This window comes from uncultured Solobacterium sp., assembly GCF_963517755.1.
Taxonomy (GTDB): Bacteria; Bacillota_I; Bacilli_A; order Erysipelotrichales; family Erysipelotrichaceae; genus Bulleidia.
Genome location: NZ_CAUQGG010000002.1, coordinates 57,672 through 115,342, shown reverse-complemented (window position 1 = coordinate 115,342; position 57,671 = coordinate 57,672). Strand labels below are relative to the sequence as shown.

Sequence of the window (57,671 nt, the reverse complement as noted above, 5' to 3'; positions counted from 1 at the left end):
TGCTTTGATGTAGGTTCCATCTCCACCAACCACAAATACTGTATCTGGATTTTCTTGGTTATATTCATATTGATGACTTTGTAATACTTGTTTGATTTTGTCACCAATCTGTTTTGATTGGTCATCAAATCTTGTTATGATTGTAAATTTTTCCATAAGTTTCTTCCTTGTTTGTATTATACATCACATTGCTTGAATCCAAATGGATTATAGACGTTTATATAATTTTGCACTCCAAAAATTCATTCCTATTTCATCAATATAAAAGTGCATGATTGCTTTCCAATTCTTTGTAGCAGTACTTAACATCATCATTTCCAGCCCTTTTTTCTTCAGTTCTTTTTCAAGGCTTTCCATCAATTGTTTTCCAATCCCACGTGAGCGATAAGATGGATGTACATAAAGTTCTTCTATCTCAAAGTAATGCATGTTTTTATCTATCACACTTGTTTGTTTATCTTGAATTTCCTCTTTGCCAAAAATATAAGCTATCAGTTCATCATCATACGCCGCTAAGATATAACAATCTTGAAAGTCATCTTCTGTATTGGCTCGATATCCATAACAACTATCTTCTTTTTCCCACATCAAAGATAATTCTAATAGTCTTTTTATGTCTGATTGTTTTGCTTCGTGAATGGTGACCATGGAAGATTTCTCCTTTTCTTAATCTATATCTATTATATGTTTGATTTTCATATTCCGAAACAAAAGAAAACCCGCATCAAGAGATTCCCGATACAGGTTTAGTGATTATTGAACTTTTGTGCCTGGAGTTAAGCCGTTGACTTCAACAAGTCCGATTGTCTTTTCTTCCTTACCAGCTAGTAACATACCCTGTGATTCAATACCACGGATGACTGTTGGTTGTAGGTTAGCAATCATTACAATACTCTTGCCGATGACTTGTCCTGGTGTATAGCTTTGTGCTAAGCCAGAAACAATCTGACGTACTTCACCATCACCTAAGTCTACTTTTAGTACGAAGAGCTTATCCGCATCTGGATGTCTTTCACAAGAGAGGACCTTACCAACGCGCAGGTCAATCTTCTGGAAGTCTTCTACAGTAACAGTTGGCTTCTTTTCAATTTCCTTCTTACGTGCTTTCGCATTGATTTCATTGATCATATCAATTTTAGATTGAATTGCTTTTTCATCAATACGTGCAAATAAGATTTCTGGCTTCTCTGCAACATGGATACCAGTTTCAAGCTTACCAAATTCAGAGATTGTTTCAAAGTCTCTTTGTTGTGTATTTAAGTTATCTAGAATCTTCTTGGATGTCTCTGGGAAGAATGGTTCCATCAATACAGCTGCGATACGTACAGATTCTAATAAGTTATAGAGAACAGTCGCAAGACGCTCAATCTTATCGGAATCCTTTGCAAGTGCCCATGGTGTTGTCTCATCGATATACTTGTTACATCTAGAGAATAAATCAAGGATATCCTGGATTGCGTCAGCCACTCTAAGTTCATCCATCTTCTCGATAACCTTCTTCACAGTGCCTGTAGCTACTGCCTTCAGTTCATCATCAATTGGTTCACTAACATTTGGATTCGCAACAACTCCACCAAAGTACTTATTCTGCATGGAGATTGTACGATTCACTAAGTTACCTAGGTTATTCGCAAGGTCACTGTTAATACGTTCAATCATTAGGTCATATGTCACATGTCCATCTTGTGCAAATGGCATCTCATGTAACATGATGAAACGAACAGCGTCTACACCAAACAACTTCACTAAGTCATCCGCATAAATCACATTACCATGTGACTTAGACATCTTAGAATCACCAATCAATAGCCATGGGTGACCAAATACCTGCTTAGGTAATGGTTCATTCAATGCCATTAACATAATTGGCCAATAAATTGTATGGAAACGAATAATGTCCTTACCTATCAAATGAAGATCAGCTGGCCAGTATTTCTTATAGAGTTCATCATGATTACCATCCACATCATATCCAAGCCCTGTAATATAGTTGGATAATGCGTCAATCCAAACGTATACAACGTGCTTTGGATCAAACTCTACTGGAATTCCCCACTTAAAGGATGTACGTGATACACAAAGATCTTGTAATCCTGGTTTTAAGAAGTTGTTTACCATTTCATTCTTACGGCTTTCTGGTTGAATGAAGTGAGGATGTTCATCGATATACTTCATCAACTGGTCAGCGTACTTACTCATCTTAAAGAAGTAAGCTTCTTCTTTCATTGGTACAACTTCACCACCACAAACCGGGCACTTACCTTCTTCTGTTAACTGACTCTTTGTGTAGAAGGCTTCATCTTCTTGACAATATAAGCCTTCATAATATCCCTTATAGATATCACCCTGGTCATAGAACTTCTTAAAGATCTTCTGTACTTGTCTTTCATGTGATTCATCTGTAGTACGAATGAAGTAGTCATAAGAAGTATTCATAACATCAAACTGTTGTTTGATGACTGCTGCGACATCATCTACGAATTGTTTTGGTGTCTTACCTGCAGCCTTTGCCTTCTCTTCTACCTTTTGCCCATGTTCGTCGGTTCCTGTTTGGAAACGTACATCATAGCCTTCTGCACGTTTAAATCTAGCGATTGCGTCTGCTAGTACAATCTCATAAACATTTCCGATATGTGGTTTTCCTGATGTATATGCGATTGCGGTTGTAATGTAATACGGTTTTTTGTTTTCCATTTTTGCGTACCTCCTCAAAATAAAAGACATCCCAAATGAAAGGACGTCTTGCACGCGTTACCACCTTTGTCTTGCGGATGAATCAATCATCTGCCTCTCTTCGTTGTAACGGACGTCTCCGGGTCATACTCTTCGCATGACCAGCTCCAAGACCATGTTCCATTTCCCCTTCATGCATGTTTTCACCTACCACATACTCTCTACGTTTCTAAGAAAATGTACTCTTCTTTTCATTGCTGTTATCGGTATTATTATACGTTGAAAGTATGTTTTTGCAAAGATACAGAATATACTTTTATATTGTTTGAAACCTTCTCTATCCCCTTTATTCATGCGCTCTACGTAAATAAAACTTGTGTTTTTAACATTGCCAGTATATCATAATAGAGAATACAGGATTTACTTCCGTATCATAGAATAGGAGATTCAAAGGCACAATGGCAACAGGCAAGGTAAAATGGTTTAATGCTGAAAAGGGCTACGGATTCATCACAACTGATGAAGGTAAGGACGTTTTCGTTCATTACTCAGCAATTCAGAGTGAAGGATTCAAGACACTTGATGAAGGCGCTGCAGTAAGCTTCGACATCACAGAGTCTAATCGTGGACCACAGGCTTCCAACGTAACAAAGCTCTAATTAAGAACATTGTACGAACAAAAGAACGGTTTATCCGTTCTTTTTTATTGTTGATAAGTTCAAGAAAAAAGATGGCGTGTACCATCTTTTTGTATCTCTTATTTAAAACTGTCGAATGAGTATTCTTCATATACCTTGGATACAGGTGTATGATTTTCGATTGATTCAATTGTATTCGCAAGCATTTCTGCAATTGATAATACTTGAATCTTTGTCGTACTTGCCTTTTGATCTTCACGAAGTGGAATTGTATCTGTAATCACCATCTTTGTAATAGGTGAGTTTTCAATCTTCGCAATTGCATCACGTGAGAATACGCCATGTGTAATTCCAGTATAGATATCCTTAGCACCATGACGCTTTAAGATTTCACATCCTGCCACAAGGGAACCTGCTGTATCACAGATATCATCAATCACGATGCATATCTTATCCTTTACATCACCAATGATGTTCTGTGCTTCTACCATGTTTGGCTTTGGACGACGTTTATCAATAATTGCGATAGGTGCATCTAATAAATCAGCGACTCTTCTAGCACGTGTAACTCCACCATGATCTGGTGAAACAACTACCAATTCTTCTTTTGGAATCTCTAATTCCTTGAAGTAGCTTGCTAGCATTGGTACTGCTGTAATATCATCGATTGGAATATCGAAGTAACCCTGAATCTGTGCAGCGTGTAAGTCAAATGTTACAACACGGTGAGCCCCTGCAACCTGTAATAGGTTTGCGACTAGCTTCGATGTAATTGGCTGACGTGGTTTAGCTTTACGATCCTGACGAGCATAACCGTAATAAGGCATAATAACGTTAATTTCTCCTGCACTTGCACGTTTACATGCATCGATGCAGATAAGAACTTCCATCAAACGTTCTGATACTGGGTTGCATGTTGACTGAATGATGAAAACAGAACGACCTCTAACAGATTCTTGTGGTTCGACTAAAATCTCACCATCTGCGAAATGTTCAACCTTGATCTTACCTAAAGGTAATCCCAAATGCTTACAAATAGACGCTGCTAGATCGGTGCTTGATGTTAGAGCGAATACGACAGTTTCCTTAACCATGATTTTCCTCTTCTCCCATATGAATGTTGTATATCCTTATTAATTAAAGATGTTTTATAACTATTCGTCAACCCTTACGGCGTACAAATGGTCCGACTGTTTCAGCTTTTGAAACATTTGTGTCTTCTAACCATGTACCTGGTAAAATTTCTGCGTAATCTTCAACAGTTACATCTCCATAGAGATATGTATTAGGGTGGATAATTACATCAGTTCCAAATGTTACATTTGGTCCAATATATGTTGTGTTAGGGTCATAGATTGTAACACCCTTCTTCATCCACTCTGTGTTGATTCTCTCTTGCATGTATTTTGCGGCGTGTGCTAATTCTACATTTCCATTAATACCTTGAACTTCTTGCCAATCATCACACGGAATCGCAACTACCTTCTTACCTAATTTCTTTAAAATATCAACAAGGTCTGTTAAGTAATATTCCTGTTGGGCATTATTATTATTCAAATGCTTGAGTCCTTCAAATAGAGATTGGTTATTGAAGGCATAGGTACCCGTGTTGATTTCACGTACAGCCTTTTCCGCATCATTTGCGTCTTTGAACTCTACGATTTTCTCAACTGTTCCATCTGCACTGCGGATGACTCTACCATACGCACCGTTATCTTCTGGAATCGCCGTTAAGACTGCCATGTCCGCATCACCAATCAAATCATATAACTTCTGATATGTTTCTGGTTTCACGCATGGTGTATCTCCACTAGCGACTAGAGTGATACCTTCTTCATTTGCGAGTTGTTGTGCCTGCATAACCGCATGCCCTGTACCAAGCTGTGGCTCCTGTACTGCAAACTCACACTTTCCAGCCATCGCCGTTTCTACTTCTTCATGCTTATAACCAACAACACATACAATTCTCTCTGTTCCTGATTTCTTCAAACTATTGATGACCATACCTAGCATCGGTACTTCTAAAATCTTATGTAATACCTTTGGTAATTCTGAGTGCATGCGAGTTCCTTTTCCACCCGCCATAATAATTGCGTTCTTCATTTTGTTTTCTCCTATATTTCATGCAAGCATGATTTATCGCGTATGTACTGTTGTCTTTCTAACAAAGTATCTCTTCTTTTTTAATATATCAATGGAACGGTCCAATAACTCTACATCTTTTGTAATACCAAATACAGTTGAACCACTACCCGACATCAGCACGCCATCAAAGCCTAAGTCCAATAAGTCTTGTTTTGCCTTTCGGATTTCTGGCACAAGTGTCATTGCGGCATTTTCCATCGAGTTACCTAAACTGCTGATGATGCCTTCATAATCATTGTATTCTAGCGCTTCTTGCATCGCCTTACAATCCGGATGAATACCTTCTTGTTCATCTACGATATGGAAAGCTTCCGCAGTCGATACACCCTTGCGTGGTTTTATCAGTAATAAGTAGAAATCTGGACTACATGAGAAAGTTGTAATCTTCTCACCAATCCCTTCCACAAATGCAGGTCGATTAAGGATACAGAATGGTACATCTGCACCAACTTCCTTACCAACCGCAATCATCTCATCTTTTGTAAGATGTAGATTACACATACGATTAATCATGCGTATCGCTGCAGCCGCATCTGCGCTACCACCCGCAAGGCCAGCTCTTGTAGGAATGTGTTTCTCTAATCGACAGCAAAATTCGTCTTTTAGATTGTACTTTTCCTGCATGATATGAATCGCCTTTACGATTGTATTCTTATCATTGATCGGTAGATAGTCTCGATTTAATTCCAGTGTCGTTTCTTCCGCAAATTCCATTTCTAAAACATCATAGAAATTGATTGGAACCATAATCATTTTTAAATCATGGTAGCCATCTTCACGTTTTCCCACAACATCTAAACACAGATTTATTTTTGCGTATGCTCGCTCTTTCATTTCATGACCTCATGAATTTGTTTTAATTCATCGATAGTTAATTCCTGTGCACGTTTATTTACAGGGATATTTGCCTTCTCTAGTATCTCTGTTGCCTTAGAACCGTCATCCAAATATTCTTTCAGATTATTGTATACAGTCTTGCGACGCTGTTTGAAACATGCACGTACTAATTCGAAGAAATCTCGAATCTCTTCATTGCTTGCGTCGTTATTCTTTCTTGCGAATTGGATAATAACACTATCGACAGCTGGAGATGGATTAAAAGATCTTCCCGGCACTGTAAATAAACGCTTGATATCGAATAAATATTGTCCCTCTACAGATAAGGCATTGTATTCAGGATCTTTTGGTTTTGCGACAAAGCGATCACCAACTTCCTTCTGTACCATAACTGTAATATAAGAGATATCTGGATTTTCAAATATCTTAAACAGTACTGGTGTCGTGATGTAGTATGGTAGGTTTGCACATACGGATACAGTTTTATACTTTTCTTTTAATGCATGTACAACTTCATCTAAATCACATGTTAAGAAATCCTGCAAGATAATCTCTACATTAGAATAGTCTTCTAAAGTATGTTCTAGTACTGGAATTAAACCTTCGTCTATCTCAAATGCAAGTACGTGTTGAGCATGCATTGCGAGTTGTTCGGTTAAACTTCCAATACCTGGACCAATTTCGATAACTGCACCTTCACAATGTGACATTTCAGCACAGCGTTCTACGATAATTGGATCAACCAAGAAGTTCTGGCCAAAGCCTTTCTTCGCCCGTAATCCAAATTGGTCTAGTATCTCTTTTGTGCGAGATGGTGTTGAAATTAATTTTTTCATTGATCTATAACCTCTCGTAATTCTTCTTTGGTAATCGCAAGACAGTTTAACCTTGCAAGCATGGTCTTCGCATTGCCATCCCCAACATGGTAGTATTCTCCAACTTTACGTCGTAATTCTGCACTATCAGATTGACCACTTAAACCAATTTCAAATAAATCACTCATCGTTAAACTACCCTTTGGTTCATTGGTGATAGTCACAACATTCTGTAGCGCATTCCACAACGTTTCTTTATCCGCATGTTCAATACCCACCTTCTTCTCTGTACGTGCATTGCGCTTCTCCACAAATGCATTTTTGCAGTTAGGAATATGTTGATTGATGATATGTCGGATTTGATTCCCTGGTGTATCTGGATCAGTAAAGACAATTACACCTCGTGTGCTTGCCGCATAGCGAATCTGTTCAATGACTTTATCGTCAATACTGCTGCCACCTGTCTCTATCGTTTCACAATCAAAGTACTTCTTTAATTGTTGTGTATCATGTCTACCTTCCACAACAATTATCTCATGAATGCGATCCATCTGCTTCCTCCAGGAATCTAGTCCAGTTGGCATCGATTTGTGCAGCCATATCTTCAACTGGTATGTTTCGAATCTCTGCCATCTTTTCTATGATATATGTAATATTGGATGGTTCATTTCGAGTACCACGAACTGGAACTGGTGCCATATATGGCGCATCTGTTTCACTGAGTAAGTAGTTTAAGTCGATCGTCTCTACGACATCTACAGAGTGTCTTGCGTTCTTAAATGTCAACGCCCCACCAAGTGCGATATAATAACCTAGTTTCGTGAATTCTTTTGCCATCTCTTTTGAACCAGGGAAACAATGTAATAACCCCTTCCAGTGATGTTCCTTCATGATATTAAAGGTATCCTGCATGGCATCTCTAGAATGTACTAGGATTGGTTTATTTACTTCTCTAGCAAGTTCGATTAACTTTACGAAGTACTCACGTTGTACAGCACGATCAGCTTCATCTGTAACCCAGTGATACTCTAGCCCAATCTCTCCAATTGCAGTTACCATTGGGTCTTTGGCTAACTCACAGAATTCATTCCAATAGTTCTCATCTACCTTCGTCACATCTTCTGGGAAGATACCTGCCGCAACTTTATAGTTTTCTGGGTCACGTCTTGCAAATTCGATTGCTCGTTTTGTTTCTTCTAGTGATAATGTAATAATCATTAATTTATCCACATGCTTTTCTTTACAGCGTGCGATAACTTCTTCTAAATCTTCTTGAAACTCTTCTCCCATCAAATGACAATGGGTATCTACATAATGTAATTCACTCATCTTATTTTCCCAAACAGAAGCGTGAGAAGATTTCATCTAAGAGATCTTCCTTGCCTGCCTTTCCAGTGATCTGTCGTAATGCAGTCCACGCCTTTTCCAAATCGATTGTTACTAAATCAAGCTCCACACCTGCATGTAATGCATTTACTGCATCGTTCATTGCTTGTTCTGCTTGTAATGCATAGCCAATCTGTCTTTCGTTATTTAGAGTATCGCTATTGGCTGCGATATACTCACTTTGATATTTCTCCACAATCGCATTTGTAAGTTCTGTAATATCTTTCTGAATAGCACTGATAGATATACCTGCATGCATGCTATCTTTATCTTTCTTATTGTATACAACGATACGATTATGATTCTTTGTCTTTTCTAATAGTTCTTGGTCTTCTTCCGTTAATTCTTCAGAACCATCTAATACAACAATCACAAGCTGTGCCTTTTCTAATGCTTGTAGGGATTTGGTAATACCAATTTGTTCAATCGCATCATCACTCTTACGAATACCTGCAGTATCGATTAGATTTAATGTAATGCCATTTAGTCGTACAGTTCCTTCCACAAGGTCTCTTGTCGTTCCAGCCACATCCGTAACGATAGCTTTATCTTCTTCCAACAATGCATTCAACAAGGATGACTTCCCTACATTTGGTCTCCCCAAGATAACGGTGTTAATCCCCTCTTTAATCACTGCAGATTGTTGGGCTGTTACGATAATCCGATGAATATCATCAATCCACTTCTCTGCCTTTGGTAGAATTTCTTCCTCTGTTAATTGATGTACATCATCATACTCAGGATAATCAATATTTACTTCGATATTGGAAATAATTTGTGTCAAATCCTCTTCCAATGGTCGCATTAATTTCGCAACAGAACCTTTTAGTGAATGAATTGCACTCTTTGCGTTAATTTCATCCTTTGCCCAAATTAAGTCATTGATACCTTCTGCTTGGGACAAGTCCATCTTTCCACTAAGGAATGCGCGTTCCGTAAATTCTCCACGTCGTGCCATACGTGCACCCGCACCAAGTATCAGGGACAATACTTTTCTTGTGATATAGACGCCACCATGACAAGAGATTTCCACAACATCTTCACCAGTATAGGATTTCGGTGCACGGAAAAGGCTGACGAGTACTTCGTCAACAGATTCATTCCCTTCTTTGATAGTTGCGTAATGGATTGTATATCCCTTGGCATTACTAAAATCTTTGCCTGTTAAGTCGGTAATGATTTGAATTGCGTCACCACCAGAAATACGAATGACGGAGATGGCTCCCATCGCATCGGCAGTGGCGATTGCGGCTATAGTATCCTGAAACATGCTAACCCTCCAGTTTTCCACTATTATTGTACTAGTTTTATCAACTCTCTGCATGTTAACTCAGAAGTTTTTTTAATGTGTGCTAAGATTAAGCCATGAAACTATCAAATTCTATACAAAATGCCCTTAATGAAATGGGCTATCATTCCCTATTACCGATTCAAGAAACAGTCATCCCAATGATTCAAGATGGAAAAAGTCTATTTGTTTTAGCCAAAACAGGCAGTGGAAAAACTGCATCCTATCTTATTCCTGCGATTGAGCAGGTTCAAGAGAGTGATGATTTTACTTCTGTTTTAATCATCGCACCAACAAGAGAACTCGCAATTCAAATCTCATTAGAGGCGAAGCTATTAGCTTCCTATACAAAAGTACATATCGTAACACTAATTGGTGGTATGGATTCCGATAGACAACTCAACGCACTACGCCATCGTCCGCATATCATTATCGGAACACCTGGTAGATTATTAGATTTATATACACAAGGTGCCTTTGACCTTTCAAAGTTATCACTGTTTATCATTGATGAAGCGGATCAAGTTTACTCAACTGGCCAATCAGAAGATGTAAATCAATTACGAAAAGAAATTCAAGGTGTTCAAACAATTTGTTTATCTGCCACAAAAAATGACACAATTCAAACTTACTTTGATACACCATTTGAAGAAGTGCTGCAAGGAAGTGTATCGGTGAATGAAAAGATTAGTTCTTACTATCTTGAGACAGAAAATAAAAAAGACACATTATTATCTCTTTTGCAATCACTACCAATCACATCGGCGATTGTATTTGTAAACCATCGCAGTACCGCAGTTGAATTATCAAATCTACTACTACGCAATCATATTCTTAGTTCTGCTTTCTCCGGTTATTTTGATGAGAGAAAACGTATCGCCATCATGAGCGACTTCCGCAAAGGTGATATACGTGTATTAGTTGCGACTGATGCGGCTGCTAGAGGTATTGATATCCGTGAGCTGTCTCATGTGATTCATTATGATATTCCTATTGATACTGAAACATTCATTCATCGCTCAGGTCGTACTGCGCATCAAGGTGATGAAGGTATTTCCATTTCACTGCTTTCAGCCGAAGAGATGAAATCTGAAGTTGGTATATATATTCGCATGCATAGTCAAGCATATACACCACAAGATACACATCCTGTTGATTTATCGATTCCATATCAAAAAAAGGCTGTGCCTTCTACGCAAGTAACACAACTTCTAATTCGAGCAGGTAGAAATGATAAGATACGTCCAAAAGATATCATCGGTGCACTTTGTACTATATTCTCCTTTGATGAAATTGGCACACTTGAAGTTCAAGACCGCTTCTCAACTGTTACAATTCTTTGCAAAGAGGATGATATTTTATCTCGTTTTGAAGATTTTACTATCAAAGGAAAACGTAGAAAAGTTGAATTATTGAATCAATAAATTTGAAGTATACTACAAATTTTATGTATTTTTGAAAATATTTGAAGTTTGCTTCAAATATTCATTTCTCATTCTAGAAGCGATATACTAAAGATACCAATACATCTACTATTTATCATTATTTCTTAAAATTGTGAGGTGAAAGCATGCATAAAACTAGCACAAAGGTTTTAATCTCAGGTTTTTTACTCATCTTATTTGCGTCTATTTGTATTAGTATCTATCTCTTCGTGAAGTTAAACACAACAATTTCTATAGGAAAAGGGCATTATCTAGCGATGGATTCAAATACAAATGGTGCTTACAACATGGAAATCTACGATGATCATTCTGTAAAGATTTTCCTCGATAAAGTTTACGTAGAAGGTACTTTAGAGCACGAACAGACACAATACACAGACTCTTACTATATTCAAACAAAAGATAAGAAGTATTTTATGAGTATCAATCATGATACTGTATCTGTTCCTGTAGAGGTAAATGGTAATCTTGTTTCTTTAGTATTTAAGTTTGTTAGTAATGTTCCATTTACACAAATTGATTTACCACAAAAATAATCATGCAATTATAAAGTGAACCTCCTAAGTTTTCTATAATAACTTAGGAGGTTCACATTTAAGTTACATTATTTTGTATTTATAGGAAACCATCCCATATTAAGACGAACTTCCTTTCGCTCTAAATCAGTGTTTGTATAACAACAACTGTCAAAACCTATTAAGGTAAAACCTGCATGCAGGTAGAAGTCAACTGCATTTATATTTGATGATTGTGTCTCTAAAATCAATGTACGATAGTTTTTTTCTACTGTAATCCTTTTGGCAATGTCTAACAACTTCTTACCATACCCTTGCCCTCTCAACTTCTCATCAACAAATAGTTCTGTAATAATCAATCGATTTGTCCAACTTTCTGGGCAAATTTCAATTGCCGCAAGTAATTTGTTATCTTCTGTAATACCATAGGCTTCCGCATCTTCCCACCAGTCTTCGTAAAGCTTATCCTGATATTCGCAGTCCTTTAAACTATGTATAAATGGTTTCTTAAATTTTTTCTTTTGAATTGAAATCTGAAAACCATCATCTGTTCTTTGCATATCTACATCGTAGTATTCTTTTGATGTGTATTCGATAGGTAACAGTGTTCCTTTCCATGTATCTTTCCTTAATTTATGAATGATATAGTTTTTCATCATTTTCGCTCCTTTCGACAAATACAAACTATATACATCACATTTTTTCTATAATGCGCCTAAATCTTGTAATGTACCATTACCTTCTGGTTGAATATTTTCTAGTTTGATATTTGGATTTCTCTTTTGTAAGTATCCTGCAAATCTTCTCGCTTCTCCTTTATCTCGACAGCTAAGTGAGAAGGTTTTTTCTTTATTTGTAAGGTAGATGGTTAACTTACCGTGTTTTCCTTCTTCGACCTTCATCACTTGAATGTCCATTGTGGATTCTTCATGCATGTTTAATCCAATGCATGCAATCATACGGTCATTTAAGATCCAACTACGGTCTATCACACCACCTTTTTCGTATTCTTCGATATTGTGAATTGATTTTAGTGCCCGTGATATTTTAAATTTCTTTGTATAGTACATAACTAGGATGACACCCAAGATAGCTGTACCTACCATCATCGCATAACGTAATTCTTGAATTCCCTTTTTTTGATAGAAAAACGCTAATGCGAACACTAGGAATACAAGTGGTGTCATGAACGGTCCATACAATAAACTATTTAGTGACTGATAGTATTTTTTAATCATATTGTTACCTCGATGGTCTTATCATACCATATATAAAAAACAGATAATGAAGAATGTCTTCACCATCTGTTTCTTTTATCCTTTGACGTTTAATCTGTTCAATGCTTTCTTTAATGCGATTTCTGCACGAACTTGATCGACGTTCTTATCATTTGACTGTAGACGTTGTTCTGCTCGGATCTTCGCAGCGATTGCACGTTCGACATCGATTTCATCTTTGTTTTCGATTGCGTCGACCATGATTTCAGCTTTGTTATCTCTAAAGTAGAATAGTCCTCCAGTCACCGCATATTCCATTCGTTTTCCGGATTCGACTGTTGTCATCTTACCTATTCGCAACATTGTCACAATTGGCATATGTTCAGGTAAGATACCTCTTTGACCATCCTGTGTTTCTATGTTTAGGATAGATGTATCTAACTCTTTATATACACCATGTGGTGTTACGATGCGGCAATGAATCATACTCATTTCAGTGACTCTGCCTTCTTAACAACGTCTTCGATTGTTCCAACGCTTAGGAATGCGGCTTCCGGTAAATCATCATATTTTCCTTCAAGAATTTCTTTGAAGCTTCTAACTGTATCTGCGACTGGCACATAAATACCTGGAATTCCTGAGAATTGTTCCGCAACGGAGAATGGTTGTGATAGGAAGTTACGAACACGACGTGCTCTTGCGACAATCTTCTTGTCTTCTTCGCCTAATTCTTCCATACCCAAGATTGCGATAATGTCTTGAAGTTCACGATATCTTTGTAGGATTTGTTGAACCTGACGAGCTACCTCATAATGTTCATCACCAATGACAAGTGGATCTAACATACGTGAAGAAGATCCTAATGGGTCAACCGCTGGATAGATACCTAGCGCAGCGATGGAACGGTCTAATACAAGACGTGCATCCAAGTGTGAGAATGTTGTTGCTGGAGCTGGGTCTGTTAAGTCATCGGCAGGCACGTAAATTGCCTGTACGGATGTAATAGAACCTTGATCGGTTGATGTAATTCTCTCTTGTAATCTACCCATTTCTGTCGCAAGGGTTGGCTGGTATCCTACTGCAGATGGCATACGACCAAGTAGTGCGGATACTTCTGAACCTGCCTGGGTGAAACGGAAGATATTATCGATAAATAATAATACATCTTGATGTTCTTCATCACGGAAGTATTCAGCCATTGTAAGTGCGGATAGTGCTACACGCATTCTCGCACCTGGTGATTCATTCATCTGTCCGTATGTAAGAACTGTATTCTTTAATACGCCAGATTCTTCCATTTCATGGTACATGTCGTTACCTTCACGTGTACGTTCACCGACACCCGCAACGACAGAACGTCCACCATGTTCGATTGCGATATTGTGGATTAATTCCTGCATTAAGACTGTCTTACCTACACCTGCACCACCGAATAAACCAATCTTACCACCCTTAGAATATGGGCATAGTAAGTCGATAACCTTGATACCTGTTTCTAGAATTTCACTAGTTGTCTGTTGTTGTGCAAATGTTGGAGCGTCTCTATGAATTGGTAATTTGTGTTTTGCGTGTACCTCACCTAATCCATCAATTGGCTCACCAAGTACATTAAACATACGTCCTAATACTTCATCACCAACTGGTACTTCGATTGGTGCCCCTGTATCTGTACATTCCATGCCACGAACAAGTCCATCTGTTGATGACATCGCAATGCAGCGAACAACATCGTCTCCAATGTGCTGTGCTACTTCTGCGGTCATTGATGTCTGATCGTCAATTTTTACTTTAATTGCGTTATTGATGGAAGGTAAGTGTTCCGGGTCAAAGCGAATATCAATGACCGGTCCAATGACCTGTACAATTTTTCCTGTAACACTCATTGTTTTACCTTCTTTCTATACGGCACTTGAGCCACCAACAATTTCCGTTATTTCCTGGGTAATTGCGGCTTGTCTTGCCTTATTGTATTCGAGTTTGAGCGTTGTGCTTAACTCATCTGCGTTATCTGAAGCTGCCTTCATCGCTACACGACGGCTTCCTTGTTCTGCGGTTGTGGATTCCATCCAATCTGAATACGTTACATCAGTAATCATCATTGGAATCAAGCTATCCAATATAGAAGATGGATCCGGTTCGAATAGTGTTTCTTGATGTTCTCCTGTTTTTTCTTTCTTTTTATCTGGATTGATGGTACATGGTAGTAACACATCCAACTCTGGTGTAAATGTCATTGTATTTACAAATCTTGTATATAAGATTTGTACCTTACCAACTTCACCTGCCTGATAGCGTGCTACACCATCCTCAACACATTTCTTTAAATCCGCAAATGAGATTTTATCTGATGAGATTTGTTCTTCGTTAACGATATTAAATCCTGCTTCTTTTAGCTGGTGATGGATTGCAGTTCCAACTAAGAATACTGGGTCAGTAGGGTCCAATGTTTCTCTTGTTAACTTAAAGACATTCTGGTTGTATCCACCACATAGGCCTAAATCTGAACAGAAGATAATCGTCATTGTATGTGGGTTATGATTATGCACTAGATACTTACTTTCAACGTCTTGGTTGTTTGCGACAATATCATTGACCGTATCTTGTAAACGTTGTGCATATTCACGGTTGGCTTCCATCTTTTTTCTTTGTTTTAGAAGCTTTGCGTTGGCAATCATCTCCATCGCTTTTGTAATCTTTTTGGTGGAGTTGACAGACTTAATTCTGCTACGCAAAGCCTGTCTAGATTGTGCCATCTTAGTTTACCCCTTTAACAAGTACGTATTGTTCGATTACTTTATCCATCACTTCCGTAATCTTAGAACGTAGTTCATCATTGATGACTGCTTCTGTTTCAATTCGATCGCATACGTCTTTTGCGTTTTCTTTGAAGTATCTGTGGATACTCTTCTCAAAGCTTGCGATATCTTCGATTTCAACACGGTCCAAATAACCGTTCTTCGCAGCGAACAAGGATAATACTTGTTCTGTCATAGATAATGGTTGATATTGTCCTTGCTTGAGCAGTTCAGTTAATTTAGCACCATGGCTTAAGATCTTCTTTGTGACTGGATCAAGGTCGGAACCAAATTGTGAGAATGACAACATTTCATGGTATTGTGCTAAGTCTAACTTCAAGGTTGAAGATACACTCTTCATCGCCTTTGTCTGTGCATTAGAACCTACACGGGATACAGATAGACCAGAGTCTACGGCTGGTCGTACACCAGCTGCGAATAAGTCGGTCTGTAAGAAAATCTGTCCATCTGTAATCGAAATAACGTTAGTTGGGATATATGCTGAGATATCACCAGCTTGTGTTTCGATGATTGGAAGTGCTGTAAGTGATCCTCCACCTAAGGCATCCGATAACTTCGCAGCTCTTTCAAGTAATCTACTATGTAAGTAGAATACATCACCTGGATACGCTTCACGTCCTGGTGGTCTTCTTAATAATAGGGACATTGTACGGTACGCAACTGCGTGTTTTGACAAGTCATCGTACACAATTAATACATCCTTACCCTGTTCCATCCATTCTTCACCAATTGCACAACCTGCATATGGCGCAATGTACTGTAATGGAGCACTTGCCGAAGCTCCAGCGTTAACGATTGTTGTGTATGACATCGCATCACTTTCACGTAACTTCTGTACTAAACGAGCAACTGTACTTTCCTTTTGTCCGATAGCGACATAAATACAGTTTACATTCTTTCCTTTTTGGTTGATGATTGCGTCGATTGCGATTGCGGTCTTACCAGTTTCACGGTCACCGATAATTAATTCACGCTGACCCTTACCAATTGGAATCATAGAGTCGATTACCTTTAAACCAGTCATTAATGGCTGGTATACAGATTTTCTCGTCATGACTCCTGGCGCAACTCTTTCAATTGGACGTGACTTATTACTTACGATAGGTTCACCACCATCAACTGCTTCACCAAGCGCATTTACAACTCTTCCAAGTAATGCATCGCCGACTGGTACTTCAACGATTCTACCAGTACGCTTTACTTCATCGCCTTCGCGAATCAAAGTATCGTGACCGAGTAATACGGCACCGATATGGTCTTCTTCTAAGTTCAGTACCATTCCCATAACGCCATGTGGGAATTCTAAAAGTTCTGAGGACATTGCTTTATCGATGCCCTGGACCATGGCAATTCCATCGCCGACGCTAATAACGTAGCCGACATCATCGGACTGAATCTTTTGTTCATAGTTTTTAATTTGATCTTTGATCAAAGAACTGATTTCTTCTGGTCTGATTTGACTCATGCCTGTCCTCCTTTCAATATCGCATTCTTCATGCGTTCAATTTTTGTTTTTGTTGTGATATCTGTAACATTGTTGCCGACGGTCACTTTAATACCTGCGATAATTTGTGGATCGATATGGTTTTCAATTGTAACTGTCTTCTTTGTCTTTTGAATCAGAGCTTCTTGAATTCTATTTAAGTCTTCTTGACTTAATTTACGTGCGGAATGAACCACCGCTTTTACGATACCTAGTTCCTCATTTGCGAGTACTTCAAACTTGCGTAGAATTTCATCAATATATGTAACTCTTCCACGATCAACAAGTAATTTTAGTAGATTTAAAATATCCTGATCAACAACTTTACCAAATACATTTGTTATAAAGTTCTTCTTTTCTTCTTTTGTTATTTTTACTGCGCGTAAGAATAGTTCAACTTCATTGTTTTCTTTTAAGATTTTTAACAATGATTCACATTGTGCTTTCTTCTCGCGAACTGTGTTATTTTCAGTTGCTAGCTCGAACAGTCCTTGTCCATAGCGTTCAGCTATCTCATTCACCATCGCCAACCGCTTCCTTTACGAACGCATCAATTGCTTGACGGTCAACTTTTTCGCCTTCGTGTTCGCCAATCAACTTACCAGCTGCACTGAATGCGACATCGACCATTTCCTTCTTCATGGATGCGTACATCTCTCTGCGTTCTGCTTCGATCTGTTCTTGTGCACGCTGTTTTACAGCCGCAGCTTCTTTATCAGCTTGGGCAAGGATTTGTTTCTTTTCTTGCTTTGCTTGCTGAATTGCAGCACTTACGATTTCTTCTGATTTTGTAGATGCAGTATTCAACTGCTCTAATGCAACCTTACGATCTGCCAAGGCTTCTTCTTTTGCCTTTTGACTTAACGCAAGTTCTTCTTGCATCTTTTCTGCTCTAGCATTTAAGAAGCTCTTTACTGATGCCCATAGAAAATACTTTGCAATCAGAAATAAAACAAGTGTACTACAAAGTTGAGTCAGCACTGTCAAACCATTTGGAAATAACTGTTCTACAATATTGACTTCCATAGTTACCTGAAAGCCTCAATTAGTATACGAAAATAAGAAGAATAGAAACTAACAAACCGTAAATAGCACATGTTTCAGATAACGCAATACCCAAAATCATTGTGGAACGAATCTTTGATTCTGCTTCTGGATTCTTACCGATAGCGTCACATGCGTGAGCGGCTACTGTACCTTCACCTAAACCTGTCATGAATCCTGTAAATACTGCGATACCTGCACCAATTGCGATTAAACCCTTTTCCATAATTTTTTCTCCTTTTAATCTTTTTCTTCTTCAGGAATATCGTTTCCTAAAAGTACGATTGTCAAAGTGACAAATACCAATGTTTGAATAAACCCTGCAAATAAATCAAAATACATATGTAATATTGGGGTGATAATTGGAGCCATGAAATTAAATACTGTTCCTTGGATACCAACTAATCCTGCGATTGCATTTGATAGATTTGCTGTCCCCATATATACCAGGGACATCATAATAGAACCACAAGTGATATTACCGAATAAACGTAATGCCATGGATAACATCGTTGAGAACTTACCGATGATATTCATTGGCAACATCGGTGCTATTGGTTCTAAGAATGCATGCATGTAAGCTTTAAAGCCACCATATTTTAGTTCTGCAACCTGAATCATTAACCAAGTTAGAAATGATAATGTAATCGTTACGCTAAAATTAGCTGTCGGTGAACTTAGTCCAAATAGCGAAATTGTATTACTGATAAAGATATATACCCATAACGTTAAGATATACGGTGTCAATTTATCCGCTACTTTCTTACCTACATTTGTTCGTACCGTTTTATATACAGTTTCCGTTACTAATAAAATCGGTACGACGATACCTTTTGGTTTTTCTAATGGATCTGCCTTATTAATTTTCTTTGACAATAATATCATCGCGATTGCTAGGACGATTGTAATCAATATGATTACATATACGTCCGATTGTATTGTCATGTCTTCACCGTCCTCTCTCTATGACTGCCACATGAAATATAATTGCTAATTTAATTGTTGAAAGACCAATCGCGCATGTTAGAACATTGAGATATTGTGGAAAGACGGCACTGATGACTAATACTGCAGCCATCAATGCATAATTGATAGCGAAGTTGAAGTAGCTTCCAGATGAGGATTGCATACTTAATACTCGCTTTGCGAAAATCTCTGTTCTTTTATAAATAATAAATGCGGCAAATGATCCTAACAACCAACCTGTCGTCCATTGCCAGTGGAACGGCAAGAAAACAAAACTAATCAGAACGAATGCATAGTATATTTTCCAAGTATGATTTGTCATTTATTACTTCCAGTTACTTGCATTATATTCTTTTTTAAATATGTGTGAAAAAGTATTTTTTCACAATAGTTAGCCTTCATCTAAGCAATTCAATATTTCTAAGATACGGTTTAAATCTGCTGTATCTGTATATTGAATTGTAAGTTTTTTGTTCTGAATTGTTACTTTCGTGCCAAGCTTCACAGAAATCTGATGTTCTAAATCGTGAATGATTGGATCGCGTTTCTTTTCTGGTTTTGTTTTGTTTGGTTTTACTTCTTCTGCATTAATATCTCTAACATAGGCTTCTACTTCACGAACTGACATCTTTTCCTTCAAGATTTTCTCAGCCGCATCAAGCATTTCCGTCTCATCTTTTAATCCAAGTAATGGACGTACATGTCCCATTGCGAGTCTTTTATCTACGACTAATTTTTGGACCTCAGATGGAAGTTTTAAGAGTCGCATGATATTTGCACAATATTCACGAGATTTACCAACTCTCTCTGCCAGTTTTTCTTGTGTATAGCCTAATTTCTTCACAAGTGAATCATAGGCTGCAGCTTCTTCAATTGCGTTTAAGTCTTCACGTTGTACGTTTTCTAAGATGGCAATTTCCATCATTTGTTCTTCTGTAAATTCTACAGAAATTGCAGGCACGACTTTAAGCCCGGCAATCTTCGCTGCACGTAAACGTCTTTCACCAGTAATTAAGTCATAACCACTGACACTCTTACGTACGAGTAATGGTGTAAAGATTCCATGTGTTCGAATAGAATCTGCTAATTCATTTAACGCAGTTTGATCAAATTCTTTTCTTGGCTGATAAGGATTTGGTCTGATTTCTTCAATTGCAATTTCTACTTCTCTTCTGCCTGGTACTTCCTTCGCGCTACTTTGAATGTCATCAAGGAACTGTTCAACATTTGATCCGAAGATAGAATCTAAACCACGTCCTAAGCCTTTTTGTTTTTTCTCTGCCATTTACTATCGTTTGATCCTTTCGTTTTGTGTAACTACTTCTTTTACAAGTTGTGCGTAAGCGCGCGCACCTTCCGAACGGGTATCATACTCAAAAATTGATTGTTCACGAGATGGAGCTTCTGATAAGCGTACATTTCGTGGGATGAAACAGTGGTAAACCTTTTCCTTAAAGTATTTACGTACTTCCTGTTGTACTTCTACAGATAACTTTGTACGTACATCAAACATTGTTAGAAGTACACCTTCGATAGATAATCGTGGATTCCATAATTTCTGAACCAAACGAATCGTACTTAATAACTGTGTTAATCCTTCTAGCGCAAAGTATTCACACTGTACCGGAATCATTACAGAGTCTGCTGCTGTTAATGCGTTTGTATTCAATAGACCTAGTGCTGGTGGACAATCAATAATGATGTAATCATATTGATTTCTTACCGCTTCTAGTTTTCTCTTTAATAGTTGTTCACGACCTGTTTCGTATTGAGCCATATCGACATCTGCACCAGATAAGTCGATGGTTGATGGTAGTACATCTAATGGTGGCATCTGTAGCGTAACTTTTACATCATCCACGTTTTCATCTCTCATCAAGATATCGTATACCGTCTTATCAAAGCCTACTTTGTGTGCACCGATACCATGGGTCGCATTTCCCTGTGGATCGAAGTCTACTAAGAGTACTTTTTTACCGATATATGATAAGCCAGATGCCAGATTCATGGATGTTGTTGTTTTCCCTACACCACCCTTTTGGTTTGCGATTGCGATGATCTTTCCCATAATACTTCTCCCCTATGAATTCTTTGGGAAACGGATGATCATGCATACTTCTTCTGGTCTATCTTCCGTTTCTACTTTTGCTTGAATACCCATTTTATTAATCAATTTAATACTCTGATTAATTGTATTTACCGCAATCTGTGTACTCCGAGAGAAACCCTTTGTCTTTTGATGTTTATGTTTCTTCTTTGGAATATCATCAAGACTTGCGATATAGTCTTCTGTTTGTCTTACATTAAATTCAGCTGCGACGATATGATGGAACACTTCTTTTTGTCTATCACTAGGTACTGTTAATAATGCACGTGCGTGACGTTCTGTAATTTTTGTTTCCATGACCGCATCCTGAATCTCAATTGGTAAATTTAATAAGCGAATCTTATTGGCTACTGCGGATTGTGACTTACCCACTTTTTGTGCTACCTGTTCTTGGGTCAAGCCAGATTGACGCATAATTTGTAAGTAGCTTTTCGCCTCTTCGATTGCGGTTAGATTTTCACGTTGGATATTTTCAACCAGTGCCATCTGTGCTGCTTGGTTTTCATTTGGTGACATGATATAACATGGCACTTCTTTAAAACCAATCATCTTACATGCGCGGAATCTTCTCTCTCCCGTAATAATTTCGTATATATCATCAATCTTTCGAACAGTAATCGGTTGAATTAATCCGTTCTCTTTTATTGAGAGTGCTAATTCACGTAAAGCTTCTTCATCAAACACCAATCTTGGTTGATATCTTGATGGGACAATTTTCTCCGTTGGGATATCTACGATGCGATTGGTATCTTTTCGATCGAATATACTTAAAATGCTTGGCATATAACCCTCCCTTATAAAGGCTTCTTTTTTATTTGCCCGTAATTGCGTGGATATTGTTGCGGCGTGTGACTTATTTTGCGGTAATATAAGTTCACTCGCATATCTCCTGTATATAAAGATGTATCCTGTGTTTCTTCTAGCTCTACGCCAAGCACCTTGGTCGCATGTGCTGCTTCTTTAGCTTCCTCATTCCCCTGCATGCCTTTCATCGCCAGGAATAATCCATTCACTTTAACAAGTGGAATGCATAATTCAGATAAGACACGTAAGTTTGCGACTGCTCTAGCAGTTACCACATCGTACTGTTCGCGGTCTGTTTTAACCTGTTCTTCTGCACGTGTGTTATAAACATGGATGTTTTCTAAATGCAGTTGATGAATTACTTCTTCTAAAAATGTGCACCGTTTTCCTGTTGGTTCAATAAGTGCCACATCTAATTCTGGTTTGACGATTTTCCAAACCAGCCCTGGAAACCCAGCTCCAGTTCCAACATCTGCTACATTTCCAAATATCTTAGCTTTTCCTAATGGCAAGATGGAATCGTAGAAATGTTTCTCTAATATTTCACCATGTTCTGTGATGGCCGTAAGATTCATTTTTTCATTCCACTCAGCCAAAAGTTGGGCGTATTGTTCAAGCTGTTTAACTTGTATTTCTGACAGCGAAATTTGTAGCTCTGCTGCTTTTTCTATCAGTTCTTGTATTGTCATAGTCTCTGTGTGACCTATTCTATCACCATCACGTTCCCTGTGAAAGATGAAAATATGTTGATAACTTTTTTCTCCACAATTGTGGAGAGTTGATTTATCCACAATTTAAATAAATATGTTTTAATTTGTGGATAAAATAGTTTTCCACAAATTATAAATAAGCCTTATTTTACGTCGTTATTTACAATAAATGAAGCGTTAGGTAATGTCTCTACCCAGTCACAGAATGCACGCCATTCTGGTAGGCGATGTGTCTTACGCTGTGCGTAAATTGTCTTTAACTGACGGTAGTTTGTTGTCATACGTGCAGTGATTCTAAAACCTGCTGGATTGGAGTAAAGAATCTCAAGGTACTTTACTTTTGCTTCTTCATTTAACTCAGTTACATCTTCTCCAGCTAATTTCTTATCAGAAATCTTCTGTGTTAATTCGTTGTAGGAATTTACTTTTTCTTTCATGATTTCGATAATGCGTGGATCTGTATAGGAGATATACACCTCATCTAAATTAAACTTTGTGATGCGGTGCATTGTGGATTGTGAACTGATAAAGTCTAGGAAATGATAGCGTTCCGCTTCTACCCATGCCTTGTTTGTAAATGTAAGGTCGAACTGTACGATAATTCCATTTAAGAAGTTATCATGGCCACTTCCCGGCTTCGCATTCGCAAGTGCATGTGTACGCGGAACGATTGTTCCGTCTACTTTTGTTAAATCAACAGCCATTGGATATTTTGAACCCATAACTGCAGATTCCATTCCATAGACATTTACATTTGATACTACGTCTGTGTATTTCATTTCTTATCTTCCTTTTCCTTGTTTGATTGCTATCGCAAGTACTGCAATATCAGCCGGATTTACACCTGATATTCTGGATGCTTGTCCCATCGTAGCCGGTTTATATTTTGTGAGTTTCTGTCTACCTTCAATTGATAGATTATCAACTTCATCATAATTGAAATCGACTCCTAGCTTGATACCATCCATCTCTTTTAACTTATTGGCTTCTCGTTTTGCTTTATCGATATAGCCTGCATATTTTAGTTCGATATCACACTGGTTAGCGATTTCTTCATCAACTTCTTCTCCGATTGTAGCGAGAAGTTCTTTTGTTGTAACGTTTGGTCGTTTAACCAAGTCAATGCCATTAATACCAATATGTGCATCACTTTCATAACCTAGTGATGTGAGGTATGCATGTACTTTTTCTTCATCTTGTACGAATGTAGTTTCAGATAGATGTTGTTCTAACTTCTCGATATTTTCCATCTTTGCTAGATATGCATCATATCTTTCTTGACTAACCAGTCCAATTTGACGACCATATTCAATCAGTCGTTGGTCAGCATTATCATGTCTCAGCAACAATCTAAACTCTGCACGTGATGTTAATAAACGATATGGCTCTAATGTACCTTTGGTTGTTAGATCATCAACTAAGACACCAATATATGCTTCGTTTCTTGCTAGAATAAGTGGCTCTTTTCCATCGAGTTTCATACATGCATTAATACCTGCAAGTAAACCTTGTCCGGCAGCTTCTTCATATCCTGATGTTCCGTTAACTTGACCTGCTGTAAATAAATTTTCGATAATCTTCGATTCAAAACTTGGCTTCATTTGAATTGGATCAATTGCATCGTATTCAATAGCGTACGCATATTTCTTAATGATTGCATTTTCAAAACCAGGTAGTGAATGTACCATCTTTTCTTGTATATCTCTTGGAAGAGATGTAGAGAATCCCTGTAGGTAGATAGTATCTAACTCAAGTGATTCTGGTTCTAAGAATAATAGATGTCTTGGCTTATCTTTAAAACGCACAAGTTTATCTTCAATCGATGGACAATAACGAGGTCCAACTCCCTTTACAACACCAGAGTACATACTGGATTTATTAAGATTACCTAAAATATATTCATGTGTTTCTGGGGTTGTATATGTCATATGGCAACACACTTGATTGTCATATGGTAATACATCTTCTCTTGTGGTTAATTCTGAGAAATGTAAGAAACCTTCTGTCCCTGGTTCTAGCTTGGTTTTACTAAAATCAATTGATGAGCGTAGGATTCTTGGCGGTGTTCCTGTTTTTAAACGGAAGGTTCTCAAACCTAACTCTCGCAAAGACTCTGATAAGTCTCCAGTTGTAGGTTCAAGATCCGGGCCACCTGGTGTAACTTCTGATGAAATCATATTTACACCTGCCATATATGTGCCTGTTGTTACTATTACAATCTTGGCATTTAAGATTGTGCCATCTTTTAACGTAACACCTGTTACTTTGTTGTTGGTTACGTTTAGTTTAGTTGCCATACCTTCAATGATGGTTAGGTTTTCTTGATGTAAACAGATATTTTGCATCATACGCTTGTATGCAAGTTTATCTGATTGTACACGTAGTGCACGTACACCTGGACCCTTTGCGCCATTTAGCATCTTGAATTGCAGTGCTGTCTTATCCGCAGTGATAGCCATTTGACCACCTAGTGCGTCAATTTCTCGTACGACAATCCCTTTTGCAGGTCCACCTACTGATGGGTTACATGGCATCTTACCAATATTTTCTATCTTCAACGTGAGAAGACATGTGTTCTTTTTTAATCGTGCAGAGGCTAGGGCAGCTTCAATCCCTGCATGGCCACCACCGATAACAATAATATCAAAATCACTCATTGTTTATTTCTTCCACCATTTCCTTTAATTCGTCAGGTATATTTGGGGAAAGTATTTCAAATCTGATTTTGCCTTCCAAACCCTGATGCTTGGCCAACAAACGATACATCGTTAGCCGTCCTATATATTCGCGAATCTTTTGAGGCTGTTCTTTGACTTGTGATACGAAAGGAATCGCAATTTGTATTTCATTACCATTCATGCGAATACACTCTCTATTACTACCACGAATTAGCTCCCAACCAGATTCTTTTGCTTTTTGTTTTGCGTACCGTTCTATCGTACGTTGTTGTCTTTCATTTCCACTATCTTGTCCAATCTCTTGAGAGATGACTGCTAGGTAATGTTTTGTGGCATCTTCTTTAAAGATTTCTTCTGGGGTGATATTTGGATTTGCACTCCAGAGGTCGATACCATGTTTTTGTGCTTGTTGTAGAATCTTGGCTGTTATCTTTGGACTATCTTTATCTAGATAACAATAACTTTCAAGATTGTTTTGTATCGAGATACCAACATCATCTGGATAGACTGGAGATAAGAAGAATACAACGTTTGTTAAATACAAACAGTTCATCTGTGGAGGTATATTTCCACGAGATGCTTTTTCTATCGCTGCATAGAGCCCATCCTGTGTTTCATATCCAGTAGAATCTCCATAGCGATTCCACATCTGTTTCAAAGAAAGGTTAATCTCAGAATCATAATGTGCGTAGCCTATCAAAGCTTTCTTACGCCCATGATTTGGTCTTGCAAAAAAGAATAATAAATCTCCTTTGTGGAAATCTGTAAACTTCTTATTGGATAATCTCCAAAATAGTATCGATTGATTTCGACATAAGCGATGATATGCAAGCATCTTTTCATCTGTTACATATGCAATAGACCCCATTACGATTCCTCCTTTCTATATTAATTAGAATAAGCCGTAGGTTTCTCCATTTTCATCAACACCCATATTGACTGCTGCAGGCATCTTTGGAAGTCCCGGCATTGTGAGTACATTGCCAGTGTAAACAACCACAAATCCCGCACCAGCAGATATCGAAATATCTGTAATATGTGTCACAAAGTTTTCTGGTCTTCCTTTAAGGGCAGGATCATCACTCAGCGATAATGGCGTCTTTGCCATACATACCGGTAACTTATCCCATCCATGTTTGATAAAGTCCTGTATCTTTGTTTTGGTTAGTTTGCTAAATTCTACAAGTGTTGAACCATAAACTATTTCACAAATCTTTGTGATTTTTGTTTCAATGGAATCTTCCACATCATAGATTGGTTGATACTTGCCTGCATGGTCTGTAATCTCTACAACCTTATTTGCAAGATCTAGCATACCATCTCCACCTTTTGCCCATCCATCTGCTTCCGCAACCGGATAGTTATTTTCATGACACCACGCAAGTAACGCATCTACTTCTTCTTTACTATCTTTTGCGAACTTGTTGATAGCGACAACAAATGGAAGTTTGAAGCTTTGAATTGTTTCAATGTGTTTTTGCAGGTTCTTCGCGCCTGCAAGCATAGCTTCGATATTTGGTTGATCAAGATTATCTTGTTCAACACCTCCGTGCATCTTAAGAGCGCGAATTGTTGCGACTACTACAACCGCTGAAGGCTCTAGTTCTGCTAATTGACATTTAATATCTAAGAACTTTTCAGCTCCTAAATCTGCACCAAACCCTGCTTCAGTTACTACATAATCAGCCAATTTAAGAGCCATCTTAGTAGCAATAACTGAGTTACATCCATGCGCAATGTTTGCGAATGGTCCACCATGTATGAATGCTGGAGTATGTTCCAAAGTTTGTACTAAGTTTGGATTAATCGCTTCCTTCATCACGACTGTAGCAGCACCAGCAGCTTGAATATCATTCACAGTTACTGGTTGATCATCGTATGTATACGCAACAACTGCTTTTCCAATTCTCTTTTCAAAATCCTGTAAATCTTTTGAAAGACATAAGATGGCCATTACTTCAGAAGCTACTGTAATCACAAAATGGTCTTCTCTTTCAACACCATTCGATTTCTTCTTCTGTGCAATTGTAATGTCACGTAGTGTACGATCATTCATATCTAAGCAACGTTTCCAAGTAACTCTTGTCGGGTCGATATTAAGCGGATTTCCTTGGAAGATTGAATTATCTAAGATAGCTGCAATTAAGTTATTGGCTGTTGTGATTGCATGCATGTCACCTGTAAAGTGCAGGTTGATAGATTCCATTGGAACTACCTGTGCATATCCTCCACCAGTTGCGCCACCCTTTAAGCCAAAGACTGGTCCTAATGATGGTTCGCGTAAACATGCCATCACATTCTTGCCAACCTTAGATAATCCATCCGCTAACCCAATCGTCGTTGTGGACTTTCCTTCACCTGCTTTTGTTGGGTTGATTGCAGTTACCAATACCAGTTTTCCATCTGGTTTATCTCTTAGTGTTTCCATGAGTTTAATGTTTACTTTGGCTTTTTCTTTGCCATACATTTCCAAGTACTCTTCTGGGATTCCTGCTTTATGCGCAATTTTATCAATTGGCTCCAGGACAGCTGCTTGTGCAATCTTTAAATCTGTGTTCATAGAAACACCTCTTTTCTATTTCATCTTGCGACGGTCTGCTAATGCGTGTGCAAGTGTCATTTCATCTGCGTAGTCGAGCATTCCACCTGACGGAAGTCCGTGTGCAATTCGAGTCACTAACACATGTGGGTAGCGTGATGTAATCAGTTTATCTAAATACATCGCGGTCGTTTCCCCATCAATTGTAATGTTCGTTCCTAAAATCACTTCCTCCGCTTCAGGAAGTCTTGCAAGTAATGAGTCAATATTTAAGTCATTTGGCATGATTCCCTTACTTGAAGAAATCAAACCATTTAATACGTGATATGTGCCACGATATTCTGCTGTTTTTTCCATTGCAATAACATCTTTAGGAGACTGTACTACGAAAATCTGCTTCTGATTACGACTATCATCGCGACAGATTTCACATTCATCCTTCTCCGAAAGATTTCCACATATTCTACAATGTGTTATTTTTTCATGAACGTTATTAATTGCTTGCGCAAATTCTTTAGCTTCTTGTAAATTCATTTCCATGATAGAAAATGCATATCTTTCCGCTGTTTTTTCACCAACACCAGGCAAGAATTTCAATCGCTCAATCAGTTCGGTTAAACTTTTTGGATACATTCTTTACATCCCTGGAAGTTTTAATCCACTTGTGGCTGAACCAAGTTTATTTTCTCTATCTTGGAACGCCTTATCTACTGCTTCATTAACTGCGATAAGAATTAAATCTTGTAACATTTCTTTGTTGTCTACTGACATGAGATCATCTGCGATTTCTACAGATTGAACTTCATTTCTTCCATTTACAACAACCTTTACGCCATTTCCACCTGCTTTGCCTTCGTATTCAGTGGCGTTTAGTTCTTCTTCGATTTTGCCAAGATTATCTTGCATCTGGCGAGCTTGTTCCATTAATTTCTGAATATCCATTTTTCATTCCTCTATTTCTAAAATTTCTGGGTTAAACATTGCTTTTACTTTATCTTCTGTTGATACTTCTTGTGGTTTTTTAATTGTGTATCGAACAATTGATTTTGGTTGTGGCAAATTACCCGCTTTCTTTAATTCGATAAATTTAAGAGTTGCTTCTTTCATTGCATCATTTGTAGCAATATACAACATCTTATCAATTCCTAATGTTTCTCTTATAAATTGATATAACTCTTGATTCATCATTGGTTCATTCATTCGATTTGCGAGTACTTTGGAGTCTGTAGCTAGTACAATACAATCAAGTCCACTTGCTACTATTCTTGTCTCTTCTAGTAGTGATGTATATTTCTTACTATTCATATCAAACAAGCTATGAATTTTGTTGAACTTCTCATCATCTTCGTATTTAATTGCTTTCTGGCATTGTACAAGAAGTGTCAATATTTCATCGCCTGATAATTCATTAGAACTTATAGAAGACTCTGTCTTTATTGGCTCTAATGGCTTTTGTTCTACTTTAATTTCCTGTGGTTGTTCTACCGTTTTTTCCGGTTCTTTCAGTTTTACTGTAGGAACAACATACTCACTTTCTTTTTGTTGAGATGAAACTTCCACACGCTTTTCAACCACTACTGTTTCTGTGGTAGGTTTAATTGCTAAACCTAAGCAAATTACTTCAAAGCAGCTTGCTGAGGAGGTCGCAATTCTAAACTTATCTTTAGAATCAAACATCTTTTCAATTATATGCGTGCATGTTTTCTGTGATAAGGTTTCCGATAGATTTTCAGCCTGTTCTTTTGAAATTAATTTTAGTAATTTATCTTTCTTCGTAGAATGATAAATTACTATATCCTTTAAAATATCAATCATTCCATCCGTAAACTTTTGGAAGTCGATACCTTGGTGTTCATATTTCTTAATTCTTGTTAAGATATCTTCTAAGTTACCTGCATGAATTGAATGAATTAAATTTATCTTTTCTTCAACAGATGCTAATCCATAGATATGATCTACTTCTTCTGCTGTAATATGATCACTTGTATAGGAAGCACATTGGTCCATAATACTTAGTGCATCACGCATACCACCATCACATAACACTGCAATATTCTCTGCCGCTTCTTCATCTAAATAGATGTTCTCTTTCTTAGCGATATCTAATAGATGATCCTTGATTTGATCTTTACGTAATTTTGTAAAGTCAAAGCGCTGGCATCTCGAAATAATTGTTGGTAATAACTTTTGTGGGTCTGTTGTAGCTAGCACAAAGATTACATTTTCTGGTGGTTCTTCTAATGTCTTCAGTAATGCACTGGATGCGGCGCTGGACAACTGATGAACCTCGTCCACAATATACACCTTATGGTGGCCTTGCATAGGCGCAAGTTTACTGCGATCAATTAAATCGCGGATATCTTCCACGTGAGTTTCATTCGCAGCGTTAATTTCAATAATATCTGGATGCATTCCGTTATTTGCGGCTTTACAGTTATCGCATTCTTCACATGGGGCCTTCTCTGGATGTTCGCAGTTTACTGCTTTTGCAAGAAGTCTTGCCATTGTAGTCTTTCCTGTACCTCTTGGGCCACAGAAAAGATATGCGTGGCCCACTTTATGCTCACGCACTGCATTTTTAATCGATTGAACTATATACTCTTGTCCTACTACTTCTTCGAAGTTTGCAGAACGATATTTTTGATATAACGCTTGCTTTGACATTATTTTTCTCCCAGTATATTCATTATAACAAAATTCCTACATTCACATGTAGGAATTCACTGTATATTGGCTTTATTTTTCTGTTTTTTTATTTCTCGTTTTTTACGGAAATACTTTGTTAGTATTTCACTGCACTCTTTTCGTAGGATATTCCCTACAATATTAGGATAATGATTTAATCGATTTATCTTCTTTAAATCAATCACCGTCTCCAAACAGCCACCCTTTGGATCTTGTGTACCGTAATATACCGTTCTAATACGAGAAAGATTGATAGCTCCTGTACACATCATACATGGCTCTAATGTTACATATAAGTCACAATCATTAAGACACCAGTTACCCTTTATTTCTGCAGCTTTCTGAATTGCCATCATTTCTGCGTGTGCATATGCCTGGTTCAGTTGTTCTTTGAGATTATGTCCACGTGAAATTACTTCTCCATCACATACTATGACACATCCAACAGGCACTTCATCTATTTCTTCTGCTTTTCTAGCTTCTTCTAGAGCTAGTTCCATATATTCTTCGTGTGTTTTCATAAAATAAAAGTGGCACACGCGATACAGGGACATCTATGGCTGCTGCCTTCCGGCCCTGACCAGGTTCAATGTATGTATGCTGTGCCATGTATGATTATAGCAAATTTATCCTACTTGTCCAAGAGTGTATTTTAAAAGGATTGTTTCACGTGAAACAATCCTTGGTTTTTAGAAGCTCTTCTTCTTTGTTGGAGGAACAATCTTTTCCTGTCCACCCATATAAGGTCTAAGTGGTTCTGGAATATTTAGAGATCCATCTTCATTTAAGTTATTTTCAACAAAGGCAATTAACATACGTGGTGGAGCTACTACTGTGTTATTTAGTGTATGTGCAAAGTAGTTACCCTTTTCACCCTTAATACGAATTCCAAGTCTTCTAGCCTGTGCATCACCTAAATTGGAGCAACTTCCAACTTCAAAGTATTTCTTCTGACGTGGAGACCAAGCTTCAACATCACAACTCTTCACCTTAAGATCTGCCAAATCACCAGAGCAGCATTCCAACGTTCTCACTGGAATATCTAAAGAGCGGAAGAAATCAACACTATTCTGCCATAGCTTATCATACCAATCCTTAGATTCTTCTGGCTTACATACTACAACCATTTCTTGTTTTTCAAATTGGTGTACACGATAGAGACCTCTCTCTTCAATTCCATGTGCACCAACCTCCTTACGGAAACATGGGCTATATGAAGTTAAAGCATATGGTAAATCCTCTTCTTTTAAGATTTGCCCCATAAAGCGACCAATCATTGAATGTTCCGATGTACCGATAAGATATAGATCTTCGCCTTCAATCTTATACATCATATTCTGCATTTCCGCAAAGCTCATAACACCTGTTACAACGCTACTATGAATCATGAATGGAGGAATGAAATATGTAAATCCACGATTAATCATAAAGTCTCTAGCGTAAGATAAGATAGATGAATGCAATCTAGCAATATCTCCTTGTAAATAATAGAAACCATTACCTGATGTTCTTCCTGCACTATCAATATCAATGCCTGCAAGTTTTTCTAGGATATCTGTGTGATATGGAATTTCAAATGATGGAACGACTGGTTCTCCATATTTTTTGATTTCTACATTTTCAGAATCATCTTTTCCAATTGGAACAGAAGGGTCGATGATATTTGGGATTACCATCATTCTATTTTTGATTTCTTCCGCTAGTTTAGCTTCTTTAACTTCTAAACTTTCCAATTCCGCATCCATATCCTTTACGGATTGTTTTGCCTGTTCTGCAGCTTCGATATTCTTATCTCTCATATAGAGACCGATTTGTTTGGAAATCTTATTTCTCTCTCCACGTAGAGTATCTCCACGTGTTTTCGCTGCACGATACTCTGCATCCAAACTTTGTACTTCATCAACAAGTACTAACTTTTCATCTTGGAACTTCTTTTTGATGTTTTCTTTTACTAAATCTGGATTTTCTCTAATTAGATTAATATCTATCATAATTTACCTCTTCCTAAAAATAAAAAAGCATCATCCATCAAAGGGACGATGTCAACGCGGTGCCACCCTTTTTGTTAAATTGTTTCACGTGAAACAATTTAACCACTTCATTAGTGATAACGGGACAACCGGAAAGTATTAGTTTCACTCAAGAGTGGATTCATACATCACAATGATAACTCACATCATCCGTTACCTTTCTGAAAATGCTTTTGTACTACTATTCTCTATCGACGTTTTTACAAAATAATTTAATCATTTTGACATTAATTTGTCAATGTAGCAAAACAGTGATATATTTAAAATGATTAAACAACTCAGTTGTTTTAATAATAAGGAGAATAGGTATGGCAAAAAAGTCGCAGTACAAACAGAAGTTAGAGTATAACAACAACTACAACAGAAACAACTACCGCTCATTCTCAGTCCGCTTTAATAATAAAGTTGAGAAAACAGTTATCGCTTGGCTTGAAGCTAAAGAATCTGTAAAGGGTTACTTATGTGATCTAATTATTGCAGATATGGAAAAGAATGGAAAAAAGACTGCCTCAAAGAAACCAACTAAGAAGGCAACAGTAAAGACTGAAAAGAAACTTGCCAAAAAAACTACTCCGGCTAAGAAAGTCGCAAAACCAGTAGCTAAGAAGACAGTTGCTAAGCCTGCTGCAAAGAAAGTTACTAAGAAGACAGTCGCAAAACCAGTAACTACAAAGAAAACAACAAAGGCACCAGTAACAAAGAAAGCTGCTAAACCAGCTAAGAAGACTACGAAGAAAAAGTAATCTTACATTAAAACTTCTGCATTTTGCTACGGAAGTTTTTTTATACTCAAAAAGAAAAGGACAGAGTGATAAATTCACTCTATCCTATTTTTTATTCTTTTGAATCAGAATCTGTTACTTCTTCATCATCGTTATCAATGATATCTTCATCATCTGATGTATCTTCAAAGACACCTTCATCTAATACTTCGTTATGAGAGATATCTACTACTTCTGAATCTTCCTCTGGTTCAAGTATCGCTACTGATGAGACAATATCATCCTTCACATTAATTACCTTCACACCTTGTGCAGAACGGCTATATACAGATACCTGGTTGAGAGATATACGGATTACAATACCGCCAGCAGTCATAATCATGCAGTCTTCATCGCCTCTTACAGCACGCATACATACAAGCTTACCGGACTTCTCTGTTACGTTAACTGTCTTAACACCACGTGCACCACGGCGTGTCATACGATAATCAGCTAACGCAGACTTCTTACCAAATCCATTTTCTGTAATCGTTAAGATATATTCACCTTCAAGATTTGTTGCTAGACCAATGACATAACCACCATCAACATTGAATCCCTTCACACCACGTGCTGTACGTCCTAGAGGACGAACTGTGTTTTCAAGGAAACGAACTGCCTTACCATTTGAACCTGCAATGATAATTTCCGCATTGCCATCAGTACTTCTTACGAATGCAAGTTCATCATCTTCATTCAACTTAATCGCAATCTTACCGTTCTTATTGATGTTTTCATATTCATCAAATGTAGTACGTTTGATGATACCTTGCTTAGTAACAAAGAATAAGAACTTGGAATCATGGTCTTTACTATATGGCACAAGAGCACGAATATTCTCTGTCTTATCCATACTAATTAAGTTGATGGCAGGAATACCCTTACTTGTTCTGCTAAATTCAGGCACATTATATCCTTTGATACGATATACTTTACCCTTATCTGTAAATACTAATAAGTGGTCATGGGTAGACATACTGATAAACTGATCAATAATGTCATCCTTATGGAGTTCCATACCCTTGATACCCTTACCACCACGGTTTTGTACATGGTATGTATCTGTTGTTAAACGTTTAATATATCCGTTTGAAGATAACGTAATAATAATGTTTTCAACAGGTATCAAGTCTTCATCTTCTACATCAGCGATTGCGTCAATAATCTCACTACGACGTGGATCATTAAACTTCGCTTTCACTTCACTCAATTCATCACGAATAATTTGTAATACTCTTGCATGGTTAGAAAGAATATCCTGGAAATCCGCAATCTTTATTAATAAATCTTGATATTCATTTTCAATCTTTTCACGTTCAAGACCAGTTAGTCTTCTAAACTGCATATCTAAGATTGCCTTTGCTTGAATCTCATCAAGTCCAAAGCCTTCCATCAAACGTGACATCGCTTCATTAGGATCACGAGAATCACGAATTGTATGAATGATCGCATCGAGATTATCGACCGCAATACGTAAACCTTCTAAGATATGTGCACGATCTTGTGCTTTCTTTAAATCAAACTGTGTACGACGTACGATTACTTCATCTTGGAATGCGATATATCCCTTTAGAAGATCAATCATACTCGCTTGGCGAGGAACACCATTGAATAATACAACGTTATTTACACCAAAGTTAGATTGTAGAGGAGTAGAGCGATATAACTGATTTAACATAACATCTGGTTGAACATCTTTACGTAATTCAATTACAACACGAATACCATCCATATTAGATTCATCACGTAAGTCAGTAATACCTTCAATTACCTTATCTCGAACTAGAGTTGCGATTCTCTCTACCAAACTAGCTTTATTTACCATGTAAGGTAATTCATAGACTACGATACGAGATTTGCCATTTGGCATTTCTTCAATCTTTGTCTTAGCACGCATAATTACTGATCCACGACCAGTTTCAAATGCCTGACGGATACCTGATCTACCTAAGATATAAGCACCAGTAGGAAAGTCAGGACCCTTCATGTAATTCATGAGTTCAGTCGCTGTAATTTCCGGGTTATCCATAACCGCAAAAATACCATCGATTGTTTCTCCTAAGTTATGAGGCGCAACATTCGTTGCCATACCTACCGCAATACCAGAAGAACCATTTACGATTAAGTTTGGATAACGTGATGGTAGAACTGTAGGTTCTTTTTCTTGACCATCATAGTTATCAACCATATCAACTGTATCTTTTTCAAGATCACGTAACATTTCAACCGCAATCTTAGACATACGTGCTTCGGTATAACGCATCGCAGCTGGATCATCACCATCCATCGAACCGAAGTTACCATGTCCATCAACTAATACAGTTCTCATATTCCATGGTTGTGCTAAATAAACTAACGCACCATAGATAGAAGAGTCACCATGTGGGTGATATTTACCCATCGTATCACCGACAATACGTGCACTCTTACGATATGCCTTGTCTGGTCCGATGTTCATCTCATGCATAGAGAATAAAATTCTTCTCTGTACAGGTTTTAAACCATCACGTACATCTGGTAATGCACGTGATACGATAACTGACATCGAATACTCCAAAAAGTCACGACGAATTTCTTTTGTTAATTCTGTTTCTGTAATATGTCCAGGATCAAAATTACTTTCGTCAAATTCCATAAAATCATCTAAAGCCATTGTAATTTATCTCCTTTCTAAATATCCAAGTTTTCCGCAAAGTGTGCGTTTTCTACAATAAAGTTCTTACGTGGTTCAACTTCTTCACCCATCAACATTGTAAAGTTATAGTCAGCTGCTTCCGCATCACCAACTGCAACTCGAATCAATGTACGATTCTTAGGATCCATTGTCGTTTCCCACAACTGTTCCGGATTCATTTCACCTAATCCCTTATAACGTTGAATACTGAGACGATCGCCTAGTTCACGTTTTACTTCTTCTAACTGGTTATCCGTATATGCATACCGCACTGTCTGACCCTTTTGAACCTTATAGAGTGGTGGTTGTGCAATATAGATATAACCCTGTTCCAATAATGGACGTAAATAACGGTAGAAGAATGTCAATAACAATGTACGAATATGTGCACCATCGACATCGGCATCGGTCATAATAACAATCTTGTGATAACGTAACTTCTCAAGATCAATTTCTTCACTCACACCACAACCAAAAGCGGTAATCATAGATCGAATTTCCGCATTCTCATAAATACGAGATTGTCTAGCCTTTTCTACGTTTAGAATCTTACCTCTTAACGGTAGAATTGCTTGAAAGTGTGAATCTCTTCCCTGTTTTGCGGAACCACCGGCTGATTGTCCCTCGACGATATAGATTTCACAGATAGACGCATCTTTCGATGAACAATCTGCTAACTTACCAGGAAGTGGACTTACTTCTAAAGCACTCTTTCTTCTTGTTAATTCACGAGCCTTCTTTGCAGCCATACGCGCTTGTGAAGCTAACGCAACCTTTTCTAAGATAGCTTTTGCTTCATCAGGATTTTCCATTAGATAACGTTCTAATTGAGTACCAAAGATATCTGAAACAATCTTACGTACTTCAGAGTTACCTAATTTAGTCTTTGTCTGTCCTTCATATTGAGGATCTGGATGTTTCACGCTAATAACAGCAGTTAAACCTTCGCGACAGTCATCCGTCGTAAGATTATCATCCTTCTCTTTTAAGAATCCTGTATCACGCGCATACTTATTAATGACACGATTTAACGCAAGACGGAAACCTTCTTCATGCGTACCACCTTCAGCAGTATTGATATTATTACAGAAAGTATAAATATTAGGATTATAACCATCGTTATACTGACATGCTACTTCTACCTGGATATTATTTTCATAACCTTCACTATAAATAATTTCATGATTTATAACTTCGCGATTACGATTTAAGAATTCAGTATATTGTTTTAAACCACCATCAAACTTAAATACATAATGACGCTTAGATTCATCTTCTTCACGTAAATCATTAAACTTTAAGCAGATACTCTTATTCAAGAAAGCTAGCTGACGTAAACGGTCACGTAAAATGTCATGTTCATATACAACTGTTTCTGTAAAGATTGTTGGATCTGCTTTAAAGCGAACTGTGGAACCATGCTTATCCGTAGGACATGTTCCCTTTTCCACAAGAGTTCCTACAGGATGACCACCATTCTCAAAACGAATATAGTATTCTTTTCCATCATGGAAAACACTTACTTCTAACCAACTACTTAATGCATTTACAACAGACGCACCTACACCATGTAAACCACCAGACACTTTATAAGCGCCACCACCGAATTTACCACCAGCGTGTAAGACAGTGAAAATAGTCTCAATTGTAGACTTACCTGTTTTTTCATGAATACCAGTAGGCATACCACGACCATCATCTTCAACTGTAATAATATTGTCTTTATCAACAGTTACAGTAACCGTTGATGCATACCCAGCCATTGCTTCATCGATACCATTATCAACTATTTCCCAAACTAGGTGATGTAAACCCTTTGAAGAAGTTGACGCGATATACATACCTGGTCTTTTACGTACAGCTTCCAAGCCATCTAAGACCTGAATATCAGAGTCGTTATAAGTGTGGGTAACTTTCATATCCATCTCTTGTCCTAATACAAGTTCACTGTCTTCAGATACTTCCGTTACCTGCTCTAATTTATCGCTCATTACTTACCTCCTGTAAGTGGAAAGATTTTTCCACCTTCTATACGAAATTCCGTCATGTCTGCATGTTTCAGAAAATCAGGAATTTCTGTCGTCGTGATAATGCATTGAAAATCACGCTGTACCATTTGTAATAACTTCTTTTGACGACTGTAATCTAGTTCACTTAACACATCATCCAAAAGTAGAATTGGTTGTTTCTTAGTCATTAACTTAATGTAATTTAGTAAAGCTAATTTAAACGACAACATTACCATTCTCTTTTGACCCTGACTTGCAAAGTAAATTAAATTTTGATCATCCATCTTAAATATCAAGTCATCTAAATGAATACCAACTTTTGTAATATGATATTCCATATCTTTCTGACGTGATTCTCTATGAATCTCTAGAATCTTCTCTTCTAATTCTTCTATATCCTCAACGAAAGTTTTATACGTAACTTCAAGTTTAATTTGACTACCTGATAACTCCTGATAAATCTTAGAAATCACAGATTGAATTACTTCAATAAACTTTCTTCTTTCACGGATAATATGTGCTTCTACCTTAGCCATTTGTTCATCTAAAATATCTAAATAATTGAAATCAATTTTTTCACTCTTTAACAAAGCATTTCTATCTTTCAGATACATTTGATATTGATTTAAAGATAATAGATATTTTGTAGAAACCTTAGTGATTTCTTGATTCATCACACGTCTTCTCTCTTTCGGTTGATCATTAAAAATTCTAAGATCATCTGGTGAGAATAAAACAACATTTAACAAACCAATAAATTCACTACTCTTTTTAAGTGGTCTTTTGTGAATCATAAGAGTTTTTCCATTCGGATGAATGATAACTTCAATATCTTTTTCATTTGTATCCACAAATTTACAATCAATCCCCGCAAACATCTCATCATTACGAATCAATTTCTTATCATCCACGATACGATGTGATCGAGTTAATGAAAGATAAACTAAACTCTCTAATAGATTTGTCTTTCCCTGTGCATTTGCGCCAGTGATTAAATTGATACTTGGATTAAACTCTATATATGCATTCTCATAGTTTCTAAAATTTCTTAATTGGATATTTTTGATATACATTAGAAAACCACATAAGTCTTTCCTTCAATTTTTACTTTGTCGCCTGGATAGAGTTTTCTACCTCTACGATTCTCTTTTTCACCATTCACAACAATATCCATTTCCTTAATTCTTAGCTTTGCTTCACCACCGGTGGAAACAATACCAGAGAGTTTCATAAATTGCTGTAAAGTAATGTATTCTGTTGTGATTTTTTCCATCGTAAACTCCTTCATAAAAACCTTAAAAAAACTAAAATAATTATATCATAAAAACCACAAAAAATCCTTTATACAAAGGCATTTGTGAACATTATTTATATCAAAAAATTAAACCTAAAATTACTACAATTTTTTGAAAAAAAGACTGTTATTTTTCTTTTATTTATATCTCAATTTTAAAGGATTAGAAATATATGACATTTATTCTATATAATTAAAATATCAAAAAGGAGATCTTCTTAAATGAATATAAAAACTGAATTTTTGAAAATTATGGCTGAACAAACAGAGATAGCATTAGCAACTTCGGTAAATAATGTTCCAAATGTGAGAATAGTAAATTATTATTTTGATTCAAATGAAAATATACTTTACTTTTCTTCTTTTAAAGGAAACGATAAAATCAAAGAAATAGAATCAAATCCACATGTAGCATTTACAACAATTCCTCACTCAGGAAATGAACATGTCAAAGCTAAAGGAACAGTTAAACAAAGTTCTAAAACTATTTTTGATGTTGCTGATCAATTTATTGCTAAAATCCCAGATTACAAAAATACTATAGAGTTTGCAGGAAAATCATTAATACTATTTGAATTAAAATTTGATACAGCTATAGTAACAAAAGATTTACATACAATTAAAACATTAAAACTATAAATTATTACAAGTATAAAAAAGACTGTGAAATCTATTCAAATATTTTTCTATAGATTTCACAGTATGTAAATTATTTTACTTATCATGATAAATATCTTAATCTAATGAGAAAATATCCTCTACATGCATCTTTAATAATTTTGCAATCTTCATTGCAAGTTCAAGTGTAGGGTTGTATTTATCATTTTCTATCGCGATAATTGTTTGTCTACTTACATCTAACATTTTCGCCATATCTTCTTGTCGTAATCCTGCAGCTTTTCTTAATTGTTTAATTTTATTTTTCATATTTTATGCCTTCTTAAAAAAATATGTTCCAATAGCTAATACAACTACAATTACTACAACAGCAGTAATAATGGATTGTAAAACTTTATTTGGCTCTTTATATTCTTCATCACCGTCAATCATGGCATGTTTCATTGCCAGCTGAGAGAATCCTTGAACACATAATGATAAACATAGAATAAAACAAGGAATCATCTCAAGTTTTACTCCATTTGCGATTTTCTGGTAGATATTAAATAAAGTCCATCCAGATAGAGATAATAGTGCAAATTTATAACCCCATGCTTGTGATTGTAATTGGATATTTCTATCCATCTCATCTAATTTTTTCATATTATTTTTTCTCCTTTTAATGATAGAAAGCTTTCTTTTGTTTTGTAAAGAACTCTTTACATTTTTATTATAATTTGTCAAAACATAATGTCAATACTTCTTTACATTTAATTTTTATAAAACATATAAAAACCCAAGAAATTATCATTTCAATAATCTTTCTTGGGATAAATATTAAATTAGTTATAAGTTCTAACTGGAAGAACAAGTTGTAAGATAGTAGGATCTTCTTCACTGCTAAGAATAAATGGTCTCATTTCCCCTACAAATTCAATCTTTAATTTATCTCCTCTAATTGATCTAGCAGCTTCCATAACATAGTTACCTGAGAAACTAATATCTAGAGGTTCACCAGTAAATGTACCAACTAATGTTTCATGGGATTCACCAATTTCCTGGCTCTTATTCGTTAATACAATCTCATCAGTAGAACATTGTAGACGGTTAATTGTCATATTATCTGTCTTAATGAAGGTTGTACGGTCAATTGCGTGAATTAAATCACTACGACTTATTTCTAATGTATATTTGAATTCTTTAGGAATTAATCGATCTGTTTCTGGATATCCACCATCTAATAATCTTGTTTGTAAAATCATATCTTCATTTACAAATTGTGCTTTCTTATCATTCAAGTAGATTTGAATTTCACCATCATCACCAATCATTGTAGCCTTTACTTCATTTAAAGATTTAGAAGGAATTGTGACATTGAAACAACTATCAGAACTTGTAAATGGAATAGTCTTCTTTGCTAAACGATAAGAGTCAGTAGCTGTGCAGCATAATGTATTATCAGAAAGATGGAAGTTAACACCTGTTAATACAGGTTTTGTTTCCTTGATGGAAGTCGCAAATGTTGTTTGTTCAATAATATCTGACATAATATTAGAAGATATCACAACAGAGTTTGCAGGTTTTGAAAAATCAATTGTAGGATAGTCATGTGGATTCATACCATTGATTTTAAATACAGCTGAATTACCTGAGAACTTAGTAAGAGAACCATCAATAATTTCAACATGAATTTCTTCACTATCAATCTTACGTACGATTTCTAGTAAGTATTTAGATTCAATTAAAATAGATCCTTCTTCTAAAATATTTAACTTATTCTTATCGTTTGATGTGATTGTACGTTGGATTGAAATATCCGCATCACTACCAGTCACAACCATTGATTTATCTTTAACATCAATCTTTAATCCTCTTAAAGATGTCTGTGGAGAATTTGGTGAGATAGCTCTTGATACTAACTGTAATGTGTTATAAAACTCTGTTTTGGAAATTGTTAAATTCATATTTTTTCTCCCGTGTATTTAAAGTATTTTAAGTATTTATTCTTATTAAGTATGTGGATAATGTGGAAAACTCTTAGAAAGCCTTTATTTACAATACTATTTTAGCATTGTAACATGTTATTTTACAGTGGATAAAATTGTGAATAAATTATGCTTTCAAGTAATCTTCAATTTCTTTTACTGCTGCAGACATTGCTTTATCTTTAGCAATTTGTGATTCAACTTTCGTACATGCACTAATGATAGTCGAGTGATCTCTACCACCAAACTCTTCACCAATCTTAATATAAGAAATATCGAGTAATTTACGACATAAATAGATAGAAATATGTCGAGCATTCGCAATATTCTTTGTACGTGTTTTTGAAGTAACTTGTTGTCTTGTTAAGCCATAATAATCTGCGACAACTTTGATAATTTTCTTTGGAGATAAACCAGTCTTGTCGGATACAACAGATTGATTCTTTAATGCATTCATGATTGTATCAAAACGAATACATCCTCCATCTGGTTGGAATTGAATTGCATAGAATAATACACGATTCCAAGCACCTTCTAGGTCTCTGACATTTCCTGAAAAGTTAGATGCAATATAATTTAATCCATCTTGATCAACATCTTCAATGGAATAACTACTAGTTTTAATCTTCATTTGAAGAATTGCTAGTGATGTTTCAAATTCAGGAGAATCGATACCAACAGATAATCCGCTAGAAAAACGGCTAATTAAACGATCTTCAAGACCTTTAATTTCCTTTGGTAAACGATCAGACGCAATACAAATTTGCTTACGATTATTTACTAATTCGTTATAAATTGTGAAGAATACTTCATGTGATTTTTCTTTACCGGCTAAGAATTGAATATCATCGACGAGTAATAAATCAACAGAATACATATATTGTTTAAATTCATCAATTTTATTATTACGGATTGCATTAACAACTGTTTCAACAAACTTTAGAGATTCTGTATAATAAACCTTTTTAGTAGGATCTACTTTCAATACATAATTGGCAATCGACATTAATAAATGTGTCTTACCCAAACCTGAATTACCATAGATAAATAAAGGGTTAAAGAACTTGCCAGGGCTCATTGCACAAGCTAATGCGGCAGCGTGACTTTCTCGATTACAGTCTCCAACAACGAAATTATCAAAATTACGATCTTTTTGAATTGGTAGTGAAACAAAGTCACTTGTATCAATCTTGGATATAGGTGCAGTTACTACTTTATGAATTGCTAATTCATCTTTCAAATGTACTTCTACAATGAAATTGTGATCTACATTTAAAAGATCGATAAAAGAAGCTTCAATTTCTTTATTTTGGCTTTGAATAATCTGTTTATGAATAATAGATGGTGCTACAATAATAACTTTTTCATCTGTGATTGCATATAAAAAACAAGGTCTGAAAAAATTCTTAATTATAACTCCATCAACTAGTTGGTTATCACTCAAATATTGAAGGAGATTGTCCCATACTTCCTTCAAATATTGTTCATTCCTTTGTTCCATAAAAATCCCCTTTATTAATACGCATTACTATTTTAAGACTCTATTATGGATAAATCTATAGTTAAAATGTTGATAATTTTTTTATCCACAACATAATAATTTAGAAAATATAGTATAGATAAGAAATATAGAGGTTTTCCACAGTTTTCCACAAATTTCAATGTGGATAAAAATGTGGAGAAATTATAGACAATGTTGATAAGTAGAAAAAAGGTGGACAACTTTGATAAAAAATGGGTTATACACAGAATAATGTTTATAAAAAAATGCGATGAATAAAGGATATTTTAGACTTTTCAACAGTTATCCACAATTGTGGATAACCTATGATTGTGGGATGTGAATAAGCTGTTGATAACCCAATACTATATACATTAAATTAAGTAGTTATCCCCAAGAAATATCACAAAACTGATTGAATTTTAAACAATTCGTATTATATTGAAATTAGAAAGGATATAATTGGGAGAAAAAGTATGAAAACTTACTTTAATTGGATCGTTGTCAAAGATAAAAAACAGTATCTTTGGTTACTAGCGTTACCATTAGGCTTACTGAAAGCAATTCTCTTTGATATCCATGATCCACAAATGTTCAATCGTCTCTTTGAGACAGTAATGGTTGTGATGATTTGTGTTTATTTCTTTATTCGTTTTAATTCTTATTCACAATTCTTTAATCCAGATCATCCTAAACCAACAGATGTGAAGTAAAAAGTCCCTGTGTACAACGAAGTACACAGGGATAATTTTTATTTACTTAATTTTTAATACATGTTCCTTTGCATGAATTAAATCTGTAATCATATGGCAATATGGTGTAGAAATACCTAAGGCATCACCCTTTTTAGCAACTGCACCATTGATATAGTCAATCTCAGTTGGACGATGATTCTGAATGAGATCTTGGTGCATCGATGGATAATGAGCTGCAGCTGCTACTGATGTCTTCATAACATAGTCTTTAATTGCTTGTTCATCTAATTTAACGCCTGTAGCTTCACCTACCATTACAAATTCGTGGATAATTGTATCTACGACACGAATTGCTTCCTCACTAGCGAAGAATTCACCAATTGTACAATCAAGTAATGCACAAGTAGAGTTCATTGTGCCATTAACACAAGCTTTACGCCAGATAGATGGTAATACATCTTCATCGTAAGTGACATTTAAACCTGCTTGATTTAATACTTCAACAATCTTCTTAGCAGCTTCTTCACCACTCTTATCGATTGATTGTAAGTTTACAGAGCCCTTACCGATGAGTTTAGCGACACCTGGACCCTTTAATCCAGCTGTCCATACTGTAACACCCATCAAGATATTTTCTTCTGGAATATACTGTTTAATCACATCTTCATGACCTAAGCCATTTAATAAACAAAGTACTTTTGTATTCTTACCAATAATTTGTTTGATGCTTTGTAACATTGATGGAAGCTGCATAGCTTTTGTAAATAAGATAATTAACTCAGCTTCTTTTGTAGCTTCTGTTGGTTCCATGATGGTCATCTTGACACAATCTTCTGTATCACCAACAATCTTTAAGCCATCATTTTTAATTGCTTGAATATGATCTTTCCACATATCCAATAAAACAACTTCATTTCCTGCTTTATGCAATTGATAGCCAAAACGACAACCCATTGCGCCTGCACCTGCGATATAAACAAACATTTTTTATTTCCTCCTTTATCCTTTGAATGTAAAGATTTCTTTCTTATAAAGATGTAATACATCACAACAAACTTTATTTACGATAAATCCAACAACAAATGGCACAACAATCCACGCCACTAACATAATTACAACATTGATATTACCTGCATTGAGTGCAGCCAATGGAGAAACAAGACCAACAAAGCCAAATCCTGCAGATGCTGGGGTTCCAACCATCTGGAAGATAGGTACACTCAGAGAACTAATTGCGGCGGTAATCGCAACTGGTAATCCGATAATAGGATTTGTTAAGAAATTTGGCATCATCATCTTCATCGCACCTAAACCAATGGCGATAGGAACACCAGGTTTATTGACTCTTGCGCATGCCCATACAAGTAAAGCAGCAGCGGAAGCTACACCCATACCTGCGGCAGCAGATGAAATACCTGTTAAACCAATTGCTAAACCAATCGCAACAGTAGAAAGTGGACTAATGATAATAAGTGAGAATGACATCGCAATCAAGATACTCATTAAAATTGGTTGTAATGTTGTAAATGAGTTGATTCCCTGTCCAATCAGAGAAGTAATCATAGAAACGTATGGAAGTGTTAAAGTACCTACCCAACCTACACCTGTTCCAACAATAATCGGAAGGAATACGAGGTTAAGAGAACCAAGTTTAGCACTGATTAAACGAATAACTAGAATTGCTAGAGCTGCTGTTAACATGGTGTTAATAACATCGCCAATACCTGCTAAACGGAAGATGTTTGTAACATTTCCATCCATTGTAACTTCTACAAATTTCCAAGCTCCAGATCCTATATAGGCAGCACCACCTACACAAGAGGATTGAATTGGATTCAGTTTAAACTGCATAGAAATTAAATAACCTGCCATTAAAGGTGTGAAGTACTGGAATACTTGAACAATGTGTAACCAATTGGCAAATAATGGATTTGAAGCGAATGGTTTTAAGAATGTTGCGAGAATTGCATTAGGAATTAACGCGACAACAATTGCGATTGTTGCGCCATTTAAGACCTTTAAAATGAATGAACCTGCTGTCTCCTTTTGCGTTTCAGACATAAAATTTTATCTCCTTTTTAAAATGAATTTATATGGAATTATCATAGGTATTACCGGTAAATACTTGTGATTAATTTCACTAAAATTATTATAAACCCATCACTTTTTTCAAACAAGTAATATATATTTCACTTTGTAAAATTTTATATACGACAATAAAAAAAGAACTCCTTTTAAGGAATTCTTATTCAGACATATTAGGAATTTCTTCCTGAGGTTCATCAGCGACATAACGAATACAGATGTGTCGATAACTTCCTTCACCCTCTGATTCTGTCTTAATGTTATGCCAATCACCTAATACCTTGTGGATGACTTTTCTTTCATCATTTGGCATTGGATCAAGCACTACATCAACCTTTGAACGTTGTACCTGTTTTGCGATACGCTTTGCCATTGAACGAATCTTGTAATAGCGCTCTTCTTTGTAGTGATTGATATCAATTAATACATCAATGCGCTTTTCAAATTCGGCGTTTACAGCAGCACGTAATACAGTATTGAACGCAGCTAATGTCTTACCCATCTTACCGATGAGAATGGCATTGTTATCAGAATTTAGATTGATTACATAACTATCATCTAGTTCCTCTAACGCAACTTCAATATCCAAATCAATATGTGTAAAGAACTCACCTAAGTAATCAAAGATAAATTCTTTTACATCTTCAGAACTAAATACTTTTGCGGATACAGAATTACCAATTCCCAATAATCCTTTTTTCTCTTCCACAACTGTGTATTCTAATTCATCGATTGTAACACCCTTTTCTTCAGCGGCGTTTTGTAGAAGTTCTTCAAGTGTTTTTGCAGTATAGATTTGCATTATCTTAAGCCTTCTTTCTGTGAATTGTTCTCCATGATATTTTGGACAATAATTGTCTTAATAATATCTACGATGTTACGGATGAACCAGAATAAGGACATACCTGATTGCCACATTAAACCGAATGCAAGTACCATAACAATCATGTACATCTGCATCATAACGTTTTGGTTATTTGTAGGTTCTGGCTTACGGTGATGTTTCTCAGCTTCTGCAGCAGCCTTCTTCTTTTGGAAGTACATTGGTAATAATACTAAGATAACCTGTGTAACAGCCATTAATAAGAACAAGATGATGTATGGTAATCCACTTAAATCACCTTTAAATAGTAAGCCGAATGCTTCGCTAGGCTTTACCTGTAAGTTCATTCCTAAGAATGTACCATTGACAACTGCTTCTGCACGTTGGATAGCCATGAACATTGCCATGATGATTGGTAACTGAATAAACTGTACTAACATCATAGAACCAGGGTTAACGTTGTACTTATTCATTAACTGCTGTTGTTCTTGAGCCATACGCATCTTAGATGCTTGATCATCACGACCTTCATATTTACGTTGAATCTTATTTAACTCAGGCTGCAACATTTGCATTCTTTGCATGCCCATCTGAGACTTCAATGTAAATACTGCTAGTAAACCATTTACAACCGCAGTAACGACAGCGATTGCTCCACCTACTGTGATGACTGGTGCTAATTTGTTTAATACCCAGCTGAGTGGCCAAACAAATAAGGCATTAAACCAGTTTTCAGTTTGGAAGATCTCACCAAAAGTTGTGCTTTCGGAAATCAAAATAATGTGTCCGTTAGCATCCTTTGGAGCTGTACAACCTGTAGCTGTCACTACGATTGTCACAATTGCCATCAAGGCAAGTAGTTTCTTTGTACGAGGGGTAAATTTCATATTTTCTCCTTATGTTTCAACTATTTAATTTTAGCCTTTATTAATAGTTTTTCCAAGTTATTTTTATTCTCCTCATAGCTAAGAGAAGAATAGTTGAAGCGGATAATTAAGACCATATCGTAATTTGTATTTTTAAAATCAACCAATTCATGGCACATCATACGAACCTGACGTTTATATAGGTTACGATGTACAGCATTTCCTAACTTCTTAGATACAGAAATTCCAATACGAGATTCATCTCCTTCTTTAGGCTGATGATAGATGACAAATGACTGATTGACGGCCTTTGCCCCCTTTTTAATCATAGATTGGAATTCTTCCGCTTTTTTAATTCGATTCTTTACTTTCATCTCTAACCTCTACAGTAAGAAAAAAACCACCAATGGTGGCTTCTTAAGCAGATAAGACCTTTCTTCCCTTAGCTCTACGTCTGTTGATAACTTTACGTCCACCCACAGTAGCCATACGGGCTCTAAAGCCGTGTGTAGCTTTATTCTTTTTCTTGCTTGGTTGGTATGTTCTCTTCATTCATGCCACCTCCAAATTACTATATATTGAACATATGCTCATAAATAATACTTTTTGAAGTGAAAAATGTCAACGCTAGAATGAAAATAGATGAAAAACTCACTAATTAATTTTTACACATACAAAAAACAAAGTAGAGATTTTCTACTTTGTTATCTGATAAAATTCTTCAAATGTTAAATTGGATCCACCTTGTTCGTACATTGCATTAGAAACATCTGTACCAACATAACGATAGTGCCATGGCATATAGGAATATCCTGTAATATCCTGTTTCTTATCAGGGTAACGTAGGATAAAGCCATAAGAATGTGCATTCTCATATAACCATTTACCAGCAGGTGTATTTGCGAAATCTACAGAGCTTGTACCAGTTGCTGTATCTGTGAAGTCGAGTGCTAAACCTGTTTGATTTTCACTATAACCAGCTTTGGCTGTTGTATCAGAAGCTTCTTTTTCACCCAACTTACTAACACGGTCCTCATAAAGTGTTTGTTGGTCATCATAAGAACGGTATCCTGCAGTTACGTATAACTTAATACCAGCAGCTTCCGCAGCAGAAATCATAGACTTAGCCGCATCACCAACATCTTGGCGGATTTGGATGACATCCGCAGTACTCTGTAAATAAGGGGTAGCTAAGTTTGTTGGCACAAAGTCACGTGATAGAGAGTGATTTTTATCAACCAATACCGTAACACTGGTTGGGTCTGTTAAGTGGGCAGGTAAAGCTGATGCCGTAGGTTCCACCGTTGAAGCAGCTGTTGTAGGCTCTGGAGTAGGTGTTGTCTTCTTTAATAATTCTGGATGACTATTTACATAGACAGCTATGCAGAATAAGCATACAGATACAAGTAATAAGAATTTAAGCAGTGTCGGAACACTGAGAAATCTCGTTTTGATCTTCTTTTCGTTTTCCATAACGTTTTTCCTTTATATATTAAATGTGTATAGGTATTTTACCATATAACAAATGATTCGCAAATTTTGAACAAGTATAGGATTATTCTGTATAATATATAAATAGGTACGGGAGGAATAAAATATGAATCCAGCAAGATTAGTAACATTCGCAATGTATTTTGCAATAGCATATTTAGTAATTAAGATGTTTATTTCATCAAAACGTAATGGCAAAAATAAGATGATTATTGATGCGGTACGTTTGATTAATGAAAAGGATATGTTCTTTAACCGCGTTGATCAATTGATTTCAACAGTGAATGATCCAGAGTTTGCTAATAAAGGACGTGTATTAAAACTTTGGGGATGTGCATATCACCAAGATTTTAGTGAGTTTGATTCTACTTTACAGGAACTAGATATCGATTCTTTAATTGAAGATAAAAAAGGTGTTAAGTCAATCGACACAAATGAAGATTCATTCTTCTACCTATATCTAGCAATTCCAAATGTATTACATCATGTAGGTAGAGATGATTTACGTACAACCATGCATGCAAAGTTACAGCCATATGAAGAAATATTAGGAAATCAACTGTCAAAAGCATTATCAGACCAGTTAGATAAATATTATGATTCTGTTGATGATCGTGGTCAGACATTCTTTGAAAAGTTACTTGAAGGTGACTATGAAGGCTATATCTATTCACGCACAATGATTGGTATCTATAAGAATCTCGCAAACGCTACACTCTATAAGATTTATCAAGACCAAGCCAAGTTTGAACAATTAGAAGAAATGAAGCCTATGTTAGAGCAGTTTGCACAAACAGGTGTAGGTAAGAGATGGATTCAAAGTTTAGATATTACTTTAGATAATACAACGGAAGAACCTGTTGAAAAAGAAGTTGTAGAAAACAAGAAATCTAATTCAGAAGAAAATCTATCTGAGACAATGGTATTAGAGAAGTTAACAGATAGTGATATTGAAAAGCTAGATCAGAAACCATCTGAAAATCTATCCGAGACAATGGTCTTAGAAAAATTAACGGATGCGGATTTAGAAGAGAAGGATAAGAAGTAATGAAGTTAATTGCAGGTTTAGGAAACCCTGGCAAGGAATACGAAAAGACAAGACATAACAGTGGATTTTTAGCTGTGGATAAATTAGCTGAAAAGTTAGGGACTTCCATTACATCTGAAAAGTGGAATGCACTTATCGCAAGTGTTAGAATTAATGGTGAACAAGTAACACTCATGAAGCCACTTACATATATGAATGAATCGGGAAGCGCAATTTCACAAGCTGTAAAATTCTATAAGTTACAGCCAGAGGATATTCTGATCTTACATGATGACATGGATATTCCGGTTGGTGCATTGCGTATTCGCAAGAATGGTTCTGGTGGTGGACAGAAGGGTATGAAGTCTATCATCAACGCATTGGGGACGGACCAAATTGCACGTGTACGTATTGGTGTTGGTCATAGTGAGCCGGGTAATCATGCGAAGGTTCCAGATTGGGTGTTATCCCCAGTTCCAAAGGCAGAACGTGAAGAGTTTGAACGAATCATCTCTATCGCTGCAGATGCGGCCGCTGCTTGGGCCAATGAACCTTTAGATAAAGTGATGAACAAATACAACATCAAAGAAAAGAAGAAGTAAGTTAAATTGCCATGATTTGTGGCAATTTTTTATGTTTTTGAAAAAGACTAGGTAAGTGTTCTTCTGTTTTTCAAAGAGTAATGATGATAAAATAAGAAGACATAAAAAAGGAGATTACTTGAAGAGTTCAATACAGAAAATCCCAAATTGGTTATATGAGAGAATGGTGGATAATCCAGCTGTAAAACTGTTAGATTACGCAAAGTCTCCGATTCCGTATACTTCTTTGATTGAAGAAGCGTTAGTCATTGCGACTTCCTTCCAAAAGAAGCCAAGACCAATTCTGGTTGTAAAACAGAATCTCTATACAGCACAACGTTTATATGAGAGGATTGCAACACTCTTAGATGAAAAAAATTGTGCTCTTTTTGGTGCGGATGAATCGTTACGCGTAGAAGCGATTGCCTCTAGTCCAGAATTAACTGCCCAAAAGGTAGAGACCTTAGCAGGACTATTATCGAATCCAAACCAAGTAGTGATTACTTGTCCATCCGCATTGTTAAGACAATTACCATTTCCGGAAGATTTTAAAGATCGTTGTATCAAGATCCATACAGGTGATACGTTGGACATGCATGCATTCAAACAAAAATTATTATCGGGTGGATATCAAAAGACTTCTCACATTGATCAACCATTAACCTTCGCCGCAAGAGGTGGTATCGTTGATGTATATTCGATTAACTATGACTCTCCAATTCGTATTGAGTTTTTTGATACAGAAGTTGAATCGATTCGCTTCTTTGATGTAGCTACACAAAAAACAGTTGAAAAGATTGAGGAAGTTACTATTATTCCAGCTGGCGATGTATTCTTTACAGATGAACAGATTGAAGAAATCTGTAGTAAATCTGAAGAATTATTATCGAAAGAAAATAAACCAATCTTGGCAGCTGAAATTGAATCAGATTTACATGCATTACGTGAAAAGGTGTTTTCATCCCATATGTATTCCTACATGGCATTACTGTCAAAGACAGCAGGTATCTGGGATTACATGCAAAATCCACTGATTGTTTATTCCGATGAACAGCTCATTCTTGATTCAGCGAAGAAATTAAATGAAGAGACAGTAAGCTACATTCAAGAGATGGTTCAAGAAGAGAAGATGTTACCGAAGTTTGCAATGTGGCATGATATCCACAGTCTTTCAAAGCACGGTAAGAAAGTTGTAGAAGATCCATTTACAGAGAATGTAGTCAATATCGAAGAATTACATATTCCAAATGAAACCCTCGAACAAAAACTGTTATTAATTCATCAACCGATGCCAGTTGTTTTAGCGTTATCGGAAAAAGAAGTTGTAACAGTTATTGATAAATGTGTAGAGATAAAATTACCATATCATTTATTATCAGATGATGAGGAACCTGTTGAAGGTATCAACATCTATACAAATTCCTTTGCGCAGGGATTCTATCTCATCGATGAAAATCTAAAGGTGTATACAGCTGCGGAAATCTTTGCCTATCATCACCACAAAGGTAGATATGAGAATAAGTTCCGTAATGCGGAAGTGATTCATGGTTATGATGAACTTCAACCTGGTGATTATGTTGTCCATGCCCAATATGGTGTTGGACAATATATATGCATTGAAAATCGCGAAATTCAGAAAGTTAAAAGAGACTTCTTGAAGATTATCTATCGTGGTAATACAGAGTTATTAGTACCGCTAGAACAATTCCGCCTTGTGCGTAAGTTTGTATCAAGAGAAGGGGTTGTCCCGAAGTTAAATAAACTTGGTTCTGGTGATTGGGAGAAGACAAAACAGCGTCTTCAAAGTAATGTCGAAGATATCGCAGAACGTTTATTAACACTCTATGCCAATCGTGAACAACACATCGGCTTTGCCTTTTCAAAAGATAATGAGATGACAAAGAAGTTTGAAAATTCCTTCTCTTTTGATTTAACGCCTGACCAAGAAAAGGCAGTAGCAGAAATCAAGAAGGATATGGAAAGTAATAAACCAATGGATCGTCTTGTCTGTGGGGACGTTGGTTTTGGTAAGACGGAGGTATCAATCCGTGCTTCGTTTAAAGCGATTTGTGATAATAAGCAGGTTGCGGTACTATGTCCAACTACTATCCTTGCCGAACAACATTTCCATACCTTCCAAAAACGTTACCAGGAATTTCCGGTTACAGTAAAAGTATTAAACCGTTTTGTTAGTCCAGCTGAACAAAAACAAGTACTAAAAGAACTGGAAGCAGGTAAGGTAGACATTATTATCGGTACACATCGTTTGCTATCCAAGGATGTAAAGTTTAAGGACCTTGGACTACTAGTGGTAGATGAGGAACAGCGTTTTGGTGTTGAACATAAGGAAAAAATTAAAGAACTTAAGAACGGGGTAGATGTATTATCACTCAGTGCTACACCAATTCCACGTACACTACAGATGTCTCTTTTAGGAATTCGTTCATTATCCCTATTAGAAACACCACCATTAAATCGATATAGTGTACAGACTTATGTCGTAGAAAAAGATAAGAATTTAATCCGTGACGCAATACAAAAAGAACTATCACGTAATGGACAGGTATTCTATCTTCATAACAATATTGACCAAATCTATAACATCGCAAGAAATATTCAAAGTCTTGTGCCAGAGTCTAGAGTTGGAATCGTCCATGGTAAACTTGGTAAAGAAGAGATAGAGGATATCATGCAGAGATTTATCGAGAAGGAACTCGATATTCTTGTATGTACAACAATCGTTGAAAATGGAATTGATATTCCAAATGTGAATACAATTCTTGTGGATAATGCTCAGGATTTTGGTCTAGCACAGATTTATCAGATTAAGGGAAGAGTTGGACGTAGTGATCGTCTAGCATATGCATATTTACTGATTCCACCACGTAGACAATTATCTGAGGTTGCACAAAAGAGATTAACCGCAGTCAAAGAGTTTGCTCGTCTTGGCAGTGGATATAAGATTGCGATGCGTGATTTAACTATTCGTGGTGCGGGTGATTTACTTGGCTCAGACCAGTCTGGCTTTATCGATACTGTAGGTATTGATATGTATATTGAGATGCTAGAAGAAGCAATCCAAGCTAAGAAAGATGGTCGCAAACAAGAAGACCTTACACCAAAACCAAAGACCAATATTCAAACAACAAGCTACATCCCTGAAGAGTTTGCGCCAGACGACTTTGATAAGTTGGATATGTATCAACGTATCGACGCAATCAAAGATGAGAAGATGTTAGAAGCCTATAAGAATGATGTCATTGACCAGTATGGTAAACTACCAAAGGAAGTCAGTACTTTATTCCTAAAGAAACAATTAGACTTAGCATTAGAAGAACCGATTGTAGAAAACTATCGTGAAATTCGAGGTCAAACAGAATTAACCTTCTCTCCACTCTTTTCACAAAGAGCGGATGGTGTAAAGCTCTTTGAGAAGATTACAAAGATATCTAAGGATGTGACTTTACGGTATACCAATGGTACAATCATCGTCATCCTACCAAAGAATACACAGAATATTTCCCTGGCAATCAAGATTATTTATGCCGCAAAGGAGTCAATGAGAAATGAGAATTGATAAGTTTTTAAAAGTATCGCGTATCCTCAAACGTAGAACGGTTTCTAAAGAATTAGCGGTGAATCAACGTATCGAAATCAATGGCCGCATTGTAAAGCCAGCACATGAAGTGTTGGCAGGTGATACAGTATCAATTACATTCGGAAATCGTAAACTCACAGTACGTGTATTATCGATTGAAGAAGTTAAAAAGAAGAAAGACGCATCTGAACTTTATGAGATTATCTCGGAGGAAAAGATAGCCGCTCCACTTGAAGTAGAAACAGAATAGTGCTATAAAAACTGTATTGAGGAAAATATGGCAAAGAAGAGAAAGAAGAAACTAAATTCGAAATTCGTTGCATTCATCGCACTTGGCCTAGCAATGGCTATGTTATTAGCAGTTGGAAGAGAAATCATGACAACGCTACAGTTACGTAAACAAATGGCAGAAGCAAAGGAAAAGCTTGCCCAAATGCAAGAAGAAAACGAATTACTGGTTGAAGAAAAGACAAAACTCCAAGATCCAGATTATGTAGAGAGTTATGCACGTTCTAACTACATGTTCTCTAAAGATGGAGAACAGATCTTCTTCTTACCAGATAAAACAGATAAGAAAAAGAATGAGTCAAATAAATGATTCATTCTTTTTTTGATAATGATTATTTAATCACTGTAATATTATTTACAGGTTCAAAGTCGATGACTTTGTGTTCTTGAATATAATTTGCAAGAAGTTCAACCATGCTAGAAAGATCAGTAGAAATAGTAGGAGCTTCTTTGATCATATTGTAGTTACCGCCACCCGTTGCACGATAGTTATTCATCGCAATCGTAAATTCCATATCATCTGTTACATCATTACCTTGGTAGGTTAAAGATGTAATACGATGGCCTACAGGGTTAGAAACTTTGATTGTATATTCGATGCCATCAACCATGTCATAGTTATAGTGTTGTGGTTTTGGCCAATCATAGGATGGGTTTACAACGATATGTTCATTGTGAATCATCCAGAATTCAGCAGTCTTTTCAAGATATTCACGTAGAATCTTACCGGTAATCTTCTTTACAACCGTTGTATTTGGATAGACATACGTACTGACTAAATCGCGCATCGTAATATCTCTACCAAAGCCAGTTGCGCCAAGGAAGAGGGCATTTGAACTTAAATCAGCACCTGTTTTTTCCTGTTGGACTTTATTGAGGAAGGTGATGACTTGTGATTTGTGTAGACGTGCATCAAATTCATCGGTAACACGTAAATCAACATTTGTTGTGCCAAGTGTTTGGTCTAACCATGCTTGGCAAGTAGCTTCATCTTTCTCAAAGAGCTTTAACATCTCTGGATCAGCGTCAATATCTGCCTTTAGGATACGTGGCTCGATAGTATTGTTGTCTGGATAGATATCGATACATGCAAGTTCAGCTCCATTAGCTGCAGTTTGTGTATAGTAAGTATCATATAATTTACCAGCTTCTGTGCGGTGTTGGTGACCTGAAATCATGACATCGATACCACGAATATTTCTAAGAATCTTATATCCTTCGTTTTCGCCTGTCTCATCTTCTGTTAATCTTCCGTTTACGAGATCACGTTCAAATCCACCATGGTACATACAGATAATGTAGTCAGGATTTTCTAGACGTTTGATAAGTTTTACAGTCGCTTCGGCAGAAAGATACGCATCCACAAAACGCATATGTTTGATGTGAGATTTCTTTTCCCAATTTGGAATATATTGGGTAACGATGCCAAAAATTGCAATTTTCTTACCAGCAACTTGGCGAATAACATAATTAGGACCAAACAGTTTACCATGGTAGAAGAAGTTAGAAGTAATACATGGGGCACCGACATTCTGTAGGTGCATCATCAAAGCTTCCTCTCCATAATTAAAGTCATGATTACCAACATTAATATAGTCATAGTTTAAATCAGCCATGGCACGTGTAATAGGACTGACATCATCTGGTGTTTTTACAAAGTGATGGTACATTAAAGGGGAACCTTCCAGAACATCACCGTTATCTAATACGAGTGTATTCTCATCACGAAGAATATTAACTAAACTTTTGATTTTAGCTAAACCGATATCTTTACTGGAACCGTCAGCGTAACTGTGTGGATAGATGTACCCGTGCACATCAGAAGTGGCTAAAATTCGAATTCGATCTGTCATGAAAACCTCATTTCTATTGATTGTTTAATTGCCACATTATTTTATCACATGTTGGGCATCAAAATATGTTAGATTCATAAATCATGGTATGATACCATAACATTGAGGATAGATAACGATGATAAAAGATACTAGGTTTAGAGATAAATTAAATTTTAGGCAGCTCGGTGGTTATATGACGACTGAGGGTAAGACTGTAAAAGATAATATTTTCTATCGTAGTGGTGCACCTTTTTTCATGAGTCAATCAGAAATTGAAACACTTAAGCAGTTGGGGTTATGTGCTATCATGGACCTTCGCTCTAACGAAGAAATCTCACAAAGACCAGATCCAGAACTTCCAAATATCTTGATGATTAAACATAGTGGAGCTATCTCTGAGGGTGGTGAAGAAATTAACTTCTCATCCGAAGGAATGAATCGTATTGGTGAAGGTGGTAGGGAACAACTTGCACTACTCAAGAATTATTATGCACGCATGCCATTTAATAACCAGGCCTTCCGCATCTTGTTTGAACATATTCAAAAAGGTGATGTGCCTATCTTAATTCATTGCGCTAGCGGAAAAGATCGTACTGGTGTAGCGTGCATGTTAATCTTACTTGCGTTAGGTGTCGATCGAGAAATTGTATTAGAAGATTATCTTTTAACGAATGTATATCGACGTGGTGCAATTCAAAAGAAGTTAGAAGAAGATAAAGATATCATTCTCGCACATCCAG

At 36.5% G+C, this 57,671-nt stretch carries 62 protein-coding genes, 1 other RNA gene and 2 other annotated features (2 of these 65 cut by a window edge); of the genes, 12 read left to right on the top strand and 51 right to left on the bottom strand.

All coding sequences use genetic code 11. The features are described from left to right. From RWM19_RS01955 to metG, 3 genes are all read right to left on the bottom strand, one after another. Positions 1-156, bottom strand: the 5' portion of a protein-coding gene (locus RWM19_RS01955) for an NAD(+)/NADH kinase (protein WP_313983057.1). The gene continues 618 nt to the left of window position 1, outside the view; 156 of the gene's 774 nt are visible here — the first part of the coding sequence; its start codon is at positions 154-156; its stop codon lies off the left edge, out of view. A gap of 51 nt (positions 157-207) precedes the next feature. Next, the gene (locus RWM19_RS01950; RefSeq protein ID WP_313983055.1) at positions 208-648 is read right to left on the bottom strand and encodes a GNAT family N-acetyltransferase; all 441 of its coding nucleotides are present in this window, start codon (positions 646-648) and stop codon (positions 208-210) included. A gap of 105 nt (positions 649-753) precedes the next feature. Further along, positions 754-2,694, bottom strand: coding sequence for a methionine--tRNA ligase (metG, locus tag RWM19_RS01945; protein WP_313983052.1), 1,941 nt, complete (start codon positions 2,692-2,694; stop codon positions 754-756). A gap of 36 nt (positions 2,695-2,730) precedes the next feature. Beyond that, positions 2,731-2,937 (bottom strand) — a binding site (T-box leader). A 194-nt stretch (positions 2,938-3,131) separates the two neighbouring features. Here metG and RWM19_RS01940 point away from each other — a divergent pair. Beyond that, positions 3,132-3,332, top strand: coding sequence for a cold-shock protein (locus tag RWM19_RS01940; protein ID WP_006525301.1), 201 nt, complete (start codon positions 3,132-3,134; stop codon positions 3,330-3,332). 98 nt (positions 3,333-3,430) lie between these two features. Here RWM19_RS01940 and RWM19_RS01935 read toward each other — a convergent pair whose 3' ends face one another. The 7 genes from RWM19_RS01935 to mnmE form a co-directional block, all read right to left on the bottom strand. Further along, positions 3,431-4,405 carry a ribose-phosphate pyrophosphokinase gene (locus RWM19_RS01935; protein ID WP_313983050.1) on the bottom strand — a complete coding sequence of 325 codons (975 nt, stop codon included), beginning with the start codon at positions 4,403-4,405 and terminating at the stop codon, positions 3,431-3,433. Positions 4,406-4,472: 67 nt separating this feature from the next. After that, positions 4,473-5,414, bottom strand: coding sequence for an NTP transferase domain-containing protein (locus RWM19_RS01930; RefSeq protein ID WP_313983048.1), 942 nt, complete (start codon positions 5,412-5,414; stop codon positions 4,473-4,475). A 33-nt stretch (positions 5,415-5,447) separates the two neighbouring features. Then, a complete protein-coding gene (ispE, locus tag RWM19_RS01925; protein ID WP_313983046.1) occupies positions 5,448-6,290 on the bottom strand; it encodes a 4-(cytidine 5'-diphospho)-2-C-methyl-D-erythritol kinase in 843 nt (280 codons plus the stop codon). Beyond that, positions 6,287-7,129 carry a 16S rRNA (adenine(1518)-N(6)/adenine(1519)-N(6))-dimethyltransferase RsmA gene (gene rsmA / locus RWM19_RS01920; RefSeq protein WP_313983044.1) on the bottom strand — a complete coding sequence of 281 codons (843 nt, stop codon included), beginning with the start codon at positions 7,127-7,129 and terminating at the stop codon, positions 6,287-6,289. The genes ispE and rsmA overlap by 4 nt, the downstream gene beginning before the upstream one ends. Further along, entirely contained in the window at positions 7,126-7,659 is a 534-nt protein-coding gene (rnmV, locus tag RWM19_RS01915; RefSeq protein WP_313983042.1) for a ribonuclease M5, read from the bottom strand. Before rnmV ends, rsmA begins: the two co-directional genes overlap by 4 nt. Further along, complete coding sequence (locus RWM19_RS01910; protein WP_313983040.1) at positions 7,643-8,437, bottom strand: TatD family hydrolase; 795 nt, start codon at positions 8,435-8,437, stop codon at positions 7,643-7,645. The genes rnmV and RWM19_RS01910 overlap by 17 nt, the downstream gene beginning before the upstream one ends. A 1-nt stretch (position 8,438) precedes the next feature. Beyond that, complete coding sequence (mnmE, locus tag RWM19_RS01905) at positions 8,439-9,764, bottom strand: tRNA uridine-5-carboxymethylaminomethyl(34) synthesis GTPase MnmE (RefSeq protein ID WP_313983038.1); 1,326 nt, start codon at positions 9,762-9,764, stop codon at positions 8,439-8,441. Positions 9,765-9,859: 95 nt separating this feature from the next. On the opposite strand from mnmE, the gene RWM19_RS01900 reads away from it, so the two are divergent. Continuing rightward, positions 9,860-11,206, top strand: coding sequence for a DEAD/DEAH box helicase (locus RWM19_RS01900; protein ID WP_313983035.1), 1,347 nt, complete (start codon positions 9,860-9,862; stop codon positions 11,204-11,206). A 146-nt stretch (positions 11,207-11,352) separates the two neighbouring features. Then, positions 11,353-11,763, top strand: a complete 411-nt coding sequence (locus RWM19_RS01895; protein ID WP_313983033.1) for a hypothetical protein — start codon at positions 11,353-11,355, stop codon at positions 11,761-11,763. A 68-nt stretch (positions 11,764-11,831) separates the two neighbouring features. Here the strand turns inward: RWM19_RS01895 and RWM19_RS01890 are convergent, their stop codons facing one another. From RWM19_RS01890 to serS, 25 genes are all read right to left on the bottom strand, one after another. After that, a complete protein-coding gene (locus RWM19_RS01890; protein ID WP_313983030.1) occupies positions 11,832-12,401 on the bottom strand; it encodes a GNAT family N-acetyltransferase in 570 nt (189 codons plus the stop codon). A 45-nt stretch (positions 12,402-12,446) separates the two neighbouring features. Further along, entirely contained in the window at positions 12,447-12,980 is a 534-nt protein-coding gene (locus RWM19_RS01885; protein ID WP_313983028.1) for a hypothetical protein, read from the bottom strand. Between the two features lie 75 nt (positions 12,981-13,055). Then, complete coding sequence (gene atpC / locus RWM19_RS01880; protein ID WP_294022679.1) at positions 13,056-13,451, bottom strand: ATP synthase F1 subunit epsilon; 396 nt, start codon at positions 13,449-13,451, stop codon at positions 13,056-13,058. Continuing rightward, the gene (gene atpD, locus RWM19_RS01875) at positions 13,448-14,842 is read right to left on the bottom strand and encodes a F0F1 ATP synthase subunit beta (RefSeq protein ID WP_294020656.1); all 1,395 of its coding nucleotides are present in this window, start codon (positions 14,840-14,842) and stop codon (positions 13,448-13,450) included. The genes atpC and atpD overlap by 4 nt, the downstream gene beginning before the upstream one ends. Before the next feature lie 15 nt (positions 14,843-14,857). Next, on the bottom strand, positions 14,858-15,712 hold the full coding sequence (gene atpG / locus RWM19_RS01870; protein ID WP_294024642.1) for an ATP synthase F1 subunit gamma: 855 nt from the start codon (positions 15,710-15,712) through the stop codon (positions 14,858-14,860). A 1-nt stretch (position 15,713) separates the two neighbouring features. Then, complete coding sequence (gene atpA, locus RWM19_RS01865) at positions 15,714-17,240, bottom strand: F0F1 ATP synthase subunit alpha (RefSeq protein ID WP_313983025.1); 1,527 nt, start codon at positions 17,238-17,240, stop codon at positions 15,714-15,716. Then, a complete protein-coding gene (locus RWM19_RS01860; RefSeq protein WP_313983023.1) occupies positions 17,237-17,782 on the bottom strand; it encodes a F0F1 ATP synthase subunit delta in 546 nt (181 codons plus the stop codon). The genes atpA and RWM19_RS01860 overlap by 4 nt, the downstream gene beginning before the upstream one ends. Next, positions 17,772-18,284: an ATP synthase F0 subunit B gene (locus tag RWM19_RS01855; protein ID WP_313983021.1), complete on the bottom strand. Its 513-nt coding sequence runs from the start codon at positions 18,282-18,284 to the stop codon at positions 17,772-17,774. The genes RWM19_RS01860 and RWM19_RS01855 overlap by 11 nt, the downstream gene beginning before the upstream one ends. A 19-nt stretch (positions 18,285-18,303) precedes the next feature. After that, on the bottom strand, positions 18,304-18,528 hold the full coding sequence (locus RWM19_RS01850) for a F0F1 ATP synthase subunit C (protein ID WP_294020650.1): 225 nt from the start codon (positions 18,526-18,528) through the stop codon (positions 18,304-18,306). 14 nt (positions 18,529-18,542) lie between these two features. Further along, entirely contained in the window at positions 18,543-19,247 is a 705-nt protein-coding gene (locus RWM19_RS01845; protein ID WP_294020649.1) for a F0F1 ATP synthase subunit A, read from the bottom strand. Between the two features lie 4 nt (positions 19,248-19,251). Then, on the bottom strand, positions 19,252-19,590 hold the full coding sequence (locus RWM19_RS01840) for an ATP synthase subunit I (RefSeq protein ID WP_313983018.1): 339 nt from the start codon (positions 19,588-19,590) through the stop codon (positions 19,252-19,254). Positions 19,591-19,659: 69 nt separating this feature from the next. Next, positions 19,660-20,553 carry a ParB/RepB/Spo0J family partition protein gene (locus RWM19_RS01835; protein WP_313983016.1) on the bottom strand — a complete coding sequence of 298 codons (894 nt, stop codon included), beginning with the start codon at positions 20,551-20,553 and terminating at the stop codon, positions 19,660-19,662. 3 nt (positions 20,554-20,556) lie between these two features. Beyond that, on the bottom strand, positions 20,557-21,336 hold the full coding sequence (locus tag RWM19_RS01830; RefSeq protein WP_294020645.1) for a ParA family protein: 780 nt from the start codon (positions 21,334-21,336) through the stop codon (positions 20,557-20,559). 12 nt (positions 21,337-21,348) lie between these two features. Beyond that, a complete protein-coding gene (gene noc / locus RWM19_RS01825) occupies positions 21,349-22,158 on the bottom strand; it encodes a nucleoid occlusion protein (RefSeq protein ID WP_313983013.1) in 810 nt (269 codons plus the stop codon). A gap of 11 nt (positions 22,159-22,169) precedes the next feature. Next, on the bottom strand, positions 22,170-22,868 hold the full coding sequence (gene rsmG, locus RWM19_RS01820; protein WP_313983011.1) for a 16S rRNA (guanine(527)-N(7))-methyltransferase RsmG: 699 nt from the start codon (positions 22,866-22,868) through the stop codon (positions 22,170-22,172). A gap of 164 nt (positions 22,869-23,032) precedes the next feature. After that, a complete protein-coding gene (locus RWM19_RS01815; RefSeq protein ID WP_313983009.1) occupies positions 23,033-23,668 on the bottom strand; it encodes a hypothetical protein in 636 nt (211 codons plus the stop codon). 3 nt (positions 23,669-23,671) lie between these two features. Next, on the bottom strand, positions 23,672-25,546 hold the full coding sequence (gene mnmG / locus RWM19_RS01810; protein ID WP_313983007.1) for a tRNA uridine-5-carboxymethylaminomethyl(34) synthesis enzyme MnmG: 1,875 nt from the start codon (positions 25,544-25,546) through the stop codon (positions 23,672-23,674). After that, a complete protein-coding gene (locus RWM19_RS01805; RefSeq protein ID WP_313983005.1) occupies positions 25,539-26,435 on the bottom strand; it encodes a hypothetical protein in 897 nt (298 codons plus the stop codon). The genes mnmG and RWM19_RS01805 overlap by 8 nt, the downstream gene beginning before the upstream one ends. A 24-nt stretch (positions 26,436-26,459) precedes the next feature. Then, the gene (locus tag RWM19_RS01800; RefSeq protein WP_313983003.1) at positions 26,460-28,127 is read right to left on the bottom strand and encodes a formate--tetrahydrofolate ligase; all 1,668 of its coding nucleotides are present in this window, start codon (positions 28,125-28,127) and stop codon (positions 26,460-26,462) included. Between the two features lie 15 nt (positions 28,128-28,142). Further along, positions 28,143-28,739, bottom strand: coding sequence for a recombination mediator RecR (recR, locus tag RWM19_RS01795; RefSeq protein WP_294020637.1), 597 nt, complete (start codon positions 28,737-28,739; stop codon positions 28,143-28,145). A 3-nt stretch (positions 28,740-28,742) separates the two neighbouring features. Then, a complete protein-coding gene (locus RWM19_RS01790; RefSeq protein WP_294024622.1) occupies positions 28,743-29,048 on the bottom strand; it encodes a YbaB/EbfC family nucleoid-associated protein in 306 nt (101 codons plus the stop codon). A gap of 3 nt (positions 29,049-29,051) precedes the next feature. Further along, positions 29,052-30,770 carry a DNA polymerase III subunit gamma/tau gene (gene dnaX, locus RWM19_RS01785; protein ID WP_313983000.1) on the bottom strand — a complete coding sequence of 573 codons (1,719 nt, stop codon included), beginning with the start codon at positions 30,768-30,770 and terminating at the stop codon, positions 29,052-29,054. A 56-nt stretch (positions 30,771-30,826) separates the two neighbouring features. Beyond that, on the bottom strand, positions 30,827-31,291 hold the full coding sequence (locus RWM19_RS01780) for a nucleoside deaminase (protein WP_399553430.1): 465 nt from the start codon (positions 31,289-31,291) through the stop codon (positions 30,827-30,829). Positions 31,292-31,309: 18 nt separating this feature from the next. Then, an RNA gene (gene ffs, locus RWM19_RS01775) (signal recognition particle sRNA small type) lies at positions 31,310-31,407 on the bottom strand. Between the two features lie 73 nt (positions 31,408-31,480). Then, positions 31,481-32,782, bottom strand: a complete 1,302-nt coding sequence (serS, locus tag RWM19_RS01770; protein WP_294020632.1) for a serine--tRNA ligase — start codon at positions 32,780-32,782, stop codon at positions 31,481-31,483. Positions 32,783-32,820: 38 nt separating this feature from the next. Then, positions 32,821-33,025: a binding site (T-box leader), on the bottom strand. 104 nt (positions 33,026-33,129) lie between these two features. Between serS and RWM19_RS01765 the strand changes: the two genes are divergently transcribed. Further along, positions 33,130-33,564 (top strand): hypothetical protein, encoded by a 435-nt coding sequence (locus RWM19_RS01765; protein WP_313982996.1) that lies wholly within the window; start codon positions 33,130-33,132, stop codon positions 33,562-33,564. 91 nt (positions 33,565-33,655) lie between these two features. On the opposite strand, the gene gyrA is transcribed toward RWM19_RS01765, so the two are convergent. The 4 genes from gyrA to yaaA all read right to left on the bottom strand — a co-directional run bounded on the left by gyrA (position 33,656) and on the right by yaaA (position 39,538). Beyond that, entirely contained in the window at positions 33,656-36,235 is a 2,580-nt protein-coding gene (gyrA, locus tag RWM19_RS01760; RefSeq protein WP_313982994.1) for a DNA gyrase subunit A, read from the bottom strand. Positions 36,236-36,252: 17 nt separating this feature from the next. Next, positions 36,253-38,181 carry a DNA topoisomerase (ATP-hydrolyzing) subunit B gene (gene gyrB / locus RWM19_RS01755; RefSeq protein ID WP_314776540.1) on the bottom strand — a complete coding sequence of 643 codons (1,929 nt, stop codon included), beginning with the start codon at positions 38,179-38,181 and terminating at the stop codon, positions 36,253-36,255. 65 nt (positions 38,182-38,246) lie between these two features. Beyond that, the gene (recF, locus tag RWM19_RS01750) at positions 38,247-39,338 is read right to left on the bottom strand and encodes a DNA replication/repair protein RecF (protein ID WP_313982990.1); all 1,092 of its coding nucleotides are present in this window, start codon (positions 39,336-39,338) and stop codon (positions 38,247-38,249) included. Then, positions 39,338-39,538, bottom strand: a complete 201-nt coding sequence (gene yaaA, locus RWM19_RS01745) for a S4 domain-containing protein YaaA (protein WP_028078761.1) — start codon at positions 39,536-39,538, stop codon at positions 39,338-39,340. The genes recF and yaaA overlap by 1 nt, the downstream gene beginning before the upstream one ends. Before the next feature lie 243 nt (positions 39,539-39,781). Here yaaA and RWM19_RS01740 point away from each other — a divergent pair, with 243 nt between their 5' ends. After that, positions 39,782-40,198, top strand: a complete 417-nt coding sequence (locus RWM19_RS01740) for a pyridoxamine 5'-phosphate oxidase family protein (protein ID WP_294020626.1) — start codon at positions 39,782-39,784, stop codon at positions 40,196-40,198. Positions 40,199-40,294: 96 nt separating this feature from the next. On the opposite strand, the gene RWM19_RS01735 is transcribed toward RWM19_RS01740, so the two are convergent. The 4 genes from RWM19_RS01735 to dnaA form a co-directional block, all read right to left on the bottom strand. After that, on the bottom strand, positions 40,295-40,486 hold the full coding sequence (locus RWM19_RS01735) for a helix-turn-helix transcriptional regulator (protein WP_294022699.1): 192 nt from the start codon (positions 40,484-40,486) through the stop codon (positions 40,295-40,297). Between the two features lie 3 nt (positions 40,487-40,489). Further along, positions 40,490-40,819 (bottom strand): hypothetical protein, encoded by a 330-nt coding sequence (locus tag RWM19_RS01730; protein ID WP_313982987.1) that lies wholly within the window; start codon positions 40,817-40,819, stop codon positions 40,490-40,492. A 179-nt stretch (positions 40,820-40,998) separates the two neighbouring features. Continuing rightward, positions 40,999-42,120: a DNA polymerase III subunit beta gene (dnaN, locus tag RWM19_RS01725; RefSeq protein WP_294022701.1), complete on the bottom strand. Its 1,122-nt coding sequence runs from the start codon at positions 42,118-42,120 to the stop codon at positions 40,999-41,001. A 148-nt stretch (positions 42,121-42,268) separates the two neighbouring features. Then, complete coding sequence (gene dnaA, locus RWM19_RS01720) at positions 42,269-43,642, bottom strand: chromosomal replication initiator protein DnaA (protein ID WP_294021978.1); 1,374 nt, start codon at positions 43,640-43,642, stop codon at positions 42,269-42,271. Between the two features lie 476 nt (positions 43,643-44,118). Here dnaA and RWM19_RS01715 point away from each other — a divergent pair, with 476 nt between their 5' ends. Further along, a complete protein-coding gene (locus tag RWM19_RS01715; protein WP_313982983.1) occupies positions 44,119-44,355 on the top strand; it encodes a hypothetical protein in 237 nt (78 codons plus the stop codon). A 42-nt stretch (positions 44,356-44,397) separates the two neighbouring features. Here the strand turns inward: RWM19_RS01715 and RWM19_RS01710 are convergent, their stop codons facing one another. From RWM19_RS01710 to RWM19_RS01680, 7 genes are all read right to left on the bottom strand, one after another. Further along, positions 44,398-45,321, bottom strand: coding sequence for a 2-dehydropantoate 2-reductase (locus RWM19_RS01710; RefSeq protein WP_294022703.1), 924 nt, complete (start codon positions 45,319-45,321; stop codon positions 44,398-44,400). 15 nt (positions 45,322-45,336) lie between these two features. After that, complete coding sequence (locus RWM19_RS01705; RefSeq protein ID WP_294022704.1) at positions 45,337-46,398, bottom strand: PTS sugar transporter subunit IIC; 1,062 nt, start codon at positions 46,396-46,398, stop codon at positions 45,337-45,339. Positions 46,399-46,582: 184 nt separating this feature from the next. Then, positions 46,583-47,224, bottom strand: a complete 642-nt coding sequence (gene jag, locus RWM19_RS01700) for an RNA-binding cell elongation regulator Jag/EloR (protein WP_313982979.1) — start codon at positions 47,222-47,224, stop codon at positions 46,583-46,585. Then, on the bottom strand, positions 47,224-48,132 hold the full coding sequence (locus RWM19_RS01695; RefSeq protein ID WP_294022182.1) for a YidC/Oxa1 family membrane protein insertase: 909 nt from the start codon (positions 48,130-48,132) through the stop codon (positions 47,224-47,226). Before RWM19_RS01695 ends, jag begins: the two co-directional genes overlap by 1 nt. 20 nt (positions 48,133-48,152) lie before the next feature. Continuing rightward, positions 48,153-48,485 carry a ribonuclease P protein component gene (gene rnpA, locus RWM19_RS01690; RefSeq protein WP_313982976.1) on the bottom strand — a complete coding sequence of 111 codons (333 nt, stop codon included), beginning with the start codon at positions 48,483-48,485 and terminating at the stop codon, positions 48,153-48,155. Between the two features lie 43 nt (positions 48,486-48,528). Next, positions 48,529-48,663 carry a 50S ribosomal protein L34 gene (gene rpmH, locus RWM19_RS01685; protein ID WP_006525253.1) on the bottom strand — a complete coding sequence of 45 codons (135 nt, stop codon included), beginning with the start codon at positions 48,661-48,663 and terminating at the stop codon, positions 48,529-48,531. A gap of 144 nt (positions 48,664-48,807) precedes the next feature. Further along, entirely contained in the window at positions 48,808-49,584 is a 777-nt protein-coding gene (locus RWM19_RS01680; protein WP_294020878.1) for a M15 family metallopeptidase, read from the bottom strand. Positions 49,585-49,708: 124 nt separating this feature from the next. Here RWM19_RS01680 and RWM19_RS01675 point away from each other — a divergent pair, with 124 nt between their 5' ends. The 5 genes from RWM19_RS01675 to RWM19_RS01655 all read left to right on the top strand — a co-directional run bounded on the left by RWM19_RS01675 (position 49,709) and on the right by RWM19_RS01655 (position 55,406). Next, on the top strand, positions 49,709-50,650 hold the full coding sequence (locus RWM19_RS01675) for a hypothetical protein (RefSeq protein ID WP_313982973.1): 942 nt from the start codon (positions 49,709-49,711) through the stop codon (positions 50,648-50,650). Further along, positions 50,650-51,231, top strand: a complete 582-nt coding sequence (gene pth / locus RWM19_RS01670; RefSeq protein WP_294025746.1) for an aminoacyl-tRNA hydrolase — start codon at positions 50,650-50,652, stop codon at positions 51,229-51,231. The genes RWM19_RS01675 and pth overlap by 1 nt, the downstream gene beginning before the upstream one ends. A 163-nt stretch (positions 51,232-51,394) precedes the next feature. Beyond that, a complete protein-coding gene (gene mfd, locus RWM19_RS01665) occupies positions 51,395-54,787 on the top strand; it encodes a transcription-repair coupling factor (protein ID WP_399553437.1) in 3,393 nt (1,130 codons plus the stop codon). Continuing rightward, positions 54,777-55,058, top strand: coding sequence for an RNA-binding S4 domain-containing protein (locus RWM19_RS01660; RefSeq protein ID WP_294020874.1), 282 nt, complete (start codon positions 54,777-54,779; stop codon positions 55,056-55,058). The genes mfd and RWM19_RS01660 overlap by 11 nt, the downstream gene beginning before the upstream one ends. Positions 55,059-55,085: 27 nt before the next feature. Beyond that, positions 55,086-55,406 (top strand): septum formation initiator family protein, encoded by a 321-nt coding sequence (locus RWM19_RS01655; protein WP_294025743.1) that lies wholly within the window; start codon positions 55,086-55,088, stop codon positions 55,404-55,406. Positions 55,407-55,428: 22 nt separating this feature from the next. Here the strand turns inward: RWM19_RS01655 and RWM19_RS01650 are convergent, their stop codons facing one another. Continuing rightward, the gene (locus RWM19_RS01650) at positions 55,429-56,949 is read right to left on the bottom strand and encodes a bifunctional UDP-sugar hydrolase/5'-nucleotidase (protein ID WP_313982967.1); all 1,521 of its coding nucleotides are present in this window, start codon (positions 56,947-56,949) and stop codon (positions 55,429-55,431) included. A gap of 118 nt (positions 56,950-57,067) precedes the next feature. Here RWM19_RS01650 and RWM19_RS01645 point away from each other — a divergent pair, with 118 nt between their 5' ends. Further along, positions 57,068-57,671, top strand: the 5' portion of a protein-coding gene (locus tag RWM19_RS01645) for a tyrosine-protein phosphatase (protein WP_313982965.1). The gene runs 167 nt beyond the window's last position; 604 of the gene's 771 nt are visible here — the first part of the coding sequence; the start codon lies at positions 57,068-57,070; its stop codon lies off the right edge, out of view.

Bases quoted from the DNA above. Each gene is read 5' to 3' on its own strand.
- RWM19_RS01950 (WP_313983055.1), bottom strand. From the start codon at position 648: ATGGTCACCATTCACGAAGCAAAACAATCAGACATAAAAAGACTATTA.
- metG (WP_313983052.1), bottom strand. From the start codon at position 2,694: ATGGAAAACAAAAAACCGTATTACATTACAACCGCAATCGCATATACA.
- RWM19_RS01940 (WP_006525301.1), top strand. From the start codon at position 3,132: ATGGCAACAGGCAAGGTAAAATGGTTTAATGCTGAAAAGGGCTACGGA.
- RWM19_RS01935 (WP_313983050.1), bottom strand. From the start codon at position 4,405: ATGGTTAAGGAAACTGTCGTATTCGCTCTAACATCAAGCACCGATCTA.
- RWM19_RS01930 (WP_313983048.1), bottom strand. From the start codon at position 5,414: ATGAAGAACGCAATTATTATGGCGGGTGGAAAAGGAACTCGCATGCAC.
- ispE (WP_313983046.1), bottom strand. From the start codon at position 6,290: ATGAAAGAGCGAGCATACGCAAAAATAAATCTGTGTTTAGATGTTGTG.
- rsmA (WP_313983044.1), bottom strand. From the start codon at position 7,129: ATGAAAAAATTAATTTCAACACCATCTCGCACAAAAGAGATACTAGAC.
- rnmV (WP_313983042.1), bottom strand. From the start codon at position 7,659: ATGGATCGCATTCATGAGATAATTGTTGTGGAAGGTAGACATGATACA.
- RWM19_RS01910 (WP_313983040.1), bottom strand. From the start codon at position 8,437: ATGAGTGAATTACATTATGTAGATACCCATTGTCATTTGATGGGAGAA.
- mnmE (WP_313983038.1), bottom strand. From the start codon at position 9,764: ATGTTTCAGGATACTATAGCCGCAATCGCCACTGCCGATGCGATGGGA.
- RWM19_RS01900 (WP_313983035.1), top strand. From the start codon at position 9,860: ATGAAACTATCAAATTCTATACAAAATGCCCTTAATGAAATGGGCTAT.
- RWM19_RS01895 (WP_313983033.1), top strand. From the start codon at position 11,353: ATGCATAAAACTAGCACAAAGGTTTTAATCTCAGGTTTTTTACTCATC.
- RWM19_RS01890 (WP_313983030.1), bottom strand. From the start codon at position 12,401: ATGATGAAAAACTATATCATTCATAAATTAAGGAAAGATACATGGAAA.
- RWM19_RS01885 (WP_313983028.1), bottom strand. From the start codon at position 12,980: ATGATTAAAAAATACTATCAGTCACTAAATAGTTTATTGTATGGACCG.
- atpC (WP_294022679.1), bottom strand. From the start codon at position 13,451: ATGAGTATGATTCATTGCCGCATCGTAACACCACATGGTGTATATAAA.
- atpD (WP_294020656.1), bottom strand. From the start codon at position 14,842: ATGAGTGTTACAGGAAAAATTGTACAGGTCATTGGACCGGTCATTGAT.
- atpG (WP_294024642.1), bottom strand. From the start codon at position 15,712: ATGGCACAATCTAGACAGGCTTTGCGTAGCAGAATTAAGTCTGTCAAC.
- atpA (WP_313983025.1), bottom strand. From the start codon at position 17,240: ATGAGTCAAATCAGACCAGAAGAAATCAGTTCTTTGATCAAAGATCAA.
- RWM19_RS01860 (WP_313983023.1), bottom strand. From the start codon at position 17,782: ATGGTGAATGAGATAGCTGAACGCTATGGACAAGGACTGTTCGAGCTA.
- RWM19_RS01855 (WP_313983021.1), bottom strand. From the start codon at position 18,284: ATGGAAGTCAATATTGTAGAACAGTTATTTCCAAATGGTTTGACAGTG.
- RWM19_RS01850 (WP_294020650.1), bottom strand. From the start codon at position 18,528: ATGGAAAAGGGTTTAATCGCAATTGGTGCAGGTATCGCAGTATTTACA.
- RWM19_RS01845 (WP_294020649.1), bottom strand. From the start codon at position 19,247: ATGACAATACAATCGGACGTATATGTAATCATATTGATTACAATCGTC.
- RWM19_RS01840 (WP_313983018.1), bottom strand. From the start codon at position 19,590: ATGACAAATCATACTTGGAAAATATACTATGCATTCGTTCTGATTAGT.
- RWM19_RS01835 (WP_313983016.1), bottom strand. From the start codon at position 20,553: ATGGCAGAGAAAAAACAAAAAGGCTTAGGACGTGGTTTAGATTCTATC.
- RWM19_RS01830 (WP_294020645.1), bottom strand. From the start codon at position 21,336: ATGGGAAAGATCATCGCAATCGCAAACCAAAAGGGTGGTGTAGGGAAA.
- noc (WP_313983013.1), bottom strand. From the start codon at position 22,158: ATGCCAAGCATTTTAAGTATATTCGATCGAAAAGATACCAATCGCATC.
- rsmG (WP_313983011.1), bottom strand. From the start codon at position 22,868: ATGACAATACAAGAACTGATAGAAAAAGCAGCAGAGCTACAAATTTCG.
- RWM19_RS01815 (WP_313983009.1), bottom strand. From the start codon at position 23,668: ATGAAATACACAGACGTAGTATCAAATGTAAATGTCTATGGAATGGAA.
- mnmG (WP_313983007.1), bottom strand. From the start codon at position 25,546: ATGAGTGATTTTGATATTATTGTTATCGGTGGTGGCCATGCAGGGATT.
- RWM19_RS01805 (WP_313983005.1), bottom strand. From the start codon at position 26,435: ATGGGGTCTATTGCATATGTAACAGATGAAAAGATGCTTGCATATCAT.
- RWM19_RS01800 (WP_313983003.1), bottom strand. From the start codon at position 28,127: ATGAACACAGATTTAAAGATTGCACAAGCAGCTGTCCTGGAGCCAATT.
- recR (WP_294020637.1), bottom strand. From the start codon at position 28,739: ATGTATCCAAAAAGTTTAACCGAACTGATTGAGCGATTGAAATTCTTG.
- RWM19_RS01790 (WP_294024622.1), bottom strand. From the start codon at position 29,048: ATGGATATTCAGAAATTAATGGAACAAGCTCGCCAGATGCAAGATAAT.
- dnaX (WP_313983000.1), bottom strand. From the start codon at position 30,770: ATGTCAAAGCAAGCGTTATATCAAAAATATCGTTCTGCAAACTTCGAA.
- RWM19_RS01780 (WP_399553430.1), bottom strand. From the start codon at position 31,291: ATGGAACTAGCTCTAGAAGAAGCTAGAAAAGCAGAAGAAATAGATGAA.
- serS (WP_294020632.1), bottom strand. From the start codon at position 32,782: ATGATAGATATTAATCTAATTAGAGAAAATCCAGATTTAGTAAAAGAA.
- RWM19_RS01765 (WP_313982996.1), top strand. From the start codon at position 33,130: ATGGCAAAAAAGTCGCAGTACAAACAGAAGTTAGAGTATAACAACAAC.
- gyrA (WP_313982994.1), bottom strand. From the start codon at position 36,235: ATGGCTTTAGATGATTTTATGGAATTTGACGAAAGTAATTTTGATCCT.
- gyrB (WP_314776540.1), bottom strand. From the start codon at position 38,181: ATGGATATGAAAGTTACCCACACTTATAACGACTCTGATATTCAGGTC.
- recF (WP_313982990.1), bottom strand. From the start codon at position 39,338: ATGTATATCAAAAATATCCAATTAAGAAATTTTAGAAACTATGAGAAT.
- yaaA (WP_028078761.1), bottom strand. From the start codon at position 39,538: ATGGAAAAAATCACAACAGAATACATTACTTTACAGCAATTTATGAAA.
- RWM19_RS01740 (WP_294020626.1), top strand. From the start codon at position 39,782: ATGAATATAAAAACTGAATTTTTGAAAATTATGGCTGAACAAACAGAG.
- RWM19_RS01735 (WP_294022699.1), bottom strand. From the start codon at position 40,486: ATGAAAAATAAAATTAAACAATTAAGAAAAGCTGCAGGATTACGACAA.
- RWM19_RS01730 (WP_313982987.1), bottom strand. From the start codon at position 40,819: ATGAAAAAATTAGATGAGATGGATAGAAATATCCAATTACAATCACAA.
- dnaN (WP_294022701.1), bottom strand. From the start codon at position 42,120: ATGAATTTAACAATTTCCAAAACAGAGTTTTATAACACATTACAGTTA.
- dnaA (WP_294021978.1), bottom strand. From the start codon at position 43,642: ATGGAACAAAGGAATGAACAATATTTGAAGGAAGTATGGGACAATCTC.
- RWM19_RS01715 (WP_313982983.1), top strand. From the start codon at position 44,119: ATGAAAACTTACTTTAATTGGATCGTTGTCAAAGATAAAAAACAGTAT.
- RWM19_RS01710 (WP_294022703.1), bottom strand. From the start codon at position 45,321: ATGTTTGTTTATATCGCAGGTGCAGGCGCAATGGGTTGTCGTTTTGGC.
- RWM19_RS01705 (WP_294022704.1), bottom strand. From the start codon at position 46,398: ATGTCTGAAACGCAAAAGGAGACAGCAGGTTCATTCATTTTAAAGGTC.
- jag (WP_313982979.1), bottom strand. From the start codon at position 47,224: ATGCAAATCTATACTGCAAAAACACTTGAAGAACTTCTACAAAACGCC.
- RWM19_RS01695 (WP_294022182.1), bottom strand. From the start codon at position 48,132: ATGAAATTTACCCCTCGTACAAAGAAACTACTTGCCTTGATGGCAATT.
- rnpA (WP_313982976.1), bottom strand. From the start codon at position 48,485: ATGAAAGTAAAGAATCGAATTAAAAAAGCGGAAGAATTCCAATCTATG.
- rpmH (WP_006525253.1), bottom strand. From the start codon at position 48,663: ATGAAGAGAACATACCAACCAAGCAAGAAAAAGAATAAAGCTACACAC.
- RWM19_RS01680 (WP_294020878.1), bottom strand. From the start codon at position 49,584: ATGGAAAACGAAAAGAAGATCAAAACGAGATTTCTCAGTGTTCCGACA.
- RWM19_RS01675 (WP_313982973.1), top strand. From the start codon at position 49,709: ATGAATCCAGCAAGATTAGTAACATTCGCAATGTATTTTGCAATAGCA.
- pth (WP_294025746.1), top strand. From the start codon at position 50,650: ATGAAGTTAATTGCAGGTTTAGGAAACCCTGGCAAGGAATACGAAAAG.
- mfd (WP_399553437.1), top strand. From the start codon at position 51,395: ATGGTGGATAATCCAGCTGTAAAACTGTTAGATTACGCAAAGTCTCCG.
- RWM19_RS01660 (WP_294020874.1), top strand. From the start codon at position 54,777: ATGAGAATTGATAAGTTTTTAAAAGTATCGCGTATCCTCAAACGTAGA.
- RWM19_RS01655 (WP_294025743.1), top strand. From the start codon at position 55,086: ATGGCAAAGAAGAGAAAGAAGAAACTAAATTCGAAATTCGTTGCATTC.
- RWM19_RS01650 (WP_313982967.1), bottom strand. From the start codon at position 56,949: ATGACAGATCGAATTCGAATTTTAGCCACTTCTGATGTGCACGGGTAC.